The sequence below is a fragment of the Pannonibacter sp. XCT-53 genome (assembly GCF_009915765.1).
Taxonomy (GTDB): domain Bacteria; phylum Pseudomonadota; class Alphaproteobacteria; order Rhizobiales; family Stappiaceae; genus Pannonibacter; species Pannonibacter tanglangensis.
Genome location: NZ_JAABLQ010000001.1, coordinates 113246 through 168197, shown reverse-complemented (window position 1 = coordinate 168197; position 54952 = coordinate 113246). Strand labels below are relative to the sequence as shown.

Annotated in this window: 57 protein-coding genes and 1 riboswitch (2 of these 58 cut by a window edge); of the genes, 17 read left to right on the top strand and 40 right to left on the bottom strand. The window is 66.3% G+C overall.

Annotated features, from left to right (window positions below):
* The 24 genes from GWI72_RS00795 to GWI72_RS00680 all read right to left on the bottom strand — a co-directional run.
* Nucleotides 1–771, bottom strand: partial view of a phage terminase large subunit family protein gene (locus tag GWI72_RS00795; RefSeq protein WP_161707542.1) — the 5' portion only. It extends 654 nt beyond the left edge of the window; the window shows 771 of its 1425 coding nt (coding positions 1–771); it begins with the start codon at nt 769–771; its stop codon lies beyond the left edge, outside the window.
* Nucleotides 771–1340 (bottom strand): DUF3486 family protein, encoded by a 570-nt coding sequence (locus GWI72_RS00790; protein WP_161707540.1) that lies wholly within the window; start codon nt 1338–1340, stop codon nt 771–773. Before GWI72_RS00790 ends, GWI72_RS00795 begins: the two co-directional genes overlap by 1 nt.
* Nucleotide 1341: 1 nt before the next feature.
* The gene (locus GWI72_RS00785) at nt 1342–1659 is read right to left on the bottom strand and encodes a VpaChn25_0724 family phage protein (RefSeq protein WP_161707539.1); all 318 of its coding nucleotides are present in this window, start codon (nt 1657–1659) and stop codon (nt 1342–1344) included.
* A complete protein-coding gene (locus GWI72_RS00780) occupies nt 1656–1985 on the bottom strand; it encodes a DUF2730 family protein (protein WP_161707537.1) in 330 nt (109 codons plus the stop codon). The genes GWI72_RS00785 and GWI72_RS00780 overlap by 4 nt, the downstream gene beginning before the upstream one ends.
* Nucleotides 1982–2200 (bottom strand): TraR/DksA C4-type zinc finger protein, encoded by a 219-nt coding sequence (locus GWI72_RS00775; protein WP_161707535.1) that lies wholly within the window; start codon nt 2198–2200, stop codon nt 1982–1984. The genes GWI72_RS00780 and GWI72_RS00775 overlap by 4 nt, the downstream gene beginning before the upstream one ends.
* A 197-nt stretch (nt 2201–2397) precedes the next feature.
* The gene (locus tag GWI72_RS00770; RefSeq protein ID WP_161707533.1) at nt 2398–2763 is read right to left on the bottom strand and encodes a hypothetical protein; all 366 of its coding nucleotides are present in this window, start codon (nt 2761–2763) and stop codon (nt 2398–2400) included.
* Nucleotides 2760–3026 carry an NAD(P)+ transhydrogenase beta chain gene (locus tag GWI72_RS00765; protein WP_161707532.1) on the bottom strand — a complete coding sequence of 89 codons (267 nt, stop codon included), beginning with the start codon at nt 3024–3026 and terminating at the stop codon, nt 2760–2762. Before GWI72_RS00765 ends, GWI72_RS00770 begins: the two co-directional genes overlap by 4 nt.
* A 5-nt stretch (nt 3027–3031) precedes the next feature.
* Entirely contained in the window at nt 3032–3754 is a 723-nt protein-coding gene (locus tag GWI72_RS00760) for an N-acetylmuramoyl-L-alanine amidase (protein ID WP_161707530.1), read from the bottom strand.
* Nucleotides 3755–3875: 121 nt separating this feature from the next.
* The gene (locus GWI72_RS00755) at nt 3876–4298 is read right to left on the bottom strand and encodes a hypothetical protein (protein WP_161707528.1); all 423 of its coding nucleotides are present in this window, start codon (nt 4296–4298) and stop codon (nt 3876–3878) included.
* A complete protein-coding gene (locus GWI72_RS00750) occupies nt 4295–4558 on the bottom strand; it encodes a hypothetical protein (RefSeq protein ID WP_161707526.1) in 264 nt (87 codons plus the stop codon). Before GWI72_RS00750 ends, GWI72_RS00755 begins: the two co-directional genes overlap by 4 nt.
* Complete coding sequence (locus GWI72_RS00745) at nt 4555–5178, bottom strand: regulatory protein GemA (RefSeq protein WP_161707524.1); 624 nt, start codon at nt 5176–5178, stop codon at nt 4555–4557. Before GWI72_RS00745 ends, GWI72_RS00750 begins: the two co-directional genes overlap by 4 nt.
* Complete coding sequence (locus GWI72_RS00740) at nt 5175–5444, bottom strand: hypothetical protein (protein WP_161707522.1); 270 nt, start codon at nt 5442–5444, stop codon at nt 5175–5177. The genes GWI72_RS00745 and GWI72_RS00740 overlap by 4 nt, the downstream gene beginning before the upstream one ends.
* On the bottom strand, nt 5392–5646 hold the full coding sequence (locus tag GWI72_RS00735) for a hypothetical protein (RefSeq protein ID WP_161707521.1): 255 nt from the start codon (nt 5644–5646) through the stop codon (nt 5392–5394). The genes GWI72_RS00740 and GWI72_RS00735 overlap by 53 nt, the downstream gene beginning before the upstream one ends.
* Before the next feature lie 3 nt (nt 5647–5649).
* Nucleotides 5650–6324, bottom strand: a complete 675-nt coding sequence (locus GWI72_RS00730; RefSeq protein WP_161707519.1) for a DUF7168 domain-containing protein — start codon at nt 6322–6324, stop codon at nt 5650–5652.
* Nucleotides 6325–6332: 8 nt separating this feature from the next.
* Entirely contained in the window at nt 6333–6956 is a 624-nt protein-coding gene (locus GWI72_RS00725) for a DUF3164 family protein (RefSeq protein ID WP_179955996.1), read from the bottom strand.
* The gene (locus GWI72_RS00720) at nt 6946–7350 is read right to left on the bottom strand and encodes a hypothetical protein (protein WP_161707517.1); all 405 of its coding nucleotides are present in this window, start codon (nt 7348–7350) and stop codon (nt 6946–6948) included. Before GWI72_RS00720 ends, GWI72_RS00725 begins: the two co-directional genes overlap by 11 nt.
* Complete coding sequence (locus GWI72_RS00715; RefSeq protein ID WP_161707515.1) at nt 7347–7619, bottom strand: hypothetical protein; 273 nt, start codon at nt 7617–7619, stop codon at nt 7347–7349. The genes GWI72_RS00720 and GWI72_RS00715 overlap by 4 nt, the downstream gene beginning before the upstream one ends.
* On the bottom strand, nt 7613–7894 hold the full coding sequence (locus GWI72_RS00710; RefSeq protein ID WP_161707513.1) for a hypothetical protein: 282 nt from the start codon (nt 7892–7894) through the stop codon (nt 7613–7615). The genes GWI72_RS00715 and GWI72_RS00710 overlap by 7 nt, the downstream gene beginning before the upstream one ends.
* Nucleotides 7891–8922 carry an AAA family ATPase gene (locus GWI72_RS00705; RefSeq protein WP_161707511.1) on the bottom strand — a complete coding sequence of 344 codons (1032 nt, stop codon included), beginning with the start codon at nt 8920–8922 and terminating at the stop codon, nt 7891–7893. Before GWI72_RS00705 ends, GWI72_RS00710 begins: the two co-directional genes overlap by 4 nt.
* A 33-nt stretch (nt 8923–8955) precedes the next feature.
* A complete protein-coding gene (locus GWI72_RS00700) occupies nt 8956–10938 on the bottom strand; it encodes a transposase domain-containing protein (protein ID WP_161707509.1) in 1983 nt (660 codons plus the stop codon).
* Complete coding sequence (locus GWI72_RS00695) at nt 10935–11369, bottom strand: hypothetical protein (RefSeq protein ID WP_348272628.1); 435 nt, start codon at nt 11367–11369, stop codon at nt 10935–10937. The genes GWI72_RS00700 and GWI72_RS00695 overlap by 4 nt, the downstream gene beginning before the upstream one ends.
* 24 nt (nt 11370–11393) lie before the next feature.
* Nucleotides 11394–12203, bottom strand: a complete 810-nt coding sequence (locus tag GWI72_RS00690) for a ParB/RepB/Spo0J family partition protein (RefSeq protein ID WP_161707505.1) — start codon at nt 12201–12203, stop codon at nt 11394–11396.
* Nucleotides 12203–12589, bottom strand: coding sequence for a hypothetical protein (locus tag GWI72_RS00685; RefSeq protein WP_244314183.1), 387 nt, complete (start codon nt 12587–12589; stop codon nt 12203–12205). The genes GWI72_RS00690 and GWI72_RS00685 overlap by 1 nt, the downstream gene beginning before the upstream one ends.
* Before the next feature lie 119 nt (nt 12590–12708).
* Nucleotides 12709–12996, bottom strand: a complete 288-nt coding sequence (locus tag GWI72_RS00680) for a helix-turn-helix domain-containing protein (RefSeq protein ID WP_161707503.1) — start codon at nt 12994–12996, stop codon at nt 12709–12711.
* Nucleotides 12997–13155: 159 nt separating this feature from the next.
* On the opposite strand from GWI72_RS00680, the gene GWI72_RS00675 reads away from it, so the two are divergent.
* Nucleotides 13156–13605: a helix-turn-helix domain-containing protein gene (locus GWI72_RS00675; RefSeq protein WP_161707501.1), complete on the top strand. Its 450-nt coding sequence runs from the start codon at nt 13156–13158 to the stop codon at nt 13603–13605.
* On the opposite strand, the gene GWI72_RS00670 is transcribed toward GWI72_RS00675, so the two are convergent.
* The 14 genes from GWI72_RS00670 to GWI72_RS00605 form a co-directional block, all read right to left on the bottom strand.
* Nucleotides 13553–14125, bottom strand: coding sequence for a GNAT family N-acetyltransferase (locus tag GWI72_RS00670; protein ID WP_161707499.1), 573 nt, complete (start codon nt 14123–14125; stop codon nt 13553–13555). The two genes, GWI72_RS00675 and GWI72_RS00670, sit on opposite strands and share 53 nt — an antisense overlap.
* Nucleotides 14126–14450: 325 nt before the next feature.
* A complete protein-coding gene (locus GWI72_RS00665; RefSeq protein WP_161707497.1) occupies nt 14451–15200 on the bottom strand; it encodes a PDC sensor domain-containing protein in 750 nt (249 codons plus the stop codon).
* A 938-nt stretch (nt 15201–16138) separates the two neighbouring features.
* Nucleotides 16139–17749, bottom strand: a complete 1611-nt coding sequence (locus GWI72_RS00660) for a GMC family oxidoreductase (RefSeq protein WP_161707495.1) — start codon at nt 17747–17749, stop codon at nt 16139–16141.
* Between the two features lie 139 nt (nt 17750–17888).
* The gene (locus GWI72_RS00655) at nt 17889–19397 is read right to left on the bottom strand and encodes an FGGY-family carbohydrate kinase (protein WP_161707493.1); all 1509 of its coding nucleotides are present in this window, start codon (nt 19395–19397) and stop codon (nt 17889–17891) included.
* Nucleotides 19378–20220, bottom strand: a complete 843-nt coding sequence (locus tag GWI72_RS00650) for a class I fructose-bisphosphate aldolase (protein WP_161674932.1) — start codon at nt 20218–20220, stop codon at nt 19378–19380. The genes GWI72_RS00655 and GWI72_RS00650 overlap by 20 nt, the downstream gene beginning before the upstream one ends.
* Nucleotides 20211–21950: a glycerol-3-phosphate dehydrogenase/oxidase gene (locus tag GWI72_RS00645; RefSeq protein WP_161707491.1), complete on the bottom strand. Its 1740-nt coding sequence runs from the start codon at nt 21948–21950 to the stop codon at nt 20211–20213. The genes GWI72_RS00650 and GWI72_RS00645 overlap by 10 nt, the downstream gene beginning before the upstream one ends.
* 63 nt (nt 21951–22013) lie before the next feature.
* Nucleotides 22014–23009, bottom strand: coding sequence for an aldo/keto reductase (locus GWI72_RS00640; protein ID WP_161674928.1), 996 nt, complete (start codon nt 23007–23009; stop codon nt 22014–22016).
* Nucleotides 22999–23979: a sugar-binding transcriptional regulator gene (locus GWI72_RS00635; protein WP_161674926.1), complete on the bottom strand. Its 981-nt coding sequence runs from the start codon at nt 23977–23979 to the stop codon at nt 22999–23001. Before GWI72_RS00635 ends, GWI72_RS00640 begins: the two co-directional genes overlap by 11 nt.
* Before the next feature lie 21 nt (nt 23980–24000).
* Nucleotides 24001–24987 (bottom strand): ABC transporter permease, encoded by a 987-nt coding sequence (locus tag GWI72_RS00630; RefSeq protein WP_161676080.1) that lies wholly within the window; start codon nt 24985–24987, stop codon nt 24001–24003.
* Between the two features lie 23 nt (nt 24988–25010).
* Nucleotides 25011–26534, bottom strand: coding sequence for a sugar ABC transporter ATP-binding protein (locus tag GWI72_RS00625; protein WP_161707489.1), 1524 nt, complete (start codon nt 26532–26534; stop codon nt 25011–25013).
* A gap of 127 nt (nt 26535–26661) precedes the next feature.
* Nucleotides 26662–27681, bottom strand: coding sequence for a substrate-binding domain-containing protein (locus GWI72_RS00620; protein ID WP_161707487.1), 1020 nt, complete (start codon nt 27679–27681; stop codon nt 26662–26664).
* A gap of 295 nt (nt 27682–27976) precedes the next feature.
* Nucleotides 27977–29434, bottom strand: a complete 1458-nt coding sequence (locus GWI72_RS00615) for a glutamine synthetase family protein (RefSeq protein ID WP_161707485.1) — start codon at nt 29432–29434, stop codon at nt 27977–27979.
* The gene (locus GWI72_RS00610) at nt 29431–30804 is read right to left on the bottom strand and encodes an aspartate aminotransferase family protein (RefSeq protein ID WP_161674918.1); all 1374 of its coding nucleotides are present in this window, start codon (nt 30802–30804) and stop codon (nt 29431–29433) included. The genes GWI72_RS00615 and GWI72_RS00610 overlap by 4 nt, the downstream gene beginning before the upstream one ends.
* 214 nt (nt 30805–31018) lie before the next feature.
* Nucleotides 31019–32281, bottom strand: coding sequence for a cysteine desulfurase-like protein (locus tag GWI72_RS00605; RefSeq protein WP_161707483.1), 1263 nt, complete (start codon nt 32279–32281; stop codon nt 31019–31021).
* Nucleotides 32282–32503: 222 nt separating this feature from the next.
* On the opposite strand from GWI72_RS00605, the gene GWI72_RS00600 reads away from it, so the two are divergent.
* The 7 genes from GWI72_RS00600 to prmB all read left to right on the top strand — a co-directional run bounded on the left by GWI72_RS00600 (nt 32504) and on the right by prmB (nt 39937).
* Nucleotides 32504–33193: a FadR/GntR family transcriptional regulator gene (locus GWI72_RS00600; protein WP_161707481.1), complete on the top strand. Its 690-nt coding sequence runs from the start codon at nt 32504–32506 to the stop codon at nt 33191–33193.
* 145 nt (nt 33194–33338) lie between these two features.
* Entirely contained in the window at nt 33339–34499 is a 1161-nt protein-coding gene (locus GWI72_RS00595; RefSeq protein ID WP_161707479.1) for an ABC transporter ATP-binding protein, read from the top strand.
* On the top strand, nt 34492–35433 hold the full coding sequence (locus GWI72_RS00590) for a carbohydrate ABC transporter permease (protein ID WP_161707477.1): 942 nt from the start codon (nt 34492–34494) through the stop codon (nt 35431–35433). Before GWI72_RS00595 ends, GWI72_RS00590 begins: the two co-directional genes overlap by 8 nt.
* On the top strand, nt 35426–36271 hold the full coding sequence (locus GWI72_RS00585) for a carbohydrate ABC transporter permease (RefSeq protein WP_106754341.1): 846 nt from the start codon (nt 35426–35428) through the stop codon (nt 36269–36271). The genes GWI72_RS00590 and GWI72_RS00585 overlap by 8 nt, the downstream gene beginning before the upstream one ends.
* 40 nt (nt 36272–36311) lie before the next feature.
* Complete coding sequence (locus GWI72_RS00580; protein WP_161676079.1) at nt 36312–37592, top strand: ABC transporter substrate-binding protein; 1281 nt, start codon at nt 36312–36314, stop codon at nt 37590–37592.
* Between the two features lie 134 nt (nt 37593–37726).
* Nucleotides 37727–38572 (top strand): metallophosphoesterase family protein, encoded by an 846-nt coding sequence (locus GWI72_RS00575; protein WP_161707475.1) that lies wholly within the window; start codon nt 37727–37729, stop codon nt 38570–38572.
* Between the two features lie 405 nt (nt 38573–38977).
* Nucleotides 38978–39937: a 50S ribosomal protein L3 N(5)-glutamine methyltransferase gene (gene prmB / locus GWI72_RS00570; protein WP_161707473.1), complete on the top strand. Its 960-nt coding sequence runs from the start codon at nt 38978–38980 to the stop codon at nt 39935–39937.
* Between the two features lie 36 nt (nt 39938–39973).
* On the opposite strand, the gene GWI72_RS00565 is transcribed toward prmB, so the two are convergent.
* A complete protein-coding gene (locus tag GWI72_RS00565; RefSeq protein ID WP_161707471.1) occupies nt 39974–42325 on the bottom strand; it encodes a heavy metal translocating P-type ATPase in 2352 nt (783 codons plus the stop codon).
* 396 nt (nt 42326–42721) lie between these two features.
* Between GWI72_RS00565 and GWI72_RS00560 the strand changes: the two genes are divergently transcribed.
* Genes GWI72_RS00560 through GWI72_RS00540 form a run of 5 tightly spaced genes read left to right on the top strand, consistent with a single transcriptional unit; the run spans nt 42722 to nt 48550 of the window.
* Nucleotides 42722–43741, top strand: a complete 1020-nt coding sequence (locus GWI72_RS00560; protein ID WP_161674903.1) for a BMP family protein — start codon at nt 42722–42724, stop codon at nt 43739–43741.
* The gene (locus GWI72_RS00555) at nt 43738–45279 is read left to right on the top strand and encodes an ATP-binding cassette domain-containing protein (protein WP_161707469.1); all 1542 of its coding nucleotides are present in this window, start codon (nt 43738–43740) and stop codon (nt 45277–45279) included. Before GWI72_RS00560 ends, GWI72_RS00555 begins: the two co-directional genes overlap by 4 nt.
* Nucleotides 45269–46318 (top strand): ABC transporter permease, encoded by a 1050-nt coding sequence (locus tag GWI72_RS00550; protein ID WP_161707467.1) that lies wholly within the window; start codon nt 45269–45271, stop codon nt 46316–46318. Before GWI72_RS00555 ends, GWI72_RS00550 begins: the two co-directional genes overlap by 11 nt.
* Nucleotides 46315–47262, top strand: a complete 948-nt coding sequence (locus GWI72_RS00545; protein ID WP_161707465.1) for an ABC transporter permease — start codon at nt 46315–46317, stop codon at nt 47260–47262. The genes GWI72_RS00550 and GWI72_RS00545 overlap by 4 nt, the downstream gene beginning before the upstream one ends.
* A gap of 1 nt (nt 47263) precedes the next feature.
* Complete coding sequence (locus GWI72_RS00540; protein ID WP_161707463.1) at nt 47264–48550, top strand: amidohydrolase family protein; 1287 nt, start codon at nt 47264–47266, stop codon at nt 48548–48550.
* Here the strand turns inward: GWI72_RS00540 and murJ are convergent.
* Nucleotides 48547–50085, bottom strand: coding sequence for a murein biosynthesis integral membrane protein MurJ (gene murJ / locus GWI72_RS00535; RefSeq protein ID WP_161707460.1), 1539 nt, complete (start codon nt 50083–50085; stop codon nt 48547–48549). The genes GWI72_RS00540 and murJ overlap by 4 nt on opposite strands.
* A 174-nt stretch (nt 50086–50259) precedes the next feature.
* Nucleotides 50260–50475, top strand: a riboswitch (cobalamin riboswitch).
* Between the two features lie 156 nt (nt 50476–50631).
* Between murJ and GWI72_RS00530 the strand changes: the two genes are divergently transcribed.
* The 4 genes in view from GWI72_RS00530 to GWI72_RS00515 are tightly spaced (at most 11 nt apart) and all read left to right on the top strand, a layout consistent with a single transcriptional unit that may run on beyond the window.
* On the top strand, nt 50632–52590 hold the full coding sequence (locus GWI72_RS00530) for a TonB-dependent receptor plug domain-containing protein (protein WP_161707459.1): 1959 nt from the start codon (nt 50632–50634) through the stop codon (nt 52588–52590).
* 11 nt (nt 52591–52601) lie between these two features.
* A complete protein-coding gene (locus GWI72_RS00525) occupies nt 52602–53234 on the top strand; it encodes a DUF7676 family protein (protein ID WP_244314181.1) in 633 nt (210 codons plus the stop codon).
* A complete protein-coding gene (locus GWI72_RS00520) occupies nt 53231–54139 on the top strand; it encodes an ABC transporter substrate-binding protein (RefSeq protein WP_161707457.1) in 909 nt (302 codons plus the stop codon). The genes GWI72_RS00525 and GWI72_RS00520 overlap by 4 nt, the downstream gene beginning before the upstream one ends.
* Nucleotides 54136–54952 carry the 5' portion of a FecCD family ABC transporter permease gene (locus tag GWI72_RS00515; RefSeq protein WP_161707455.1) on the top strand. It continues 191 nt past the right edge of the window, so only the first 817 of its 1008 coding nucleotides appear in the window; it begins with the start codon at nt 54136–54138; its stop codon lies beyond the right edge, outside the window. The genes GWI72_RS00520 and GWI72_RS00515 overlap by 4 nt, the downstream gene beginning before the upstream one ends.

The window sequence follows — 54952 nt, the reverse complement described above, 5'->3', positions numbered from 1 at the left end:
CAGAAACGCGGCATCGTCGTCGGCCGGCTGGCACATGTACTCCTGAAGAAAGCTCTCCTCGTCGGCGGTGCCGGATTTGACCCAGTTGAAATAGTCCGCCTCGTCCATCTCCTGCCGTTCATCATCGGCAGGCAGGGACTGCTGCAGCTTCCAAAGGAAACCGTCGGCGAGCGCATCTTCCAGCGTTACGCGGTGCAGGCTGATCTTCTTGGGATTGCCCTTTTCCCGCGCTTCGCGGATCAGCTGATTGAAGAAATTATGGCTGCCGCGATGCGTGGAGATCACCTCCATCGCGCCGCCCCAGGTAATGCCGGGATAGGCAATCGACCACAGCTTGCGCGGATCCGGATGCAGCGCGAACTCGTCGAGCACGCGGCCGCCGCGCTTGCCTGCCTGGGCGTCCGGATTGGAACTCATCGAATGGATGCGCTTGCCGTTGGCAAATCGCAGCACATAGGCACTGTGCTTGCCTTCAGGATCGAGCGCGACCTCGCCCAGGTCCCGCGCGGCAAGGTCCAGGTTTCCGGACCAGAGCTTGCAATCCTCCAGAAACAGCCGCGCCTGAATGTCGTCCCGCGACGAAACCCATTGGTCATTCCGGGCCGTCGCCAGCGCCGTACGCGAGACCGTCGCATAGGCAGTCGACCAGGACAGGCCGATCTGACGGCCCTTTTCCATCAGCTTCAGGCGCGACTTATCCAGCACCCAGCGACTTTGATAGGGCAGGAAAATCGCGGCCGTGTTCTCAGGGATGATCCGCGCACGGCCCATCACACCACACCCAGACGGCGGTTGATCTCGTCCATCGTATCCTGAGAGATCCCGGCCTTTTCGGCGACTGCGGCCACCGCAGCCTTGGCCTGCGCCCTGAACTCCGCCTCGATTTTTTTGCGCCGATCACTCGAAACGGTCTGGGCCTGTGTTGCCGATCTGAGTGCCTGCGCCAACGCCATGGCTCCCTTCGGGTCAATGCCATGCGGGTTGGTCATCATCTCGAAGACGAGGCTCTTGATCGCCTCGGCTGCGATCAGCGTCAGGTTGTCGGACGCGGCCGGGTCGAATTTGCCGGCGATCGCTGTCGCGATCTCGCGCGTCTCGTCCAGGCGGCGGGTCAGATTGGCAAGCTTGATTGAGTAGCGGTTGAAAGCGGAAAACGATGGGATCTTGATGTCCAGTTCGCCACGATACTCGCGATCCAGATCCTGCAGTTTCTGCACGAACTCTGCGTAGATCTCGGTTTGCGTCCGGTCCCGATCCTGCAAGGCGTCGGCAGCCCAAGCGACAATCGGGCCGCACTCCTCGGGCAGCAGCTCGATATGGTTCAGCCGGCCGCGTCCCATGTCAGGCTCCGATCGCGCGGGACGGGCGCTTGACGCCCTCGATCGCGATATGCCGCTGCAGATGCCGGTGGCCGTGCTCGGTCAGCGTGGCGATCTGCACGGTGCCGGCAGCCGTTAGGGTGACGGCGTCCATCATCTGCAGATACTCCAGTTGCTGGTGGATCCACGGCCGGGGCTGGTGGATCGCGAAACGCGCCAGGACCGGTTCGATCAGAGAAGATGCAAGGCTTTCGTTGGCCTGCTCAGCCAGCGCGCGGAGGATGATCAGCCGCGCCTCCTCCTTGACGAGGCGCGCGAAGTCGGTGGCGAGTTCGGTCATTTCTTCGCTTGCTCCAGCATAAGTTCGTGCATGCGTTCGCTGATAGCCACGATTGGGCGGAGGCGCTCGTCCATTGCGGCAAACATGCCCTTCATCTCTGTGAGCTGCAGCTCCATCCGATGTTGGGCGTCACGATCCGGCAAATGCTTGAGCTCGCCCTCGATCCACTGGATCCGCCGTTCATGGCTGTCCTGCGTTGACGCCATCTTCTCGACGCGTCCGGAAAGCGCCTTTTCACCCGAACTGAAATAGCCCTTGGCATGACCGAGCAACGCAATGACAGCCAGCACCAGACCTAGATACTGAGAGATCTCCGATGGGGTCATCGTGCGTAGACCTCCCGCTCGACCTGCTCCTGACAGGCGACGCAGCGCGTTGCCGCCGGATAGGCGGCGCGGCGGGCGGCTGGGATGGTGCAACCGCAGTCGGCGCAGTCATCCGAACCGCTGCAGCGCATGTTGGCCACGGCGGCCGAAATGGTCGCGTCGCGCTCCTGATCGGCGCGCAGCTGCGCCAGCTCCAGCGCATATTCATTCAGCATTCCGTGGTCCTCCAGATGCCGCGACGGCGGCCGCGCGACGGGTCTCACATGTACGCAGTGCCGTGCGATCGCGGCCCCACAGATCGGCTGTCTCGCGCTCGCCCAGGCGCCGGTCCGGCAGCGGCACCGGCGCGGCGCAGGGCACGATTGCGACAGTCGGCAGCTCGCGCTCGACGAGGACGGTGCGCAGGATCGGGCTATCGGCCGTTGAGCAGCCGGACACGATCACGGCCGAGGCCACACTCAGGGCGGTCAGGCAGCTGCGCATTGGCTCTCTCCAGTTCGGCCGCGCGCGCATCGGCGGCGGCAATCTGATCGCGGGCGGTCGCCTCGGCCGCCATGGTGCGGCGGAGCGCGTCGGCGATGGCCTGGGCCGTGCGGGCCTCGGCGGCCTGGATCTCGGCGCGCCAATGGGCATCGCGCTCGGCGATGGCGGAGGCCCTGACGATTTCGATCAGGGCGTTGACCTGGCGCAGGCTCTGCCAGCCGACCAGGGCGATGGCGACGACGAGCGTCCCCGCGAGGATGAAGCCGACCATGCGGCCACTCACGAGCGACATCATGCGCCGGCCCCCGGGTCTGCGCGCGGATCATAGGCGCGGTTCGCCTGGGCGGCCGCGCGGTAGTCGAGTGACCCGAAGGCACGATGAAGGCCGAGGATCGCGACGATCAGCGCAACCATCGACGGGAGGGCGACCGCGCCGAATGCGACGGCGGTCTCGACGCCAGCAACAGCACCAACGGTCAATGCCAGGATCACGACCCAGGCGAGGACCATTGACGCCCAGAGCGCCTGTTTCGAGGTGCGGTACGCAGGACGGTCCATGGGGCTCACCGCTGATAGTTTTCGAGGGCAGAGAACGGCGGACGCCCGTTGAGCGCCAGGCGCATCTCGTTGCGCGTCTGCGGACCGACGACGCCGTCGGCCACGATCTGGCGCTCGCGCTGGAATGCCAGCGTCTCGGCCTCGATCGCGTGCCCGAACACGTCGTCGGCATCCGGATCACTCAGGAGCGGGCTCGGCGCATTCTGGCCGGTGCGCCAGGCAATCAGCTGACTGCGCCAGGTGTCGACATCAGGGCCGGTTTCGCCGCGCCGGAGGAACTGGTCGAGGATGGGGGTAAACTCGCGCGTGCGGCCCTCGAACAGATGATCGTACTCGGCCGACGCGTTGAAGCTGGGGCACGCCTTGGCAGCGTACTCGTTGTGACCGGAAATCTTGCGAATGTTGAAACGGTCGCGCAGCTCCATCAGCTCGGCCGCGAGGGCGCGCCGCTGTGCCGGGGTCCGCGTGTCCTTCGGTGTCCGGCCATCGGCGGCGAGGCCACCCACATAAACGACGCCAATCGTGCCGTCGTTGTGGCCAGCACAATGCGCGCCGACGGCCGACAGCGGACGCCCGGCAAGGCGCGCGCCGGTGATGTCTATCACCCGGTGATAGCCGATGCCGGACCAGCCCCGCGCGCGGTGCCAGGCGTCGATTTCCGCGACGCTGACCGGCCGGCCTTCAGGCGTCGCGGTGCAGTGGACGATGATTTCATTGATGGGGCGCACGGGCGGAGCTCCTGTCGGGCCGGTGGATCGGCGGACGTGGAGCAACTCTGCGGTGCGGGGGGGATTTGAGCGGGCTGACAGCTGTCAGCAGGCCATCAGGCGGAGTGCTGCGGGCGGCCGATCAGAACAGCGAGCCCTGCGCGTCATCATCGCGCTGCCCTGCTTTCATGCGCCAAATCGTGCGTTCATGCAAGCCGCTTCGACGCGCGGCCTCGCGCGCGCTGGCTCCGGCCTGCAGCTCGCGCGCAGCTTGGCGGCGGGCATTGGCGAGGAGGGACGCCGGACCACGCGGGATGATCTCATTGGAGACACCACGCAGCCGGCCGTCCGGGTCGAGAGTGGCGAGGCCACGGCAGATCTGGTCCGCCGTGGCAAATCCGACCAGCTCCGTCAGCCAGTGCCCGTCGACGGCCTGCGGCGGGATCGAGACGCGAGTGCCGCCGTGGCTCGACGCGATACGATAGGCCACATCGACGCCCGCGATCTCGGCGATGTCGCCGAGGAGACCGGGCAGCGATGTCGTGTAGGACCGATCGTCGTTCATGACGGCCGCCTCCGGTCTCGCACCTGCACCGTGACGGTTGCCACGACGACGACACCCGGCGCGCCGATCTGCTCGGCCCGGCGCGTCAGGTGATAGCGCACCTGACCGAGCCGCACGGCGCTGGCACCGTACGCGGCACCGGCCGCCACATCGCCGCCGATCATTGCCCGGATCGCGGCGACATCGATCCCGTGCACCCGCTCCAGCCAGCGCAATACGGCATGGTCGGAGACATCGACAACCGTCGGCAGCGGCCTCATGATGCACCTCGGATCAGGGTGCCGAGGTCGTTCATGACCGCGATCAAATCGTTCCGTGAAAGCAGCGTGAAATCGTCTGTGAAGCCCATTTCACGAATGCGATCAGACAGCTGGCCGGAGACCAGGCCGCGTGCCTGGGCGATGCCCCACTGCGCGAGAACGATGTGCAGGCGCGGATCGGACGGCACCGGAGCGCTCTTGCTGTCCCTGAACATCCAGTCGTTACCGGTTTCGCGGCGGATCCACCCCTTGAGCGCCTCGATCGCCCGGGCCGCGTCGCCGGCATCCGACAGAAACCGGGTGTGATCGACGCCGGTCTGGCGCTTCACGAAAGCCAGCATCGCCGCGTCGCGCTTGTCCCGGACGATGCCGAGGTTCCACGCCGCGATCCAAAGGCTCTGCAGTTTCGGCGCGTATTTTCCGGTCGCCCTGTCTTTGCGCTGCGCCGGCCGAGGCCCGAAGCCCTGGCCGCGCAGCACCGTCAGCACCTTCTGCCGCTCGGCCTCGCTCATGTCCCGTGTGGAGGTCTTGCCGGTGATCGATGCCAGCTTGGCGCGATACGTGTCGTCGTCCAGCCCGAGCTGTGCCTTGGCGACGTGGATGGCGGCGATCGAGCTCATGCGTCGAGCCTCCGCAGCTCGGCCGCGTACTCGCGGCGCAGGATTTCGCAGCTTTTGCCGATCACGAGCTCGCGCTGTTCGTCAGTCAGTTTCCGGGTCGCCTTGGCCAGCTTTTTGGCCATCAGCACGGTCAGAATACCCATCTCGTCGACCGGGCTTTCCACGGACGCCGCCGCCGCCTGGACGGCGAGCATGACCCGGTCCGTCGCCAGGTCACTCGTCGATCCACCAGTATCGAGGTCCGGCGTGAATGCTGTCATGTCCATCGGGTTTACTCTCCGTTTCGCGCCGGGCCTCTAGCTCCAGGCGCATCAGATCCGTGGTGGCGCGGGCGAGCTGCTGTTGCAGGTCCGGCAGCCGGTGCAGTCGCCAGCGGCGGCGGTTTGCCTCGGCGAGCAGATCCCGCCGCCGCTGGCGCAGATGCTCCGCCTCGGCATCCATCTGTCGATGATCGTCGAGGCGGGTCATGGGTCAGCTCCGACCGATGAGTTTCGTGTCGAGTGCTGTCGAGACGCCGTGATTGAGAGGCACGTCGTTTCCGGCGCTCCATCCCGCAACGGTCGCGGCGGTCGACCGCAAGTTCTTGATCGTCGGGAGATTGACCTGCCGCCCTGGCCCGAACATGGCTGCCCGTGCTGCGTGGGCCTGGCTGATCGCGGCTGTGTTGTTGTCAGCTGCGAACAGTTCACGCAGGCGGATCCCCAGACGGACGATCATTGCCTGCCGAAATTCGAGGAGGGCCTGTTTCCGGGTTGAGGTCTTGCGCAGTCGCCGGTAGGCGTCACCCGCCTTGAACTCTCGCTCGGCTGTCTCGATGGCGCGGCGGCAGACATCGCAAAGATACGCGGCGATCTCCGGTCCCGGCCCGGCTCCGATGAACGCAAATCCGCGCTCACCGTCGAAAACCGTTACGCAGTTTGTGCAGCTCGCGATACAGGTCCAGAGCCGAGTGAGGACAGAGCGGGCTCCAGCGCTGGCGCTGAACCACGCCTCTCCGATCTCAAGCTGATCCTCGTCTAACCCGGCCTCGCGCATCAGCTCTGCCGCCTTGGCGGCGGCCGCCATCGCCTCCGCCTCAGTGCAACCACGGTCGGTGGTCATTTGGAGGAGGGCGCGGATCCGAGCCTTGAGCTTTTCACGATCCATGGCTCACCTCACACGCTGGCGATGTCGAGCGAGATCGGGATCCGGTCATCCTCGTTCCTGCCGCGCTTGTAGGCCCGGACATAGGTCTTGGTGCCGGTGACACGCACGGCATCCGAGATCGCGTCCATAGCCCGCGTCCAGTCGGCATCGTCGATGTTGAGGCGGCGGAGGCCGAGCACGCGGTGCGTCGAGATCTTGCCCTGCTTGTCGACCTGGAATGCCTGGTCGATCAGGACGCGCAGGTTTGCGTTGGCCCCCTCGCTCCAACGATGGATGCACCCGTCAATCAGCGATTTGGCGGCCTCCAACTCGGCACCAAACGTGATGTTTTCGGCGACCGCGACAAGGATCTGTGCCGAACCGTCGAACCGCGACAGCGTGATGTTGCCCTTCTGGCCACCGCGCTTGGCACCATACCGTTCCGCCACCAGATCGCGGAACGCCTGGACGTCTCCGAGCGCGCGGGCCTTAAACGCCGCCAGCCGTGCCGACAGTTCCTCGGCCTCGGCGACGAGCTCACGAACGAGCGCATCCTCCTCCTGGTGTTCGGGTTTGATGGCGCTGACCGGGATCAACGCGCCTTTGGCGTCCATCCAGTAGCCCTCGGGCAGTGCAATTTCATCAGTGGTCATTGGAGTAGCCTTTCACAGTTGGCAGGGAGACCCGGGACTTGCGTGCCGCCTTGGTGGCGCGCCGGTCCGGCTGCGGATCTCCCATGAGGGATGCTGTGGGATTGCGCTCGGCCAGTTCCGCGATCTGGTCCACATGCGGGCTGACGCGGTACTGGCGTGGCGGAACGGCGGCCGCGCGCCGTTCCGGGTATCGGGTGCGATCCACGGAGTTGACCGTCAGCAACGGCTCGATCCACTCCTCGGCCCGGATCAGGCACCGGGCGGTGCGCAGCGTCGTAGCTACATCGGCTGGCGAGCGTGCCAGCGTCGATGCGATTGCCTCGTAATTCTCGCCGAGGGCACGCATGCCGATCAGCATGGCGAGCTCCTGCATGGTCCAGTGACGCACTCTCATGCCGCACCCCCCGGCGCATCGCCGCCGCTCGTGAGCGCCGCCCGATCGCGCGGTGCGAACAGCACCACGTTCGATCCGGCGAGCTGGTCGGCCGTGACCTGCGCGAGCCGGGCGGCCTGTTCGGCCTCGATCTGCTCGGCAGCGCTGATGCATTTCTCAAGCGCCCGATCGAGGAGGTCGGCAACGCTCGCATGCATGGACAATGAGCCGTCGGAAGCACGGCCGAACGCCACACTGTTGCGCATGATTTTCAGGTGATCGCTCAGCATGCGTCATCCTCCGTTGTGCGCCGGAACACCGGCCGGATCACGTTGTCGGCCGAGGTTGAGACGGCCGTGAGAGCTCCGGCGACCGCCTCGGCGGCGAGCTGCCGCGTCTGCTGACCCCGCTCCAGGAGGCGATGCGCCTGGAGTTCGCATTCGAGCGCCGCTGCCAGATCGGCGAGCGCGGCAACCTCGGCAGCGATGCGGTCCAGAATTGCGGGATCAGCATGCGGCAGGGTAATGGCGATCGACCGCAGCTCGCGGGAGAGGACCAGGCTCATGCCATGTCCTCCACGTCGCGGTTGCTCCATGCGTCGCGGATGTGCGTCGCGGTGACCTGCTCCGCGCCCTCGCTCATCGAGAGCATGCTGGCGAGTTTCATGGTCTTGTCGATCTGGCCGAGGGCACCGCCCTTCATCCCGACACCGGTCAGAAACCGCACCGCGTCCGGATCGGTCACACCCCAGGCTGCGATGTATGCGGTGAGGTCCTCGGCGTACGGTTTGTTGCGTTTGAGGCGCTTGCCGATGCGGCGCTTGAGCTGGGCATAGCTCGGCCCGTCCGCCCGACGGGTAAACCGGGCATAGATCTCCTCGTTGCCGACGAGCGCGATCCCGCACCGGTTGATGTCGACAAAATGCCGGAGCTGATTGATGGCGTCATCGACCAGGTTCTGGGCCTCGTCGACGATCAGGAGCGTATGTCCGCCCTGGGCCTCCAGCCGCTGGCCGATGGCCTCGACGTAGCGCGCCGGATTGTGCTGCGTCACACCAAGCGCGCCGACGAGTGCGACGAGCATCCCGTGCACCGTCTTGGTGTGCGGGCTGATCGTGACCATGTGTACGTGCGGCGTCACGGCCTGGTAATAGCGGCAGGCAGCGGTCTTGCCGAGCCCGGAGGCGGCGGTGATCACAACCAGATCGGGGCAGATCTGCGCCCACTGGAGCGTGTTGATGATCTCGCTGGCCGTGCGCAGGCGCAAGAAACCGGGTCCGGTCGGGATAGCGGACACGAGCTCCTGCTGGTTCTCGACCGCCTCCAGCCAGCGGCGGATCTGCTCGTTCTGCCGGTCGAGGCGGCCCATGTAGGAGCCGCTGTACCACTGCGAAAATGCGGAGGAGGTGAACTCAGCACGACGTCCCACCTCCGTTTTGTTCCAACCGCGTGCCTGGGCGACCTCGCGGACGCGTTCGACCAGGCCCTCCCAAGTCTCGATATCATCTGCCGTCCGACCGGCGATCATTGCCGGCCGCTTTGTCGGGCGGTCCCAATTGCTATTGCTGCCGCTTGTGCTGACTGCTTCATTCATCTATAATTTTCCTCGGATGACTTTCGGGCGGGATCAGTTCCCGCCCTTTCTTTTTTCCGAGCCGTACGCACCACTCTGCGGCCCACTATTCCCGTTCGGGAATTCCAGGACGTTCGCGCCGACAAGGCTCATTGCCCGCGCGAACTTGTCTTCAAATTCTTCTGCTTGCTGCGGCTCCACCTTCCGGGCCGCGTTGCCTGTAAACACGCGCCGGACAGCCGGGCGGACCGGCGTTGGCTCAGTCGTGGCTGCGGGCTTGCCCTTCGCGTAGACCTGAGCCAGCTGCTCGGCCGTGAGCGCCGCGTGGGTGTCGCGCTCAAGGCGCAAGGCTTTCTGGTATGCCGACCGTTTGCGCTCGTGCACCCGCGCGGCCTCGGCATCGTGAAACCCGGTGTCCTCGACGCACGCGGCCTCGCAGATCAGCGAATTGTCGAGGTCGTAGACCCGAAGCGGCTTGGTCAAATGGTCGGGATCAAACCTCACGATCACCCTGCGGCCGGCAAACGCGGTGAGCTCCCGCGACCAGTAACGGTTGCCGTAAATGTGGATCTCGCCGTTGCCCTTGCGCGCGCGCAGGCCCTCGGAGGCGAGCAACCACAGCGACCGTTGTGCTGCTGTCGGCTGGCGCACGATCGTCCCGGGAGCCTCCATCGACGCCTGAAACGTCGCGTCGAAAGACCGGCCGGCACAAGTGCCGCCTTTGCGTCCCGGCCGCGCATTGTGCTCGGCAATCATCGCGTCCACATGCGACCGGAACACATCGAGCGGCACAGCGTGGCTGGCATAGTTTTCGGGTTTGGCATCCGGCCGGTTGCCGGTGTACGCCCCGGCACAAACCGGGTGCCGTGCGACGTCGTCGGTCAGGTCCCTAAACGCGCGCTCGATCGGTTTTGACTGGCCGGAATACGGCTTGGTGAACTGGAGCTCGACACCGAGCGCGGTCAGGAGGCCCTGCGGATCCTCGTCACGAATTTTGAACCGGTAGCGGTTCGGTGCCCCGCCCGTGATCCACTTGCTTGCAAATGCCCGGCCGTTGTCGAGCGTGATGCGTTCGGGGATCCCGTACCGCTCGACCATGTCGCCGATCACCAGCCTGGTCGTCTCTTTGTTTTCGCTGTCGGACAAGCGCCACGCGACAAACTTGCCGGAGTAGAGATCCTGCAGGGCGATCAGATAGAGGCGTGTGATCGTCCCGTCCGGCATGCGGACGAACACATCGAATTTGTGACCGTCCATGTTGACCGCCTCCATCGCATGGAGATGGTCGCGGGTCCGCCGCTGCGCGGGATACAACGCCTTTGCCCGATCCCGGCCGGACCGCGCGAGGATCTGCGCGGCCTCGGAAACCTCGGCATCCAATCGCCGCCGCAGCGCCCGCTCCGACGGCAGCGGCGTCCAGCCGTGCTCGGCCGCTGCCGCAGCAACGCGGCGATAGCACGACGAAAACGAGGGCTTTTCGGGGCGCAGGTAATCGCTCTTGATGCAGTCCCAGATCTGCGGGTGGCAGTCGGCCCACTCGCGCTCCGAACGATAGGAGGGTGCGAGCGCCGCGAGCCAATCCTCGCGCGGGTGCTGCGTCGCGAGCTCCTGCCAGTAGTAGACAGTGCGCACCGAGACCTGCTCGCGACGGGCAATCAACGCCGCCGCCGCCTGGGTTGTCGAGCCGGCAACGACCATCGCCATGCAGTCACTCACCGCGCGGAGCCGGTCTGCCGCGATCGCCTTGTGCTTGGCTGGCAGCGCATCATAGCGCTGCCAGAGAGCATCACGCGCCGGATCGCGCGCATCGTTGGCCGGGGCGTCAAACAGCATCATCAGCCGGGTCTGCGCGAGCTGCGGCAGCAGGCTGATATGATACTCCCAGCCGCCGCCCTGGCGGGCAGCTCGCCGGGCGCGCTGCGGGTCGGCGCGCCAGTTTTCCCGCTGGATCAGGTCGGCGAGGGCCGATTTGCCACGCGGGAGCCCAGGCAGGGCGGCAGTCATCAGCTCGGCGGGGCTAAACCACTCGCGGCTCATTTGCGCCTCCGGACGTTAACCGGCTTTGACCGCAGCTCGCGGAGGCGCATCACCGCCTTGCTCTGCTCGCTCTGCCAAAATGCAATTTCCGCGAGGAGGGTCTCGTCGCCGTCCATGGCAGTCAGGCCATCGTCCGAGACCAGCTCGTCCCAAAGCCAGACAGCGCCGGTCGCCTTGACGAAGGCCTTGAACCGCAACAGGCTGATATCGTGCGTGGTTTTGCTCTCGGCCGTGTAGCTGTCGAGCCCGGCCTTGGTGATCGGCGCAGCGAGATAGCGGCTCATTCGGGCAGCAATCTCGGCACGATCGATCTGGCACTCGCGGATCGCCCGCGCCATCGCCCGCTTGAGCCGGGCGCGGAACCGGTCGACGTCAATCGCGTCGATGTAGACGCGGACCGGGAACGCTGTCGCGTCGCCGAACAGGTCCATCTGTTGAGGATTGCGGGACATGATCTACTCCGCCGCTACAGCGACAGCATCGGCGAGGCCGATGTGCGCCAGGAACCGACGCTGCGCCTCTGCCGTCGCGCGCGACCACGCATCGACCAGACGCTCGAACTGCTGGTCGTCCGCCGTGCGAACCGGCGCATCCGGCTGATCCGACAGCAAGGTCAGGACTTTCCGGATGTCGCCTGTCTCGCGCCAACCGACCGCCGCGCGGCGCTGCATGGCGGGCTCCATTTTCGACAGCTTGAGCAGGACCGACTGGTTATCGGCGAGCGGCGAATGGCGCAGGACCATGCGAAGTTCGGGAGAGAGACGGCGCGCCAGCTCCTGCAGGCGTTTTGCCGTGCGCTCGGACACGCCGAGCCGGTCGGCGACATGTGCGGCAAACCCGCCGTCGATCAAAGCGCCAACTTGGCCCTTTGATTTCCGGTCGCCGCCGCGACCAACCTTGCCGTGTTGCTCCTCGTAGAGCTCGCGGTAGCGGTCGACAAAAACAGCGCGATCGATAACCGAGAGGTCGTTTCGGAACAGGTTTTCGGCGATCTCCAGCATCTGCGCCTCGCGGGCATCGGCCTTGACGACAAACGCCTCGATCTCAGCCAGACCTGCGATCAGGCACGCCCGCAGCCGGTGACCGCCAGACACCAGCGTGAATTTGCCGGCCTTTTGAGCGGGCGTCGAACGCACCTGGATCGGCGATTGAAGGCCGATTTCACGGACCGAAACCGCGATCGCCTGGGCGTGATCCTCGTCGACATCGCGCAGGCGATCTCCGACGTAGATGTCACTGATTGTGATCGTCTTGAGCTCGGCCATTATGCAGCCCTCTCGATGCGATCAGTCAGGACTAGCGCCCGGGCTCGATCAGCCGCGCCGTGATAGCCAGCCGCGAAAGCAGGCTCTGCGAGCCGCTCGTCAACCACGCGCAGGCCGCGGTTGACAGCCTCGCGGGTGCGGGCGAATTCGTCGCACAGCCGGCGTTTCGGGACGTAAAACTGACGAACCATCATGTGATAGGCGATCTGACGAGCGAGCGCGGCGTCGAACCACTCATGCGGCGGAGCGATGATGTCGCGGATAGACAGGAGCGGGAACAGCTCACTGGTCGCGGCAAAACAGGCGGCCGTGATACCGCGCAGATCCTGCTCGGCCTGCCACGAATGGCTGAGCAGCCTGTCGATTTCGGCGATCGGATTGGTCATTGTGAGACTCACACTTTTGCGATTTAGTCATCACGTCGGGGCTGGGACGACGGCCGGATGATCCCGTCATCTGCCGCTCATCGCGGACGCTAAAGGCCAGAGCGCCCCGGACCCGACACTCAGGCTGCGTCTCGCGCCTGGCCCTCGCGGCGAGCCAGTCTCGCCTCGTTGACAGCCGACAGGATGCGAGACGAGCGCACCGGGTAACGATCCGGCCAAAGCTCCGACACCTCGACATTGAGGTACTCGGCAATGGCCTGTTCGGCCCGACGGACTGTGCGGTTCCAGACGTGACCGAAGGATCCGGGCGCGGCCTCATTGAGACGCTCGAGAGCTGCGATCGTCATGCCCTGACGATGCAACTCCGCCTTGATCGAATGGCGGTCCCACTTGCGGGGCTGCTTCATGTTGACCTCACTGGAAAGCGCCCCGCTGCAACGGGGCGTTTTCTGAACTATGGTGTAGATTATCGACCCACATTTGCGGTTCGATAATTTGGATAATGTCCCGCAAATTGGACAGTGGCAAGTCCAATTTTTGGATCAGTCCTATTTTTTGGAATGATAATGGAAACCGTAGGCGACCGGCTGCGACAGGCGGCAGACAAGATCGGTGGGTTGGACGCGCTGGCGGAAGCGGCTGGCATCAAACGCACCACGATCTACAATTACGCCTCAGGTCAAACAGAGATGCGAGTGTCAACGTTGGTTGATGTCGCACGCGTTACTGGCGTGTCTTTGCACTGGCTAGCTACTGGCGAAGACGACAAAACCGCCAAGGCCCAAGTTGTCGGTAGCAAAATACCGCTGGAACAGATCCGGAAAATTGTCTGGAACATAGCATTTACATTTGCGGATGAGCTGCCCCGCAACGCTAAGCCCGCAGATGTTGCAAACCAGACGCTGGAAATGCTGGATTACCTCATCTCCCGCGATGTTGCGGGAGATGAGGCGAGCAAAGCCGTCATCCAGTTCGGCGCAGCGCGGCTGAAGCGATCATCGTCTCAAGGCGATTGATGAGGGTGCTGTAGTCCGGGACTTTGTATCCAATTTCTGGGACGGCGTGCCCTGCAATAACCCGATCCCGGAACACGATTGGCTGACAGCCCAGCGCAGGGTAGATCCTGCGGTACGGGTTCTCGCGAAATGCCCACACGCAGGCCGGCCAGCAGCCGTCGGCGCGCAGGTGTTCGGCCAGCGCCCGCATAGCGACCGGCCCCGCATCACCACCGCGACAGCCTGGCAGGATGTAGCAGGCGTGAAATTCACCAGGCACATCGATTGCCGTGTCGGCATTCGGTTTTGAGACCGCAAACCCGATCGTCCGGCCGGATTGCTCCAGGACAATCAGCGCAGCGCCGCGCTGCCGTGCGCTCAAAAACGCAAGCCACTGACTACGCCGATAGTCAAGCGAACGATTTTCATGAATTGAATTTGGTAAAAATGAATAAACCTCACGCCAGCATGACGTGTGTATTTCAGCTACAGCATCAACATCGACAATCGATGCATGGCGAGCCGCCGTAACTATAGACATTTTATCTAACCCTCCTTATCTTTTCCGAGCCACGGAAGGAGGGTTAAACATGATTGACGACGCGATTAGATCCGAAATCTCCCGCAAGCTAAGAAAAGGCCGCGACAAATATCGTTTCTTGACCTTGGTTGGCGCTTACCTATCTGGCGTTGCGACTGCCGCGATCATAATCGTCATCGCATTGCCCAGGCTGTCTGACGACGACATGGGCAAGTTGGCTGCATTGGCGGCGCTCTCAACAGATCAACCGGCTGCCGTCCTGTGGATCAGGGCAGAGGGTAACATGGGGTGGGGGTGGCAACGGCTGACCGCAGCCAAGCGCTTGCTAGTTGACGTCGATGTCGACAGATGCAGCGTCCGGCAGGCCCTTGACGGCCACGGAAATCAGACCGTGCCGCTCGTTACGGACCCAGGAGACCGATATTACAGATGATCCATACCGCATGATCCGTGTGCCTGTCGCGGCCGTCGCCTGGCTCGCGACGGCACGCAGCTCCGGCGATATGACGGCCTCAGGCGGAAATGCGGCAATTACATCTCCATCCAGATTGAGCGCGATCGACCAGCAATCAGCGCAATCCCGCTGAGTGTCGACAAGCGCATACGGGGAGGTGACGGCGACAAACGTCAAGTCGCCGATCCGTTTGACGATCGGCACAAATGCGGCGCTTGATGTGCGTCCGACAACCGCCTGATCGACGATCAAACCGCCCTGCTGCCGCGCCCGCTGGTAGTACCTCCGATCCGAGAGATCGATGGGATCGGCCGGATAACGATAGCTGTCATATTGCAATTTCCCGTCAGCATTGATCACGAGGATCGCACGGGCACCAGGTATGCCGGCCGCCAGCCGTCGCAGCTCCTCGTGCACCAGGCGGTCATTTTTCAGAGCCGACACCAGCACCGCTGCCGTGTCGAGCGCCTGGTCAGCGGTCAACAGAACGCGGTCAGCGGTGAGCCCGGTCAATCTCGCGGCGCTCATTGTGGCACGGTTGATTTCAACCGAGGCATCTGTATCGGCAGCATAGGCTGTCGAGAGCATGAGCGACGAGATCAGTACTGCCAACAATTTCATGATTGCACCCACTAGCACCGGTAAAAAAGTGGTAACGAGTGGCGAGATCGCGCGAAACCAACCGATGCGAGCGCATAGGTTGCAGCGAGTAGATTTTCTTGAACGCACAATGCGGGTTTTCCGCATTAAATTCAGAGCGTTGTTGGCTTAATCACGCCGTCATCGCTGCCGTCGACGGTCTGGGTGATTGTCGTCCGAGAACACGAACTTTGACCGGAAACTCAAAAATGCCGCAAAACCGGAAATTTCCTATTTTTTTCAATGCCTTGATTTAACTTTCCGTCGACCGGAAACATCAAATTGCCGCCACGCCCTTATAACGTCGGTTCTAGGGCCGCGTGGGTGTTCGTTTAACGGCGAGTTTCCGCCATTTGAAGGCGATTTAAACTTCTCTTGTCAGCGAGCCTACATCGGCATGGCCACCGTGCCAGTCCGCACGGATCGGTGCCGCAAATGCAAAACCGACCGTCAATAATGCCGCGTGCAAGCGAGAGCGCCGTTGCCGCCATTTCGATTTAGTTTCAAAGGGCTACCGTCATTTCCCGGTTGTTCCCAGCTGATCCCGGTAAACTGCAGGACCTCCCGTCAGACAACAGTGACGGTGCTCTGCCGTGTTTCGGAGCGTCATCCGCAGCGACAGGCTTATGGGTCGCCCGGCGTCACCGTGTGGATGGCCCGACAGGTGCGGGACGGACTGGACCAGTGCACGGGTTCGTTGCGATGACCGGACGAACGGGAAGTGCCTCGCCAGCCGTGACGGTTGCCGTGGGTTTCTGCTTCCAGTTCGCAGCGGCAGGGCGAGACCAAGCCTTGATGCTCCCTCGCCCTTCCGGGCGCCCGGAGAGGTCTTTTCAGTCAGGGCAACCGTCAGGGGCGGCAACCATTGGGGGCGGCAACCGTCAGGGCCGACCGAAAGACGTCGCCGGAGACCGCCCAGCTCACCGCCCCCGGATCATGTCCGCGGCTTTTTCGGCGATCATGACGACCGGGGAGGCGGTGTTGCCAGAGACGATCTTCGGCATGATCGAGGCGTCGACGATGCGCAGGCCGGAGAGGCCGTTGAAGCGCAGTTTCGGGTCGACGACGGCGGCCGGATCCGTGCCCATGCGGCAGGTGCCGACGGGATGGAAGATGGTGGTGGCGATGTTGCCGGCGGCGGAGAGGATCTCGTCGTCGCTGTCGATGCCCGGCCCCGGCAGCAGTTCTTCGGGGCGGTAAGGGGCAAGCGCCTTGGCCGACATGATCTGCCGGGCCTGGCGGATCGAGCGCACGGCCACGTCCCGGTCATTGGCGGTGGAGAGATAGTTGAGCCGGATGTCGGGCTGGCGGGCCGGGTCGGCGGTTGCGATATGGCAGGTGCCGACGCTGTCGGGCCTGAGGTTGCAGACCGACACCGTGATGGCCGGGAAGGGATGCAGCGGATCGCCGAGCTTGTCGGTGGACAGCGGCTGCACGTGATACTCGAGATCCGGCGTTTCCAGCGACGGATCGGAGCGGGTGAACATGCCGAACTGGCTCGGCGCCATGCTCATCGGTCCGCTGCGCGCGGCAAGATACTGCAGCCCGATCCAGGCCTTGCCGACGAGGCTGTTGGCGAGCGTGTTGAGCGTGCGCGCGCCATGGACCTTGAACACGGTGCGGATCTGCAGATGATCCTGCAGGTTCTTGCCGACGCCGGGGGCGGCATGGGTGACGGGGATGCCGAGCGGGCGAAGCACGTCCGGATCGCCGATGCCGGAGAGTTCCAGCACCTTGGGCGTGTTGATGGCGCCAGCCGCGAGGATGACCTCGCGCCCGGCCTGCACGACATGCGCCCTGCCCTTGTGGCGGAAGCGAAGGCCGGTGACGCGGGTGCCGTCCAGCAGCAGGCGCTCGACCTCGGCGTGGGTGATGAGGGTGAGAGTGCTGCGCTTCAGCGCCGGGCGCAGGAAGCCCTTGGCCGTGTTCCAGCGCACGCCCTTGGTTTGGTTGACCTCGAAGAAGCCGGTGCCCTCGTTGGAACCGTCGTTGAAATCCTCGCGCGGATGGATGCCGAATTCGGCAGCGCCCTGCTGGACCGCCTTGAGGATGTCCCAGGTGAGCCGCTGGCGCGAGACCTTCCATTCGCCGCCGGACCCGTGCAGGTCGGTCCGGCCGGCGTGATGGTCCTCGGACTTGAGGAAATAGGGCAGCACGTCCTCCCAGGCCCAGCCGGGATTTCCGAGCTGCCGCCAGTGGTCATAGTCGGCCGCCTGGCCGCGCATGTAGATCATGCCGTTTACGGAGGTGCAGCCGCCCAGAACCTTGCCGCGCGGATAGGCGAGGCTGCGGCCGTTGAGGCCGGGCTCGGACGCCGTGCGCATCATCCAGTCGGTGCGCGGGTTGCCGATGCAATAGAGGTATCCGACCGGGATGTGGATCCAGTGGTAATTGTCCGAGCCGCCGGCCTCGAGCAGGAGGACACGGCTCTTGCCGTCCTCGGTGAGACGGTTGGCGAGAACGCAGCCCGCCGTGCCTGCACCGACGATGATGTAGTCAAAGGAGCCGCCAAGGGCCTCGGCCTGGGTCATGATCGTCCATCCGGTCTGTTGCCGCCAAGGGAGCAAACGGCGGCCCTGCCCGGCCCGCAGGCGTGCGGGCAGGGGCCGGTCCGGCGCGAGGCTCCGGGGCGTTGATCCCCGGGGAAAGCCCCGGGGATGTCTGTCTGGGTCAGGGTGCCGTCCAGAACGGTTTCAGGGCTGCGACCAGCGCCTGGAACCGCTGATAGCGGCGGTCGTAATGGGCCGACATGGCCGGATCGGGCGTGAAGCTGGCCTTCGGCCGGGTCATGGCCGCAACGCCGTCCTCGTAGGTGGCAAAGACCCCGGCCCCGACGCCGGCGCCGATGGCCGCGCCAAGGGCCCCGGTCTCGCGGGCCTCGGCCACGGTCAGCGGCACGCCGAGCCCGTCGGCAAACATCTGCGGCCAGACGGGACTGCGCGAGCCACCGCCCGAGAGGACGGCGGATCCGAAGCGGACGCCGGCCTCGCGCAGCACCTCGATGTGGCGACGATGCTCGAACATCACGCCCTCGAACAGGGCGCGGAGCACATGCCCCTCGCCATGCCAGCCGGCAAGGCCGAAGAAGCCGGCGCGGTAGCTTGCCCCCTGGCCGGAGCCATAAAGGAACGGCAGGAACAGCGGATCGTCTTCCGCCGGCGTGACGGCGGCGATCAGGTCGTTGCAGTGGCCAAAGGGATCGTCATGGTGGTGGCCGCGTTCGACGAAGCTGCGCACGTACCATTCGAGATTGGCGGCCGAAGTGGCGCTGGACTCGATGTTGATGAAGCGGCCCGGACCAAAAGCGGTGACCATGAAGACACTGTCATCAACCACGGGCGCAGCCGAGAAGACCTGGTTGATCGACCAGGTGCCGGCGATGATCGATGCCTCGCCGGCATTGACGACGCCGGAGCCGAGCGCGCTGGAGACCACGTCGAAGTAGCCACCCACCACGGGCGTGCCTTCGGCAAGGCCCGTGACCGCGGCAGCTTCCGCCGTCACGCGGCCGGCAACCGCAGCCGGATCGACCAGGCGCGGCAGCAGGCCCTCCGCGTCGTCCAGCCCGTAGAGCGCCAGGAGATCGCGATCGTAGGCCGCCTCCGGCAGGCGCAGGAGGCCGCAGCCCGACATGTCGGAAATGTCGCTGGTGCGCTCCCCCGTGAGGCGGAAGTTGATGAAGTCCTTGCACAGCATCAGCGTCGCTGCGCGGGCGTAGAGCTCCGGCCGGTGCTGCCTGATCCAGGCCAGCAGGACCGGGGTCTGCGACGGCCAGGGCTTCTGCAGGCAGAGCCGGTGCAGCGCATCGCCGTTGGCAGCAGACAGGCTCGCCGACAGGCTAGCCGCCCGGGTGTCAAGCGACTGGATGCCGACAACAGGCGCGCCGGCCGCGTCGACCAGATAGAGCCCGTTGCCGTGACCGGCGCAGCCGATGGCGGCGATGCGGCGGGGATCGATCCCCGCCGTCTCGATGGTCTTGCGGATCGCGACCTGGGCCGTGGCCCAGAGTTCGTTCAGATCGCGCTCGGCATGGCCGGGCGCCGGGATCGACGAGGTGCCGTCGATCGCGTGCATGGCGATCTGGCGTCCTTCCAGATCGAACAGCACGGCCTTGATGACCGTGTTGCCGGCATCAAGGCCCAGAAGATAGGTCGCCGCCTCAGCCACGGTTGTAGACATCCCAGGCTTCCTCGCCGTCCGCGCCCTGATGGATGATCGCCATCAGCGCCGCAACGACGGCTTTCGGGTTGGCATGCTGGTAGATGTTGCGGCCATAGACCATGCCCTGCGCGCCCTGGCGCATCAGTGCGGCCGACTTCGCCAGCACCACCTTCAGGTCTTCCTTGCCACCGCCACGCACCAGCACCGGCACGCGGGCCGCCTCGATGACACGGTGGAAATCGTCCGGATTGTCGGTCGGGTCCGCCTTGATGATGTCCGCTCCCATTTCGCTGGCCAGACGGACGAGCGGCACGATCTTCTCCACGTCGCCATCCACCTGATAGCCGCCGCGCACGTCATTGGGCAGCATCACCAGCGGCTCGATCATGAGCGGCATGCCGTACTTCTGGCAATCGGCCCGGACGCGGGAAATGTTCTCGACGCACTGGCGGAACAGCTCCGGCTCGTCCGGCAGCATGAACAGGTTCACCACGACGCAGGCCGCGTCCATCTCGAGCGCGCCGATGATCGGCTCGTGCCGGTTCTGCAGCATGGACCACATGACGCGGTGGCGCTGCGCATTGTAGGGATTGCCCATGTCGATGCGCATGACGAGGGCCGGCTTGTCGCGGTCCGGACGGCGTTGCAGGAGGTCGGCCTGACCGTAGGCGCACTGGATGGCATCCGGGCCCGCCTTGATCAGGGTGTCCATGACGCCGGCCATGTCTTCAAGGCCGACGAGGAAGGACGGCTCGTTGCAGACGCCGTGATCAATGGCAACATCCAGACAGCCACCGTTGCGGAACAGCCGGTTCATCCGGGCCTTGTTGCTCACACGCATTCCTTGGTCCTCCTCAGGGATCTCTGGTCAAGTGTTTCGGCGCTGACGCCGTGATAGGTGGCGAGTTCCTGCCGCAGGGCCTCGCATTCCCGTGTTGTCCGGGCGGCCGGCCAGCCGCGCTCGCGCGCCATGATCGCGCCGATGGCCTCGATCAGCGCGCCGGAGATCGTGCCCGTGATGGCGAGCGCAGTGCGGCGCAGGACGAGATCCGACAGATGCAACACATGTTCGCCCTGCAGCAGCCAGACGATCTCGGCAGCGGTCAGGGCCACCCCATCGGCCAGCGGCGTGTCATCGGACCGCCCGGCGGCAAAGCGCAGGAAGTCCTTCGCCCGGGTGCCATAGGTCCCGGCGAGATGGGCGGCACGGGCAGCCTCGAGGTTGCACTCGGCCTGCAGCGAGCCGGCGAGCCGGCCCTCCTGCAGCGGACACCCTGCCCCCCCGCCGATGGCAAGGTCCCGGGTGTCGCGGCGCCGGCGATGGCCGAGCTCCGCCAGCACCTGGTCTGCCGTCTGTTCGGCGAAGGCGCGGAAGGTCGTCCACTTGCCGCCGACCATGCAGAACTGGGGTGGCACGCCCGCAGCCCCGGCGATGCGATGCGTGAAATGCCCGCGCGAGATGCGCCCGGTGAAGTCCTGGTCGCTGACCGGCAGCGGACGGATGCCGCTGTAGGAAAAGAGGATGTCCTCCGGCGACAGGGGGATGCCGGGAAAGATGCGGGCGAGCGAGCCCAGGATGTAGTCGCGCTCCTCCGGCTCGCAGCGCGTGCGCTCGGGCTTGTCGACGCGCAGGTCGGTCGAGCCCGCCAGCACGTTGCCGAGATAGGGAAAGACGATGCAGACGCGGCCGTCGCTGTTCTCGAAGTAGATCATGTGGCCGCCGAGCGCCTCGCGCAGCGCCGCATTGCCGAGGATCAGATGCGAGCCCTTGGTGCCGCCGACCAGCGGCTTGCGCCGGGGATCGGGAGCCGCGAGCTGGCTGACCGCCCGGTCGAGCCAGGCGCCGGTGGCATTGACGACTGCGCTCGCCTTGACGCCGAGCACCTCGCCGGTCTCGTGGTCGGTGACGAGAAAACCGTCTCCGGACGCGGACAGCTCGGCATAGTTCAGCGCGATCGAGCCCGCCGAGACAGCGGCCGTGTCGAGGACGAGCTCAAGGCCGAGGCGCTCCGGATGCGAGATCCAGGCGTCGTAGTAGGTGGCGGAGCATTTCAGCGAGGGCAGCAGCGCAGGCCACCGGGCGAAGGTCGCGCGGGCCGAGCGGAAGGTGTGGGTCGGCAAGAGCCGCCGCTCTCGCGTGACCAGATCATAGAGCGTCAGGCCGATCCTGATCGGCAGGGCGCCACGGGCGGACGGCTTGCCCTTGCCGCCGAGAAAGGTCTTCGCCGCATTGAACAGGCCGGAGAAGCGGCTGGAGATCGGAATGGTCGTGGGCAGTGGCCGCACCAGATGCGGCGCATTGCGCAGCAGGGCATCCCGCTCCGCAAGCGACTCCCTGACGAGATCGAACTCGCCGTTCTCCAGGTAACGCAGGCCGCCGTGGATCATCCGTGACGGAGCCGCGCTGCAGCCGGAGCAGAAGTCGTTGCGCTCGACCAGCAGAACCCGGAGGCCCTGGAGCGCCAGTTCCCGGTAGACACCGAGGCCGTTGATGCCGCCGCCGACGACGAGCACGTCGAAGGCTCCATCCGCACGGATCCGGCTCAGGAGTACCTGCCGTTGCACAGACATGACTTCACCCTTCGCCGGACCAGCCGGTCCGGCGTTCCCTGTGATTGACGCGTTGCAGTGCTTTCAGGCGTCGAGGCCGACCAGATGTCGTTCGACGGCCTTGCCGATGGTCACGATCTCCTGCGCGGAGAGACGGATGCGGCCGGCGGCGGCATTCTCTCGCGCCTGGGCGGCGTTGCGCGCGCCGCAGAGCGAGAAGGTGATGCCGGGCTGGCTGAGCGTCCAGGCAATGACGACCTGGGCCCTGGTTGCCGCGTGCGCTTCGGCAATCGGTCCGATCTCGCGCATCAGCTCGGCCACCTTGACGCGGTTGGCCTGCGAGAAGCGCGGATTGTCCTTGCGCAGGTCATCTCCGGTGAAGACGCGGTCCGGACCGACGCTGCCGCTCAGAAGGCCGAGCGCCAGCGACGAGTAGCTCAGCATGGCGACGTTGTGGTCGAGGCACAGCGGCAGCAGCGACGTCTCGATGTCGCGCTTGACCATGCTGTACTCTTCCTGCAGCGCATCGAGCTGCCCGGCCGCGACATAGGCCTCCGCCTCGGCAACCGATGTGTTGCTGGCACCGATTGCCCGGATCTTGCCCTGGCTCTTCAGGTCCTCCAGCGCCGCCATCGTCTCGGCGATGGGCGTGGTCGGGTCCTGCCAGTGGGTGATGTAGAGGTCGATATAGTCGGTGCCGAGCCGCGTCAGGCTCTGCTCGACCTCGTGGACGATGGCGTCGCGGCCGAGGTAGCGATGCACCGGCTTGCCGTCATAGTCGAAGAAGTGGTTGCCCTTCCGGGTGTGCCAGACGAGGCCGCATTTGGTGGCGATCACGGCCTTGTCGCGGCGGCCCTTCAGCGCCTTGCCGACGATCTCCTCGGCGAGGCCCTGACCGTAGGCCGGAGCCGTGTCGATGAGGGTGACGCCCTCGTCGAGCGAGACGGTGATGGCCTCGATGGCCGCGGCCTCGTCGGTGCCGCCCCACATCCAGCCGCCGATGGCCCAGGTGCCGAGACCGATGGCCGAAGCCTCGATGCCGGAGCGGCCGATCGGGCGCGTCAGCATTTCACGCGACATGCTTCATCCTTCCCATTTCCGCGAGCAGGGCCGTCACGGCCTCCTCGTCCATGACCAGTGAATTGAGGAACTTGCCGTTCAGCACCGCCTGCACGGGCCGCACCTTCTGCAGGCCGGCGGCCACGCCGATGACCTTGCGGCAGGAGCTGATCTCCGACGGGGACAGGGCCACCAGCCGGGAGTTCAGCTCATAGTCGGCAATGACGCCCGTCTCGCCAACGAGATGGGCCATGAATTCCGCGGCAACCCCGAGGCCGACCAGCATCTTGCGATCCGATTCCGGCACCGGATTGAGGTCGTAGTAGCTCGACCCGCGCGGCTCGACCGAACCGATGCCGGTCAGCGCCACGCTGGCGCTGCGGGCAAGATCGAAGACCTCCTTGATCGGCGCCATGTTCTTGACCATGTCGCGCTGCGTCCGGCTTTCGGCAAACAGCGGCGCATGCACCAGCATGGCCTTGCCGCCGAGGCGTTCGGCCATCCGCGTCACCAGATGGTTGACGTCGGTGTAGTACTTGCCCTGCACGCCGCCGGTGAGTGGCACGACCGTCACGTTCATCTCGCGCTCGGGGCTGAGGTTGTCGACGACCGCGCTCACGGCCTTGCCGCCGGTGATGGCCAGGACGTCGCCGTCCCGCAGGCTTTCAAGCAGCAGGTTGGCAGCCGCCAGCCCGACCTGCTTCAGCGTGGTCTCGGCATTGCCCGACACCGTGGGCGCCACCACGGCGGTCTCGAGCGCGGTGCCGCCGACCAGCTGGGCCTCCAGCTCCGTGAGCCGCGCAAAGGGGCTCTCGATGCTGATCTTGACCATGCCGAGCTTGTGGCCCTGGGTGATCAGCCGGTTCACCTTGGAGGTGGACATGTTGAGTTTCTGCGCGATCTCGAACTGTTTCAGGCCTTCGAGGAAATGCAGCACGAGCACGGTGTGGATCTGCCGGGCCAGTTCAAAGTCGAGGTTGCGCTCAGCCATCGTCTCAGCTCCGAATGTCGGTTACTTGCGGTTCTTGCCCAGATAGTGGTCGATCGTGACCGCCGTGAGGAGAATGGTGCCGCGGATGATGTCCTGCCAGTAGACCGAGACATCGAGCAGCGCCAGCGAGCTGGAGACGACCGACAGCAGCATCGCCCCCAGGATGGCACCGAAGATGGTGCCCGAGCCGCCCTTGAGGCTCGCTCCGCCGATGACGGCCGCGGCAATGACATTCAGCTCCATGCCGATGCCGAAGGTGGGCTGCGCCGAGCCGAAGCGGGCCATGTAGATGACACCGGCAACACCGCACAGCGCCGAGCACAGGGTGGTTGTCAGGAACACCACGCGCTTGGTGCGGATGCCGGAATAGGCGGCGGCCTTCTCGTTGGAGCCGGTGTAGAACACCTTGCGGAACATCACCGTGCGCCGGAGCATGAAGTCGGACACGAGCACGACCGCAACGAAGATGATGATGACCAGCGGGACCGGGCCGATGCTGCCCTGCCCGATGAACTTGAACTCGGGCGGCAGGGAATAGAGACCAAGCGGACGGCCGCCGGTGAAGAGAAGGCAGATGCCGCGGGCGATCACCATCACCGCCAGCGAGACGATGAAGTGGTGCAGACCGACCCGGGTCGTGAAGAAGCCCATGAAGGCGCCGCAGGCCGTTGCCAGGCCAATGGCCATGGCGGAGGCCACCCAGGGATCGACCCCTTGCAGGAACAGCCAGCCGGCAACGACCATCGCCAGCGCCGTGACCGAGCCGACCGAGAGGTCGATGCCGCCGGAAATCAGCAGGATCGTCATGCCGACGACGACGATGCCCTCCACCGCAAAGGCCATCACCATGGCGCGGAGGTTGACCCAGGTGAGAAAGTAGGGCGAGGCGAAGGACATCACGACGAACATCGCCAGGATGATCAGGATGAGCCCCGTCTCGCGCATGCGCAGGAGCTTCATCAGCGGGTGAACCGCCGGCGCGGCGGTGGCCGGAGTGGCCATTTCCATGGTCTTCTGCACCTTGCCCTCCCTCAGGCGGTCACTGTTTCCCGTTCATGCACCGATGCCAGGTGCATGATGTTTTCTTCCGTCATGTCGGCGCCGGTCACTTCGCCGCTGATGCGTCCCTCGCGGATGACGAGGACCCGGTCGCTGACGCCGATCAGCTCGGGCAGCTCCGAGGAGATGACGACGATGCCGACGCCTGCCCGGGCGAGATCGCGCAGGATCCGGTGGATCTCCGCCTTGGCGCCCACATCGACGCCCCGGGTCGGCTCGTCGAGGAAGATCACCCGCGGGTTGACCGACAGCATCTTGGCGATCGCCACCTTCTGCTGGTTGCCGCCGGACAGCGACGAGACCGGATGCGCAAGGCTGCCGCACTTGAGATTGAGGCGGCGCCCGAGCGTCCCGGCCTGGTCGTCCTCGCGGCGGCGGTCGATGATCCCGAAGCCGTTGGCCACCTGGTCGACGGCCAGCGCCGAGACGTTGCTGGCGATGGACATGTCGAGGAAGACGCCGTCGCCCTTGCGGTCCTCCGACAGGTAGACCATGCCGGCGGCGATGCTGTCCTGATAATGGCGCAGACCAAGTTGCTGGCCGCACAGGGTCACGGTCCCGCTGGCCGCGCCGTCGAGGCGGCAGATGCCCTTGACGATCTCGCTGCGGCCGGAGCCGATGAGCCCGGCAAAACCGAGGATCTCGCCGCGGCGCAGCTCGAAGGAAATGTCGTGGAAGCGCTTGCCGTCCCCGAGATTGCTGACCTGGAGCACCCGCTCGTCGGAGCGCTCGGCCTCGGTCTGCTTGTCCGGATAGAGCTGGTCGAGAACGCGTCCGACCATGGCGTTGACCACATCGCGCGGGCCGACCTCGGCCACGTTGTAGGTGCAGATCGACTGGCCGTCGCGCAGCACGGAGACCCGGTCGCAATGGTCGAAGATCTCCACCATGCGGTGCGAGATGTAGATGATGGCAATGCCGCGGTCGGCCAGCCGGTGCATGATCGTGAAGAGGGCCTGCGCCTCCTTTTCCGTCAGCGCGGCCGTCGGCTCGTCGAGGATGAGCACGCGGCAGTCGAGCGTCAGCGCCTTGGCGATCTCGACAAGCTGCTGGTTGGAAATGGACAGGTCGCCGACGAGCGTGGCCGGGTCGATGTCGCGGGTCAGGTCGGAGAGGATCTCGCGCGCCCGCCGCTGCAGGTCGCGGTAGTCCATCAGGAAGCGGCGGCTGGTGTTGGTGACCGCCATGAAGATGTTCTCGGCCACCGACACGTCGGGACACAGGGCGATTTCCTGGTGCACGAAGCCGATGCCCAGCTCCTGGGCCTCGGTCGGCGAGGCGATGCGCACCGGCTTGCCATCGAGCAGGATCTCGCCGCTGTCCGGCTGCAGGATGCCGTCGATGATGTTCATCAGGGTGGACTTGCCCGCGCCGTTCTCGCCGGCCAGCGCATGGATCTCGCCGCGCCGCAGCTCGAAGTCGACCCCGCGCAGCGCCCGGATGGCGCCGAAGGATTTGGTGACGCGGGATATCCGCAGGATCACGTCGTTGGTCATGGGTTCCCCCCGTGGGCCGGTCTGGCGCCGGCTTCTGTGCGTGTGGTCCACCGGCGGGAGGCAGTGGGATCACTCCCGCCGGTGTCCGCAGGCCCTGGGTCAGGCCTCAGCCGATCCGGGGACCCGATCAGTACGGGTCGCGGTTTGCCATGTAGGCCTCAAGGTCAAAGCTGTCGGCATTGGCCTTGGTGATGACGGCGAAGCCGTTGTCGACGAAGGGGATCTGGACCGGGTTGTAGCCGGAGACCTTGTAGTCGTTGAACGGATCGAAGACCTGGTTGTGGGCGGCGAGGAACACGGCGAGGAAGCCCATGAAGCCCTGCATGCCCTGGTTCGGGTTGAGCGCCATGTGGATGTTGCCGGCCTTGATGTGGTCCAGCGTCGTCGGCGTGATGTCGGCATGCATGACCAGCACGTTGGCCTTGGCCTCGAGGATCGCGGCCACGGCACCTTCGGCGGAGCCGGCTTCCGGGATCCACATGGCCTTCAGGTTCGGGTTGGCCTGCAGGATCGCGGCGGTGGCGCGGTAGGCGGCGGTGCTGTCCTGGTTGGTGGCCTGGCGGCCGACGAGCTTCATGTCCGGGTACTTCTCGGCCATGTAGTCGATGAAGGCCGTGACGCGCAGGTCATGGTTGGACTGGCCCGGGTTCTCGAGCACGGCAAATTCGCCGCTGCTGCCGACCTGCTTGACGATCTCCTCGGCGGCAAACTTCGCTTCGGCGACGTTGTCGGAGGTGATGTAGCCCGTGCGCTTGGACTTGGGCGAGTCTGCGGCGAAGGTCACGACCTGCGTGCCGGCGGCGATGGCGGCGTTGATCGGCTCGATGAAGGGATCAGCCTGCATCGGATGCAGCAGGATGCCGGCCGGCTTCTGCACCAGATCCTGCTCGAACGAGGCGATCTGCTTGGTGATGTCATACTCCGGCGTGCCGGAGAACGCGGTCTTGCAGCCGAAGGCCGCTGCCGCCTGCTTGAAGCCCTGGTAGACCGGCACCCAGTAGGGATGCGAGGACACCATGACGTTCATCATGTAGGTCTCGCCCTCCTTGCAGCGCAGCGTCTCCGCAGCGGTCGCCGGGGCCTGTGTGGCCAGCATGGTGGACACAGCCAGCGACGCAACCGCCGCAGCAATCGTAACCCTCTTCATATGCTCCTCCCAAAGGCAAGCGGTCTCCACACCGCCTGGATCCTGATGCGAACCCTCCCCCTTGCGGGATAAATTTCCAACCCCGCAAGAAAATTCGCAAGCCCAACCTAGGTCGGAGAAAATGGCCCGGCAACAACATTCTGAAAAAATATCAGTACGTGAAATTTATTGCATGACCGGACAAAAACAGCCCGGACTCCCGCACGCCCGGGGTGCAGGAAGGGTCGGACATTCAACGGAAAGGCGCAGACCGTGCGCCTGCGCCGCCGTTATCCGGCTTAGTGAGTCCCGCCGGTCAGACGCGCTCCAGATAGAGCTCGTAGTCGATGTCGGGGATCGTGCGGGCAACGCGCGCGTACTCGGCCGACTTGATGGCGGTGAAGGTGCGATGCAGATCCTCGCCCAGCGCCTCGCGCAGGAAGGTGGACGCCTTCGCCACCTCGATCGCCGCGCGCCAGTCGCGCGGCATGGCGGCGGAGGAACTGTGCACCGTCGAGGAGACGGTGTCATAGCCGTTGCCGGTGGTCTCCGGCCCCGGATCGATCTGGTTGCGCAGGCCATGGCGGATGCCGGCCAGCACGGCGGTGGCAACGAGATAGGGATTGGCATCGACGCCGGAGGGCCGATGCTCGATGCGCCGGGCGGACGCCGCGCCTGCCGGCACGCGCAGGGCAACCGAGCGGTTGTTGACGCCCCAGCTGGTGGAAACCGGCGCGTAGGACTGGCTGGAGAAGCGGCGCCAGCTGTTGGCATGGGGCGCAAACACCAGCATCGCATCGGCCATGGTGGCGCGCAGGCCGCCGATGGCATGCAGCAGCCGCTCGCTCCATGCGCCCTCGCTGGCCTCGGCGAAGACATTGCGGCCCTGCCCGTCCGCCAGCGAGACATGGAAATGCATGCCCGATCCGGCCTTGTCGCCGAAGGGCTTGGCCATGAAACAGGCAATGATGCCGTGCCGCCGCGCTGCCAGGCGGACAATGCGCTTCAGCCGGATCAGGTCATCGGCCGCCTTCAGCACGTCGGTGCGGTAATGCAGGGTCAGCTCGTACTGCCCCGGCGCATATTCGGAAATGACCGTCTCCGCCTTGATGCCGGCCTTGGCCGCTGCGGCATAGATCTCGGCAAACAGCGGCTCCATGCCGATCAGGGCGTCGACGGAATAGACCTCCGTGGCACTGGCCGGCCGGCCATCCAGCACGGCCGCCGCCGGCTGGACCTTGCCGTCGGGCCCGCGCTCGCGCGCAAGCAGGAAGAATTCCAGCTCGAAGGCCCCGGCCGGATGCAGCCCTTCAGCCGCCAGCGCCTCGACCTGGGCCGCCAGCGCGTGGCGGGGGTCGGAGGTCATCGGCTTGCCGTCGAGCGTGTAGAGCGACAGCAGCACCTCGCCGCGCGGCGGATTGGTGCCGGCAAGGGCAACGAGACTGCCGGGAACGGGCCAGGCGCGCATGTCGCCGTCGCCCTGGTCCCAGACGAGGCCGGTCTCGTCCACATCCTCGCCGCAGATGTCGAGCCCGAGAATGGAGACCGGCAGGTGGCGGCCCGACTTGTAGATCGGCAGCAGCTCGTGCCGGCGGATGATCTTGCCCCGGCCGACGCCGTTGCAATCGGTCAGCACCAGATCGAAGGCCTCGATCTCCGGATGGGCAAAGAGGAAGGACTCGACCTCGGCCAGCGTCGCGCCGGACGGGGATGCGCCCTGAGGGGATTGGCCCTGAGACGATTGGCCCTGAGGGAAATCCGTGGGGGCAGTCATGCCATCATCTCCGCCGTGATCGCATCGAACGCGGCGACAAGCCGGTCGATCTGCGCATCGGTGGTTGCCGGGCTGACCAGCATCATGTTGTGGAACGGCGCGATCAGGCATCCGCGGTTGACAAGGGCCGAATGCAGCGCCTGTTCCAGCGCCGGCTTGTGCGCGGTGTAACTCTCGCTGCCATTGCGCAGCGGCGTTTCCTGGCAGATGAACTCCACCCGCGCGCCAACCCGCACCACATGCCAGGGCGCCCCGTGACGCTGGATCGCATCGGCCAGACCGCTCGCCAGCCGCGCGGCCCCAGCCTCCATGTGGGCATAGTTCGCGGCCGTCATCACCTCGGACAGGGTTGCCCGCATGGCCGCGAACTGCAGCGGATTGGCCGAGAGCGTCGTGCCGATCCCCGAGAAGCCGGCCGGCCGCGCCGCGTCATAGGCGCGGTAGCGCGCGGCGACCGCCTCGCTCATGCCCCAGACGGCGGCCGGCAGGCCACCGGCCACCGGCTTGCCCAGCACGAACATGTCGGGCTCCAGCCCGTGCGTGCGCGTGTAGCCGCCAAGGCCGGAGGAGACGGTGTGCGTCTCGTCGATGATGAGCAGCGCGCCATGCTTGCGGGTGAGCGCCCTGAGCCCCTCGTGGAAACCCGGATCGGGCAGCACCATGCAGGAATTGGTCATCACCGGCTCGGTGATGACGGCCGCCACATCCCCATGCGCCAGGGCCGCTTCCACCCCGGCGAGATCGTTGAACTCGGCAACGCGGGACGTCACGCCGAGATCCACCACCTGGCCGACCAGCCCGGGTCGGGCGACAGTCTTGCCGTCCACCTCGCGCACCATCGCGTCATCGACCGCACCATGGTAGCAGGCGGCGAAGAAGAGGATCTTCGGCTTGCCCGTGACGGCACGGGCCGCGCGCAGGGCAAAGCGGTTGGCATCCGAGGCGGTGGTGGCGATCTGCCAGACGAAGGGACCGAACATCTCGCGCAGGAGCCGGCCGACCTCCAGCGCATCCGGCGTCGGCAGCATGTAGGTGAGACCCCGCGCCGCCTGCGCCGCGATGGCCTCGGCCACCGGCGCGGGCGAATGGCCGAACATCGAGCCGGTGTCGCCAAGGCAGAAGTCGTCGAGCGTGTTGCCGTCGATGTCGGTGATCAGCGCGCCCCGCGCCTCGGAAACCAGCATCGGGAACGGCTGCGGCCAGTCGCGCATCCACAGCATCGGCACGCCGCCAAGGAAGGCCTCGGCCCCCGAGGCAAGCGCTGCCATGGTCTTCGGCCGCCGGGCCGCAAACACCTCCGCCTCGCGCTGGCGGATTGCCTCGATACGCCCGGCGGGCACGCCGCCGATCTTCTCCGGACTGTTGGCCATGATCCCCTTCTGTCCCTCACGCGCAGCGGCAGCCTCCAGCCACCTGCCCGTACGCCAAATCAGGTCGGGCCGGATGTTAGCCAAGCCCCATGCGGTGTGGAAGGGGCTGCCGGAGGGCGAAGCTTGCTCCCCCCAGTCCCCCCTCAATCGGGGAGAGGGGGCGGGGCCCGGCCGAGGCGACGGAATCCGGGCCGTCGGGGATATGACGCGACCGTCAGGCCGCCGTGGAGGCGGTGGCGGCGCCGAGGATGCGCTCGAAGGCGGCGGTCAGGTGATCGACCTCCTCGAGCCTGTTGTAATGGACCATGGAGACACGGACCATGCCGCCCTCCCCGGTCTCGCCAAGATATTCGGCAAGGCGGCGGGAGTGGAAGTCGCCGTGGCGGATGGCGATCTTCTCGTGGTCCATGGCGCGGCAGACCTCGCCGGAATCGCGGCCGTCGAAGCGGAAGGCAATGGTCGGGATGCGGGTGCCGTCGGCATTGGAGCGCTTGCCGATGATGCGGCAGTCGTTGCGCGCCCCGAGCCAGGCAAGCAGCCGGTCGGTGAGCGCATTCTCCTGGGCCGTGATGGCGGCAAAGGCGGCCGTGATCAGGCTGCGCGTGTCGCCGCTTGCCCCGGCGCGGCGGCCGACCTCGCTGAGGTAATCGACAATGCCGCAGACCGAATAGGCGAGTTCGTAGCAGGCGTTGCCCGGCTCCAGCTTCGCCGGCACTTTGTCCCTGGCGTAGAAGTAGTGATAGAGCGTGTCGAGCCCTTCCAGCAGTTCATAGCGGCCATACATCATGGCGTAATGCGGGCCGTAGGTCTTGTAGAGGCTGAAGACATAGTAGTCGGCATCGCAAGCCTGCACGTCGACCAGCCGGTGCGGCGCATAGGCAACCGCATCGACGCAGAGCAGCGCGCCGCGCGCGTGGACGAAATCGGCGATCTCGCGTACCGGATTGATGTGGCCGAGGATGTTGGACACGTGGGTGACGCAGACCATCTTCGTGCGCGCGCTCATCAGGGGCGCGAGATCGGCAAGGTCCAGCGTGAACGTGTCCTTGTTGAGCGGCCAGAACCGCACGACGACCCCGGCAGCCTGCAGCCGGTCCCAGGGACCGATGTTGGATTCGTGGTCGCTGACGGTGACGATGATCTCGTCGCCGGGCTGGAGCTGGCCCTGCATCGCCTTTGCAAGATTCTGCAGCAATTGCGTGGTGGAGGCACCAAAGACGATCTCTTCCGGCCGGCGGGCGTTGACCAGATGCATCGCTGCGGTGCGGGCTTCCAGCATGGCGGCAGCCGCGGCGAGCGAAACCTCGTAGGTGCCGCCGATCTGGACGTTCTTCTCGGTCAGGAAGGTGTTGATCCGCGCCAGCGCCGGGGCGCAGATCTGCGAGCCGCCGGCATTGTCGAAGAAGGTCCAGCCACGCGACAGGCCGGGGAACTGGCTGCGGACATGATCCACGTCCAGGGCAAGCGAAGAGGGCATTCCGGTTCCTCCAGGGGGGCAGTCTCGGGTGTTCGGACGCTGGACCGTGCTCTGCCTGCCTCTGGTCCGAACGAGGACGAAACCCGGTCAAGAACTGGTCAGACCAGTTAGTCCAGAGAAACACGGACGCTTTGCCTTCGCAAGACAGATCGTGCAAATAACGGAAAGGCATCGGCGGCCGGCGTGTCCTGCGCGGGGTCGATGCAGGGAGGACAGGCCGGAATGCTCACCAAGACCCTGCTGCCGCAGTCGGTGGCACGCGAGATCCAGACGATGATCCAGACCGGCGTGCTGAAGCCGGGCGAGAAGATCCCGTCGCAACGCGCATTCTCCCAGAAGTTCCGGGTCAGCCGTGCCTCCCTGCGCGAAGCCCTCCTGACGCTGGAAACCCTCGGGCTGATCAAGACGGAACCCGGCCGCGGCACCTTCGTCACGGGCGCCGGAGCCGGCGCCGGCGGCGCGATGGCCCCCTGGCGCTACGCCGACAGCTATTCGGTGTTCGACGTGTTCCAGACGCGGCTGATGCTGGAAGGCCAGATCGCGGCGCTGGCTGCAGGGCGTGTGGCCCAGACGCAGCTGGAGCAGATGGAAGAGGCGACGCGCCAGATGGAGGACTGCTGGGCGCGCCAGGATCTTCTGGCCAACGTGGAGGCGGATCTCGCCTTCCACGGCATCATCGTCTCGGCCTGCAGCAACACGATGCTGCGGGCGCTTTACCAGAATGTGCGCCAGCAGATCACCGAAACCCAGCGCCAGCCGATCCCGATCACCGACCCGGAGCGCATGCGCGAATCCATTGCCGAGCACAGGCGCATCATCGCGGCCCTTCGGGCTGGCGATGCAACCGCAGCTCGCCGGGAAATGGAAACCCATATCCGCAACACCGCCCGCTGCGCCGGCCTGGAGCCCTGACCGAACCGGCCTGAATCCTCGAACCGGCGAGCAACCGCAGGTTTGCAGGGCCGCCGGCCTTCATCGTTTCGCAACAATCGCGATGCACGCCCGTCATTGAAGCTCCGTATGAAGGCCCCGCGTCTGAACGCGGGGAAGCGGGGCCATGGCCGGGATCGTTGTCGAGAATGTTACGAAGTCCTTCGGGGACACGAAGGTCCTGCGCGGGGTGTCGCTGAGCGTCGCGGAGGGAGAATTCGTGTCGCTGGTCGGCCCGTCGGGCTGCGGCAAGACCACCTTGATGCGGATCATTGCCGGGCTGGAGACGGTCACATCCGGCGAGGTGTCGATCAGCGCGCGGCAGGTGACCCGTCTGCGCGCCGCCGACCGCGACGTGGCGATGGTGTTCCAGAATTACGCGCTCTATCCGCACCTGACCGTGCGCCAGAACATGGCCGTGCCACTGGTGATGCGCCGTCTGACGACAGCTGAGCGCCTGCCCTTTGCCGGCTACATCCTGCCCTCGGCCAAGACCAAGCGGGCAGACATCCAGACGGACGTCACCCGCGCGGCGGAGCTGCTGGCCATCGACGGGCTGATGGACCGCAAGCCGGCGCAGCTCTCCGGCGGCCAGCGCCAGCGCGTCGCCCTCGGCCGCGCCATCGTGCGCAAGCCCAGCGCCTTCCTGATGGACGAGCCGCTGTCGAACCTGGACGCGGCGCTGCGCGTGACCACAAGGACCGAGATCGTCGCGCTGCATCGCCGTGTCGGCGCTTCGACGGTCTATGTCACCCATGACCAGTCCGAAGCCATGACCATGTCGGACCGCATTGCGGTGATGATGCAAGGCGAGCTGCTGCAGGTGGCGACCCCGGAAGAGATTTACGCAAATCCGGTTGATCTGCGCGTTGCGCGTTTCATCGGTTCGCCGGCGATCAACCAGATTTCAGCTGACGTGACCGCATCCGGCGTCGTTGAGGTACAGGGCCAGCCGGTCGGGCTGGTGTCGCCGGCGCGCGGGCCCGTTGTCCTCACCATCCGCCCGGAAGACCTGACACTGGGGTCCGAGGGACTTGCCGGAACCGTCGAACACGTTGAATTCCTGGGCGAAAGCGTCCTGCTGCATGCAAGGCTTGGCGGCGGCGAGCTGGTGATCGCCCGCGTCGCCCCGTCGGACCGGGCGCATCTCGGCCTCGGCCAGCCGGTTAGGCTGGCACTGCGCCCGGACCGGGCGATGCTGTTTGCGACCAGCAACGAGCGCCTCGCCTGCGCGCCCTCGGACGACGTGGCCACCACGCCGGTGAACCGGGAGGCGGTGAATGGCTGACCTTGCGCTGACCTCCGGTCCGGCCGTGCCGCGCGAGGGTGTCGCCGCGCGGCAGACGCGCGGCTTCGGCACCATCCTCGTCGCCTGGATGCTGATGCTGCCGGCCATCGTCACCTATGTGCTGATGATCCTCTTGCCGCTCGTTGCCGTTCTGGCGCTGGCCTTCACCGACTATGAATTCGGTGCCCCTGGCTTCCGCTTCATCGGCCTCGACAACTTTGCCGAGATGCTGGGCGACCGGACCTTCGGCGCCTCGATCCGCAACACGCTCGTCTATTCGCTGTTCGTGGTGCCGCTGTCGATCGGCATCGCGCTGCTGCTGGCCGTGCTGATCGAGGCCGGCGCGCGCGGGCGGGCTTTCTTCCGGGCCGTGTTCTTCCTGCCGGTCGTGTCGCTGACGGTGGCCATGGCCACGGCCTGGCAGTATCTGCTGCATCCCTCAATCGGACCGCTGAACGCGGTGCTGCGCGATCTCGGCCTCGGCACGCCCAACTGGCTGGGTGCCTCCGAATGGGTGCTCGTGTCGCTGGGCTTCATCGGCGTCTGGGAAAACGTCGGCTTCAACCTGGTGCTGTTCCTCGCCGGACTGACCGCGATCCCGCGCGATCTTTATGCCGCCGCCGAAATCGACGGTGTGCGCAGCGGCTGGTCGAAATTCTGGCTGGTGACCTGGCCGATGCTGGGGCCGACGCTTCTCTTCGTGCTCATCATCACCATGACCCGGGCGATCCGCGTGTTCGACACGGTGCAGACCCTGACGCAGGGCGGACCGAACAACGCGTCCGAGGTGCTGCTGCGCACGATCTATCAGGAAGCCTTCCACTATTTCCGCTTCGGCTACTCGGCCGCCGTGACGCTGGTGTTCCTCGCCATCGTGCTGGCGCTGATGCTGGTCCAGACGCGGCTCATCGACCGGCGGGTGCATTATGGCTGAACCGAACGCAACGCGGTCCCTGACCGCCGACCTGCCGCGCCTGGCACTGCTGGGGCTGGCAGCCTTCATCGCGCTGGCGCCCTATCTCTGGATGATCTCGGTGTCGATGAAGCCGCAGAGCGAGGTCTTTGCCGCGTCGCTGGATCTCATCCCGAACGAGCTGGCCCTGATCGAGAATTACGGCAAGGTGCTGGAGCGGGTGCCGGTCGGCACCTACATCCTCAACGGCCTGATCGTCTGCTTCGGCATCCTGGTGTTCCAGATCCTGTTTGCCGTGCCGGCCGCCTATGCGCTGGCCAAGCTGAACTTCCCCGGCCGCGACATCGTCTTCGGCTTCGTCATGCTGGGCCTGCTGGTGCCCTACCAGACGACGGCGCTGCCGCTCTACATCGGCTTTGCCACCACGGGCCTGCTCGACACCTACACCGCGCTGATCGCCCCGTTCGTCTGTTCGGTGTTTGCGATCTTCCTGTTCCGCCAGTTCTTCCGCGCGCTGCCCGATGACCTGATCAACGCGGCGCGGATCGACGGCATGGGCGAGTTCTCCATCGTCTGGCGCGTGATCCTGCCCAACGCCTGGCCGGCTGCCACAGCCTTCGCGATCTTCTCCGTGGTGGCGCACTGGAACGACCTGTTCTGGCCGCTGGTGGTGGTGCAGAAGGGCGACCTCTACACCCCGGCCATGGGCATTCTCGCCTTCCGCAGTGTCGAGGCCGGCGAGGACTACGGCGCGCTGATGGCCGCCGCCCTGCTCGTCACCGCCCCGCTCGTCATCGCCTTCCTGTTTGCCCAGCGACGCTTCATCGAGGGCATCACCATGACCGGTCTCAAAGGCTAGGCCGGTCCTTTTCCCAAGGACGTGAACCATGAGCATCGAGATGAACATCACGCGCCGTCACACGCTCGCCCTCCTGGGCGGTGCGTCCGCAGGCCTCTTCATGCCGGCCATCGCCCGCGCCAATGTCACGGAAATCTCCGCGCATTATTCGATGCCGGCGATCTTCCAGCCGGCCCAGGAAGCCGTGCTCGCCGCCTTCTCGGCCAAGCATCCGGAGGTGAAGGTCACCTACGTCAACCCGACGCCGACCTATGAGGACGGCGCCCAGCTGCTGCTGCGCAACGCCACCACCGGCAACATGCCGGACGTGTCCTTCCAGGGCCTGAACCGCCTGCGCATGTTCGCCGAGCGCGGCATTGCCGTCGACCTCGCCCCGCTGCTGGCCCAGATGGGTGACCCGGCCGAATTCGGCTATTCCAAGCCGATCCTCGGCCTCGGCTTCCACGGCGGCATGCAGGCCGGCCTGCCCTTCGCCACCTCGAACCCGATCAGCTATTACAACGTCGACCTGTTCAAAAAGGCCGGCCTCAACCCGGACGCCTTCCCGACGACCTGGGACGGCGTGATCGAGCACGCGCAGAAGATCCGCGCCCTCGGCAATGGCGTCGACGGCATGTTCTTCCGCTGGCCGGGCGATGACTGGATGTTCTCCGCCCTGCTCTACGGCCATGGCGGCCGCATGCTGAACGAGGCCGAGACCGAAGTCGCCTTCAACGGTCCGGAAGGCCTCGCCGCCCTGACGCTGCTGGACCGCTTCGTCAAGGAAGGCGGCATGCCGAACTACGCCGGCACCGCTGACCTGCAGGCCTTTGCCGCCGGCCAGCTCGGCATGATGTTCCGCACCACCGCCCAGGTCCGCTCGATCGCCAACTCGGTCGGCACCAACTTCGAGATGCGCACCACCACCCTGCCGGTCATCGACCCGGTCAAGGGTCGCCTGCCGACCGGCGGCGCCGGTGCCATGATCACCACCAAGGATGCCGCCAAGCAGGAAGCCGCGTTCAAGTTCATCAAGTTCGCCACCTCGGCCGAGGGCACGACCCTGATGGTCAAGAACACCGGCTACGTGCCGTGCAACCAGATCGCCATCGACGACAGCAAGTATCTGGGTGAGTTCTATGCCCAGAACCCGCTGTTCCAGGCCGCGACCAAGCAGGTTCACCTGATGCAGCCGTGGTACGCCTTCCCGGGCCAGAACTCGGTGCGCGTGACCCAGGTGATGGTCGACAACCTCGCCCGCATCGTCGAGCAGAAGGCAACGCCGGAAGTCGTGCTCGCCGACATGGCGACGGAAGTCGCCAAGCTGATCCCGCGCAAGTAATCAGGTCAGCAGGCTGCGCGGCGGTCCCGTCGCGCAGCCTTCGCGCCTCATCGGCAGGCGCGCGTTCAACTGCCCCCCTTGTCCCCTGTCCCCTTCACCTCCAACTGCAGAAAAAAGACCCACAAGAGGATCCCATGACCATTCGCATCGCCCAGATTTCCGACACGCATCTGTCGCCGGAAAAGCCGTTCTTCCGGGAGAATTTCGACAAGATCGCGGAAAGCCTGCGCGACAGCCGGCCTGACCTCGTCCTCAACACCGGCGATCTGGCGCTGGATGGCGCCGATCACGAGGCAGATCTCGTCGAGGCTCGCGCCGCCCATGACAGCCTCGGGCTGGAGTGGCATGCCCTGCCCGGCAATCATGACGTGGGCGATCACCTCGATGTGGCCCGCCGCCAGCCGGTCAACGCCGCACGCCTCGAGCGCTACCGCTCGGTGTTCGGTCCCGACTGCTGGAGCCTCGATGTTCCGGGCTGGCGCCTCCTTGGCCTCAATGCCCTGACGCTCGGGCTGGATCTGGCCGGTGCGGCCGACCAGGAAATGCTGGTGCGCGATGCGGTGGCGGATCTCGGCGGCCGGTCGCTGGCGATCTTCCTGCACAAGCCGCTGATGGACGAGACCTACGAGGAAGACCTCGCCAGCAACCGTTTCACCACGAAGGGACCGCGCCAGAAGCTGCTGGCTGCACTCGGCAGCGTGACCCCGGCCCTGATTGCCTGCGGCCACGTGCACCAGTACCGCGACACGCTGGTCGCCGGCACGCGGCATATCTGGGCTCCGGCCACCTCCTTCATGATTTCCGATCCCTGGCAGCCCGGCTATGGCGTCAAGGCGGTCGGCTATGTCGAACATGCCTTCGAGGCCGACGGCAGCTTCTCGCACCGCCTCGTCGGCGTGCGCGGTCTGGTGCACCACGACCTCGCCAGCTACCCGGAAGCCTATGGCGACGTCCGCGCCTGGGGTCCGGGCAACGCCTGAGGGCGTGGGACGCGCAGACTGCTGTGTGCGGATGAGGCCCGCCGATCGGGGGGCCGGGGAAGCGCGATCCTGCATTGTCCGTCATCCCGGGTGCAGCGCAGCGAAGACCCGGGACCGGTGAGCCACGGCCCGGCCGCGTCGAGAACGCAGACATTTTTGAGACCTCGACTCTCCGGTCCCGGCTCGGCGCTTCGCTGGGCCGGGATGACGCCGGGAAGGGCTGGAGCTTTGGAACAGTCGAGCGGCTTCATCCGGGGAGAAGGCGCTGCGGCGAGCCGCCGGGCTGTGGCATTGATGCGTCAGATCTGCCCTCGCCCTTGCATTCTCCCGCGACTTGCACAACAACTCGCGCCGGGTCCGGGTGGCTGTCTCAAGGCGCATCCGGGCACTGAAAGGATGACCGAGATGCCGACCGCCGCCCCCACACCGATCCCTGGCCTTGCCATCGACCTGCGCCGCGACGTGGCGGAGATGGAGACCCTCAAGGACGTGCTGCGGCTGGCCGTCAGCGCCTTCGAGAGCGCCGACCTCTACTTCGGCCATGGCTCGTCGACCGCCCTGGACGAGGCGGTGTTCATCATCCTGGAGACGCTGCGCCTGCCCATCGACGACTTCAACACCTGGGCCGACGCCCGGCTCAGCGCGCATGAGAAGGCGTTGCTCGGCGAGCGGCTGGCGCTGCGCATCGAGAAGCGGTTGCCGGCAGCCTACATCACCGGCCGCAGCTACCTGCTCGGCGTGCCGTTCAGGTCGGATGCGCGGGCGCTGGTGCCGCGCTCCTACATCGCCGAACTGCTGCGTTCGCCCTTCTTTGACGGCTCCGACCCGGCGGTCAGCCTGATCGGCGATCCCGAAGAGGTCACGTCCGTTCTGGACCTGTGCACCGGCGGCGGCTCGCTGGCGATCTTCGCCGCCTATGCCTTCCCCAATGCCAGGGTGGATGCGGTCGACCTGTCGCCGGAAGCCTTGAGCCTTGCGGCGGAGAATGTCGCCGAGCACGGGCTGGAAGACCGCATCGAGCTGTTGCAGGGCAACCTGTTCGAGCCGGTGAAGGGCCGCACCTACGACCTGATCATCACCAACCCGCCCTATGTCCATCCGGACGTGATGGACGTGCTGCCGGACGAGTTCCGGCACGAGCCGGAACTGGCGCTGCATGGCGGCCATGACGGGCTGGATCTGGTGCGCGAGATCCTGGCCCGCTACCGCGACCACATGAACGAAGGCGGCGGCATCCTCTGCGAGATCGGCGAGGACCACGAGATCCTCGATGCGGATTTCCCGGAGCTGCCGTTCCTGTGGCTGGCGACGGAAGAATCGGATTCCGAGGTGTTCTGGCTGCCGGCCAGGCCGCAGTGGGGTTGAGGGGTGGGCTGAGGCCGGCACGACGGCCTCACGCGATCACCCCTCCTTGCCCGGGTCATAGGCCAGCAGGCGCAGCGCATTGAGCGTGACGAGGACGGTGGCGCCGGTGTCGGCGAGAATCGCCAGCCACAGCCCCGTCACCCCGAGCACGCTCGTCACCAGGAACACCGCCTTCAGTCCAAGCGCGATGGCGATGTTCTGGTGGATGTTGCCCATGGCCTTGCGCGCAAGGCGCAGGAGGCCGGCCACGTCGCCGACCCGGTCCCGCAGGATGGCGGCGTCGGCGGTTTCCAGTGCCACATCGGTGCCCGAGCCCATGGCAACGCCGACCGACGCCTGCGCCAGCGCGGGCGCATCGTTGATACCATCACCGACCATCATCACGCCGCCGTCAGAGGCCAGCTCCCGGATCGCGCGCACCTTGTCTTCCGGCATCAGCTCGGCCCGGACCGCGAGCCCGAGACCACCTGCGATGGCAGCAGCCGTGCGGGCGTTGTCGCCGGTGAGCATGACGGCCGCGACACCGAGCCCGTCCAGCTGGCGGATGCCGCTGCGCGCATCCTCGCGCGGTTCGTCGCGCAGCGCGACGAGGCCAAGAAGCTGACCATCCCGCAGGACACAGACGACCGTCTTGCCGTCGCCTTCGAGCCGGGTTGCCACTGCCTCGGCCGGACCGGACAGGACCTTCAGCTCCGCCGCATGACGGGGCGAAACCACCTGGACGTGCCGGCCTTCAACGGTCGCCTCGACACCCTTGCCGGCCATGGCGCGGCCACCTTCGGCGGCCGGAATGGCGAGGGATAGGGCTTGGGCCCGGGCGACGATGGCCTTTGCCAGCGGATGGGACGACCCGGCCTCCACGGCTGCGGCCGCCTGCAGCAACGCGGCATCATCGGCCCCGGCCACGGGCACAAGATCGACCACCTGCGGCCGGCCTTCCGTGAGGGTGCCTGTCTTGTCGAAGGTGACGGTGCGCACGCGGGCGAGCGCCTCGATCACCGCTCCCCCCTTCATCAGCAACCCGCGCCTTGCGCCGGCCGACAGGGCCGAGGCGATGGAGGCAGGCACGGAAATAACCAGCGCACAGGGGCAGCCGATGAGGAGCAGCGACAGGGCGCGATAGATCCAGGTGTCCCAGTCCGCGCCAGTGCCCAGCGGCGGCACAATGGCGACCAGCGCGGCAAGGCCGACGATGAAGGGCATGTAGTAGCGGCTGAAGCGGTCGATGAAGCGTTCGGTCGGCGCGCGGGCGCTTTCCGCCTCCTCGACCAGCTTGATGATGCGGGCGATGGTGTTGTCGGCGGCCGCGCGGGTGACCTCGACCTTGAGCAGGGCCTCGGTGTTGATCGAGCCGGCAAAGACCTCGTCGCCCGCGCCCTTCGTGCGCGGCACGCTCTCGCCGGTCACCGGACTTTCATCGACACCGGAGAGGCCGGAGCGGATGACGCCATCGGCGGGAACGCGGTCGCCGGGGCGGACCAGCACGATCTGGCCGGGCGCAAGGCTGTCGGCTGCCACCTCGCGGGTGCCCGTGGGCGTTTCCAGCAGGGCGGTTTTCGGGACGAGACGCGCCAGCGCCCGGATGCCCTCGCGGGCCCGGTCGGCAGCAACGCCTTCCAGCACCTCGCCGACAGCAAAGAGGAAGACCACGAGCGCCGCCTCTTCCGCCGCGCCGATCAGCAGCGCACCGGCTGCGGCGATGGTCATCAGCATCTCGATGGTGAAGGGCATGCCGGCCGAAAGCGCGGCAAAGGCTCTCCGGGCAACCGGCAGAACGCCGATGATGCAGGCGGCAACGAAGCCCCAGGCAGCCAGACCGGGCGACAGCACCAGATGCGCGCCCCAGGCCAGGCCGAGCAATGCGCCGGTCAGGACCACGAGCTTGCCCTTTGCTGTGCGGTGCCAGCGGCGGCGTGCGTCTGTGACGACAGGCGCGGTCCCCGTCATGGCCGCGTCCGGTCCGGGCCCCTGGTCATGCGTGTGGCGGGAACCGTGGTCGTGCGCATGGTGATGCCCATGGTCGTGCCCGTGATCGTGCCCGTGATCGTGCCCGTGATCGTGCCCGTGATCGTGCGGATGGTCGTCCTGCCGGTGCGCGCCATGGCCGCAGCCGCAGGGCTCCGCCAGGGCCGCAGGTGCCGGCGTCGAGGCGGCCGCGGGGCGCGCCGTGATGCCGTAGCCCAGGGCCGTCACCGCAGCCTCGACCCGCTCGCGCGGGGTCACGGTGGCGTCCAGGGTCAGCCGCAGCCGTTCGGTGATCAGCGTGACGTCCACCCCGCTCACCCCGGGCAGCCGCTCGACCGCCCCCTTCACCTTGCCGGCGCAGGACCCGCAGTCCATGCCGGTGACGGTCCATTCGCACAGGACCGGGTCAGTTGCCTTCGTCATGTCAGTCTCCTCGCCCAGCGGCGATCATGCGTCCTGACGATGGCGTAACATCTCTAGTCACTAGAGCTTCAAGAGGGAAAATGGGGCCTGCGTGATTTTGCGCAGCCGCTGCAAAACCTGTCAAAAACCGAATTGGGGTATGGGCTTAGCCGGGCTTTCATGAGACAGAGGCGCGGCGGTGGTTCCGCCGCAAGAACCCGCCCGACGCCCGATGGCCCCTCCCCGCCCCCACGCCCGGTCCGCATCACGGTCGCCTCGCCGCGCTCCGCGACGGATGCGCGAGGAACGACGGATGATGCCAAAAGCGGCATGCCCGGATAATGGCCTTGCCCGCATTTGCGGGAAAGTTCTACCATCTGGTCAAAAAGCTTGGGAGCCAACAGTAAGGGGACAGAGATGACGCAGAAATCCAGTCTTGATGTCAGCCGCCGCAGCCTGCTTCTGGGCGCCGGCGCAACCTTGGCCGGCAGCGCGCTGCTGCCGCGCATGGCCTTCGGCCAGAGCCCGATCAAGGCCGCCGGCATCTACACCGTGCCGGTGGAACAGCAGTGGGTCAGCCGCATCCACATCGCGGCGGAAGCTGCCAAGGCCGCCGGGCAGATCGACTACACCTTCACCGAAAACACCGCCAACACCGACTATCCGCGCGTCATGCGGGAATACGCCGAAAGCGGCGTGAAGCTGATCGTCGGCGAGATTTTCGGCGTCGAGCAGGAAGCCCGCGAAGTGGCGGCCGAATATCCGGAAGTCGCCTTCCTGATGGGCTCGTCCTTCATGCCGGACGCTGCCCTGCCGAACCTCGCGGTCTTCGACAACTACATCCAGGACGCGTCGTATCTCTCCGGCATCATCGCTGGCGCCATGACCAAGTCCGGCAAGATCGGCATGGTCGGCGGCTTCCCGATCCCGGAAGTGAACCGCCTGATGCATGCCTTCATGGCCGGCGTGAAGGAAACCCGCAAGGACGCGACCTTCCAGGTCAGCTTCATCGGCTCCTGGTTCGATCCCCCGAAGGCCAAGGAAACCGCCTTCGCCATGATCGATGGCGGCGCGGACATGCTCTATGCCGAGCGCTTCGGCGTGTCGGATGCGGCCAAGGAACGCGGCGTGCTGGCCATCGGCAACGTCATCGACACGCAGAAGGACTATCCGGACACGGTGGTGGCCTCGGCCCTGTGGCACTTCGAGCCGACGCTGCAGAAGGCGATCGCCAACATCAACGCCGGCAGCTTCAAGGCCGACAATTACGGCGTCTATTCCTTCATGAAGGAAGGCGGCTGCTCGCTGGCGCCGCTCGGCACCTTCGAGGGCAAGGTTCCGGCCGCAGCCATGGACCTCGTCAGGACGCGGGAGGCGGCGATCAAGGCCGGCACCTTCACCGTCGAGATCAACGACACCGAGCCGAAGTCCTCGTGAGCGGCACGACCCAGGAGGCGCGGGACATCGTCCTGCGCCTCGACGGCATCACCAAACGCTTTGGCCCGCTCGTCGCCAATGACGCCATCAGCCTGACGCTTGCCCGCGGCGAGATCATCGCGCTGCTCGGCGAGAACGGCGCGGGCAAGACGACGCTGATGAACATCCTCTTCGGCCATTACACGGCCGATGCGGGACAGGTGGAGGTGTTCGGCAAGCTGCTGCCACCCGGCCAGCCGCGTGCGGCGCTTGCGGCTGGCGTCGGCATGGTGCACCAGCACTTCACCCTCGCCGACCACCTCACCGTGACCGAGAACATCCTGCTCGGCACGCAGCCCTTGTGGCAGCTGGGCCTTGGGCTCGGCGCGGCCCGGGACAAGATTGCGAAGCTTTCCGCCGATTTCGGCCTTGCCGTCCATCCGGATGCCAAGGTGTCCGTGCTGTCGGTCGGCGAGCGGCAGCGGGTGGAGATCCTCAAGGCGCTCTACCGCGACGCGCGCATCCTGATCCTCGACGAGCCGACCGCCGTGCTGACGCCGCAGGAGACGGACGCGCTGTTCGAGACCCTGAAGAAGGCCGTGGCGCGCGGGCTCTCCATCGTCTTCATCAGCCACAAGCTGCATGAGGTGATGGCGGTGGCCGACCGCTGCCTGGTGCTCCGGCATGGCAAGCTGGTCGCCGAACGCGACACGCACCAGACCTCGGGCGCCGAACTGGCGGCCCTGATGGTCGGCGGCACCGTGCCGGAACTGAGCCCCTCGACGGCCAGGCCCGGCGCGCCGCTGCTGCTGCTGAGCCGGGTCACGACCCCGGATGCGGAAGCCGCGCCCGGCCTGAAGGACGTGACGCTGACCCTCCGCGCAGGCGAGATCACGGGACTGGCCGGGGTCTCCGGCAACGGCCAGGCCGCCCTGTCGGACCTCATCGGCGGGCTGATCCGGCCCCAGAGCGGCACGCTGGAGCTGGCGGGCGCGACCGTGGCCGCGTGGTCGGCGCATGACGCCATCCTCGCCGGCATCGCCCGCATTCCGGAGGACCGGCACAAGACCGGCACCATCGCCGATTTCAGCCTGACAGAGAACGCCATCCTCGAGCGCTACCGCGAGGCGCCGTTCAGCCGCAAGGGCTGGATGAACTGGGGCGCGGCCGAGGGCTTTGCCCGCGACATCATCCAGACCTATGACGTGCGCTGCCCCGGCCCGGACGCGCGCATCCGGCTCCTGTCAGGCGGCAACATGCAGAAGCTGATCCTCGGCCGGGTGCTGGAGCCGGGGCCGAAGGTCATTCTCGCCAACCAGCCGGTGCGCGGCCTCGACATCGGCGCGATCACCTTCATCCATTCCCGCCTGATCGCCGCCCGCGACGCCGGTGCGGCCGTCCTGCTCATCTCGGAGGATCTCGACGAGGTGCTGAAACTCTCCGACGTGGTGCATGTCATCTACGAAGGCCGCCTGTCGCCCGGCTTTGCCCGCGGCAGCATGGGGCCGGCCGATCTCGGCCTGTGGATGGCCGGACAAGGATTTGACCATGCGGCTTGAGCCGATTGCCAACCCGGGCCTTGCCCGCCGCATCGGCCTGCCCGTGCTGGCGCTGGCGATGACCGTGGTCTGCGGCTCCCTGCTGGCGCTGACGGCCGGGGCCGATCCCTTCGACACGCTGCGGCTGATCGTGGTCGGTGCGGTCGGCAGCAAGTTTGCCCTGCTTGAAACCCTGAACCGGGCAACGCCGCTGATCTTCACCGGTCTTGCAGTCGCCGTCGCCTTCCGCGCCAGGCTCTGGAACATCGGCGCGGAAGCCCAGCTCTATGCCGGGGCCATCATCACCGTGCTGATCGGCACCGGGGCCACCGGTCTGCCGCCGTTGCCGCTGCTGGTGGTCACCGGACTGGCCGCCATGTTTGCCGGCGCGGCGATCCTGATGCCGCCGGTGCTCCTGAAGACCCGGCTCGGCGTCGACGAGGTGGTGACGACACTGCTCCTCAACTTCATCATGATGCTGTTCGTCTCCTACCTGCTGGAAGGGCCGCTGAAGGATCCGGCCGGGATGGGCTGGCCGAAGTCGCCGGCGCTGGCGAAGGAGGCGAGGCTGCCGCGCATCGTCGACGGGCTCCGGCTGCACTGGGGCTTTGCCCTGGCGATCCTGTCGGCCATTGCCGTCTGGGTGATCCAGACGCGCACGACGCTCGGCTACGAGATCCGCGCCGTTGGCCTCAACGCGAAGGCTGCGAAATTCGCCGGCATTCCGGTGAACGGCGTGCTCGTCAAGACCGCGCTCCTCTCCGGCGGGCTGGCGGCACTGGCCGGCTACAGCGAAGTGGCGGGGCTCAAGGGCCACCTCAGCCTCGATCTGTCGCCGGGCTTCGGCTACACCGGCATCATCGTCGCCATGCTGGCGCTGCTGAACCCGCTCGGCGTCATCCCCTCGGCCATCTTCGTCGCCGGCATCTTCGTCGGGGCCAACAGCATGAGCCGGGCGGCGAACGTGCCGACCTACATCGCCGACATGCTGCTCGCCATCGCCCTCCTGTTCATGGTGCTGGCGATCCTCCTCACACGTTACCGGGTGAAACGCGGATGAGCGAGATCTTCGACATCCTCCTCACGGCCTCGTTCTGGGCCGCCACGATCCGCATCGCCTCGCCGCTGATCTTTGCCACGCTCGGCGAGCTGATCTGCGAGCGCGCCGGCGTGCTCAATCTCGGCATCGAGGGCATCATGGTCATCGGCGCCTTCACCGGCTGGGTGGCGGTCTACATGGGCGCGCCGCTGTGGTGGGGCGTGATGGCGGCGATGCTGGCGGGCATGGCCTTCGGCCTGCTGCATGCGACGCTGACCGTCCCCTTCGGCCTGTCGCAGCATGTGGTGGGGCTTGGCGTGACGCTGCTGGCCACCTCGACCAGCTATTTCACCTACCGCCTGATGCTGCCGCAGGTGACCAGCCCGCCGAAGATCGAGCCGTTCCAGCCGCTGCCGATCCCGGGCCTGTCCGACATTCCGCTCCTGGGCGAGGCTCTGTTCAGCCAGACGGCGCTGACCTATGCCGCCTTCGTCCTGGCGCTGGTGGTGGCGCTGGTGCTCTACCGCACGCCGCTTGGCCTCGCGCTGCGCGCGGTCGGCGAGAACCCGGCCGCCGCCGCCGCGCAGGGCCTGTCCGTGACCGGCCTGCGCATGGGCGCGGTCATCGTCGGCTCCGGCCTCATGGCGGTGGGCGGATCGTTCCTGACCCTCTCCGCCTTCTCGTCCTTCTTCTTCGAGATGGTCAACGGGCGTGGCTGGATCTGCATCGCGCTCGTGGTCTTCGGCGCCTGGCGTCCGGGCAAGGCGGTGCTGGGGGCGATCCTGTTTGCCGCCTTCGACGCGCTGCAGGTGCGCCTGCAGCAGACCGGCATCGGCGCCATCGTGCCGTATCAGGTGTTCCTGATGCTGCCTTTCATCCTCTCCATCCTTGCCCTCGTCATCATGTCGCGCCGCGCCGAAGTGCCGGCCGCGCTGATGCAGCCCTTCAACAAGGGAGAACGCTGACATGTTCGATCTCGTCATCTCCGGCGGCACGCTGCCCGACGGCACCGTCGCCGACATCGGCATCCGCGGCGACCGCATCGCCGAGGTCGGCCGGATCGAGGCAGCCGCGCAGGCCAGCGCCGGACGGGTCATCGACGCCAGCGGCGACCTCGTGTCGCCCCCCTTTGTCGACCCGCATTTCCACATGGACGCGACGCTGTCCTACGGCCTGCCGCGCGTGAATGCCTCCGGCACGCTGCTGGAGGGCATTTCGCTCTGGGGGGAATTGCGCGAGATCGCCAGCGTCGAGGACATGGTGGCCCGGGCGCTGACCTATTGCGACTGGGCCGTGTCGATGGGCCTGCTCGCCATCCGCACCCATGTCGACACCACGCCGGACCATCTGCGCGGCGTCGAGGCGATGCTGGAGGTGAAGCGCAAGGTCGCGCCCTATCTCGACCTGCAGCTGGTCGCTTTCCCGCAGGACGGGCTCTACCGCACCAAGACGGGACGGGAGAATGTCCTTCGCGCGCTCGACATGGGCGTCGATGTGGTCGGCGGCATCCCGCATTTCGAGCGCACGATGGAGGATGGCGCGGCCTCGGTGAAGGATCTCGCCCGCATCGCCGCCGAGCGCGGGCTGATGCTGGACCTCCACTGCGACGAGACCGACGATCCGATGAGCCGCCATGTCGAGACGCTGGCCGCCGAGGTGACCCGGCACGGGCTTGGCGGACGCGCCGCCGGCAGCCACCTCACGTCCATGCATTCCATGGACAATTACTACGTCTCCAAGCTGCTGCCGCTGATCGCCGAAAGCGGCATGACGGCGATCCCGAACCCGTTGATCAACATCACCCTGCAGGGCCGGCACGACACCTTCCCGAAGCGGCGCGGCCTGACGCGGGTGAAGGAGATGCAGGCGCTTGGCATCACGGTCGGCTGGGGCCAGGACTGCGTGCTGGACCCCTGGTACTCGCTCGGCACCGCCGACATGCTGGATGTGGCCTTCATGGGCCTGCATGTGGCGCAGATGACGCACCCTGAGGAAATGGCCCGCTGTTTCCGCATGGTGACGGAAGACAACGCCAGGATCATGAACCTTGAGGGCTACGGCCTGAAGCCCGGCTGCATGGCCTCGCTGGTGGTGCTGGACGCCGGCACGCCGACCGAAGCGCTGCGCCTCAGGCCCGACCGGCTCGCCGTGGTCTCCAAGGGCAAGGTGGTGGCCGAACGCAGCCGCAACGACGCCCGCCTCAGCCTTGCTGGCCGCCCGGCAAGCGTCCGCCGGCGGCACCCGGCCGCCTAACGCCGCGACCGGGCCAGGCGGCGGACGACGAGGAGCCCGCCGCCGAGCACGACCGCATAGGCCCCGAAGGACAGGGCAGCGGCCAGCGCCAGCCAGACGAGCCCGGCAGCAAGCGCCGGCAGGAGCAGCAGCACGTCCTCGACGGGCGCGAGCAGATCCGGCATGCCCCAGAGCACGAGGGCCATGGTGACGGCGGCCGCCGGAACCAGCACCTTGTCGGCCAGCGCGAAGGGGCTGACATAGCCCCGCGTCCGGCACAGCACATAGAGCGTGACCGCGTAGATCCAGACACCGGCGGAGGTGCCCATGGCAAGGCCGGCCGCGCCATGCTCGGCGCTGAGCAGCGCCTTCAGCGCCACGTTGACGACGGTGGCCCCGGCCAGCGCCTTCAAGGGGGTGGTCATGTCGCCGCGCCCGTTGAAGGCCGCGACCAGCGTGCGGATGGCAAGGGCCGCCGGCAGGGCGACCGCATAGGCGGCCAGCACGGCGGCCGAACCGGCCGTCGCTGCCGCGTCGAAGGCGCCGCGCTGGAACAGCACCCGGATCGCGTCTTCGCCAAGGAAGGCCATGGCAAGACCGATGGGCAGGCCGACCATCAGGCAGATGCGAAGCGCGCGATCCATCACGCCGCGTGCCTTGTCCTCGGCACCGACGCCGGCGTCGCGGCCGATTTCCGGCAGGACAGCTGTGCCGAGCGCGATGCCGATCACGCCCAGCGGCAGCTGGTAGAGCCGGTCGGCATAGGCCAGATGCGCCAGTGCACCGGTCGGCAGGAAGCTGGCGAGGATCGTGTCGGCAAAGACGGCGACCTGCACCACGCCGGCCGTCAGCAAAGCGGGTCCGAGCCGTTTAAAGAACAGCGCCACCTCGCCGTCGCGGCGCGGCAGCGGCAGGGAAAAGCCGAGGCCGGCGCGGGCGACGGCCGCGGTGAGCAGGATCACCTGCAGGACCCCGCCGGCCAGCGTGCCCCAGGCGGCCGCATGGGCCGCATCGGGGAACCACTGCACCGAGAAGAAGGCCGCGATCATGGCGAGGTTCAGCAGGATCGGGGCGGCGGCAGCGGCGGCAAACTTGCGCTCGGCATTGAGCACGCCGGACATCAGCGTGACGACGGACATGCACAGGAGATAGGGGAAGGTGATGCGGGTGAGGTCGATGGCAAGCGCCCGCACGCCCTCCTCGCCCGTGCCGAGGCCGGGCGCCAGCAGGAACACCAGCCAGCCGGTGGCAAGGAGCGCCAGCGCCAGCAGGACAAGGTTCACCAGCATCAGCCAGGACAGCATCTGCGAGCGGAAGGCCCGCGCGCGCGCCTCCCCGTCCCGCTCCAGCGTCGCGGCATAGGTGGGCACGAAGGCGGCGTTGAAGGCGCCTTCCGCGACGATGGCGCGGAAATGGTTGGGCAGGCGGAAGGCGATCAGGAAGGCATCGGCGAGCGGCCCGGCACCAAGCACGCTGGCCATGACCAGATCGCGCAGGAAGCCGAACAAGCGGCTGACCAGCGTCCAGCCCCCGATGACACTCAGCCGCCGCAACATGACCCAGTCCCCAATCAACGCATTTGCAATGGCCGTGAGGCTTAGGCCCGGGCCGGGAAAATGACCAGCGGTTTCTTGTGCCGCCCGCCGGAAGACGCGGCGCGTCAGCTGATCCGTCCTGCTTTGGGTGGAAGAGCGGATGTGCAACCTTGACAGGCAGCGCGAGCGACCGGCATGTTGCGACGCGAACGTGGTTCCGTCGAAGGACGGATGAAAAGGGAACACGGTGAGGCGTACCCATCAGGGACCGAGACCGTGGCTGCCCCCGCAACTGTGAACGGAGAGTGTGCGTCTACTCATGCCACTGGGAGGCCCAAGGCCAGATCCCGGGAAGGCGGACGCACACGGCGACCCGTGAGCCAGGAGACCTGCCGCGCTCAGTCACCCGGCCTTCGATACGGGGTGTGTCGAGGCGCGGTTTCCCGTTGAGGTGACACCCAAACCTTGCCGTCCTTTGGGCGGACGCTTACCCGCGTCCGTTTGCCAGGCGGTGCGTCTTCCTATGCTGGCGCGGGCACTGCCCGCCGCCAAACGCGGGTGTTTGTCATGAAGAACCGGTTCACCACCGGCATTGCCTTGCCGTGCCTTCTGGCCGGCGGGCTCATCCCTGCCCTGTCCCTCACCGCCGTCACGTCTGCGGCCGCAGAGCCGGAACAGCTTGAAGCCATCGTCATCAGCGCCGGCCGGACGCCTCTGGAAGCGGAGAAGGTCGGACGCGCCACGACCGTGATCACGGGCGCGAGCCTCGAAAAATCGCAGGTCCGCTATGTTGCCGATGCGCTGCGGCAGGTGCCGGGCGTTGCCGTCTCGCGGACGGGGTCTTTCGGCGGCCTCACGCAGATCCGTTTGCGTGGTTCGGAATCCAACCATGTGCTGGTCCTGATCGACGGCGTCGAGGTGGCCTCGTCGTCGTCGGGGGAATATGACTTCGGTGGCCTTCAGGTCTCTGACATCGACCGGATCGAAGTGCTGCGTGGACCGCAGGGCGCCCTTTATGGCTCGAACGCCACATCCGGCGTGATTCACATCGTGACCAAGGGCGGCATCCGGAACGGTCAACGGATCACGGCCCGCAGCGAGGTCGGGACCGACAAGACGGTCTTGACCGACCTGCTGGTCCAGGGCGGCAATGACCGCATCGACGGGGCCTTCTCGGCGACGCTGCGGCGAACCGACGGCTTCAACATCTCCGACTATGGCAAGGAGAAGGACGGCGACCGCAACGTCACCTTGAACGGCAAGGTGCGGGCCGACCTGACCGAAACGCTGGTGCTTGACGCCAACCTGCGCTTCGTCACCCGCAAGTCAGACACCGACGACCAGGACTTTGCCTTTCCCGACCGTCCGACGCAGGGCCAGGTGATCGATACCTTTAGCCACAACAAGACACGCGAGGTCTATGGTGGCGCGGGGCTGACATGGTCCCTGTTCGAGGATCTGTTCGTGCAGCGGGCGCGGGTCGAGTACACCGATCTTCATCGCCGCGGCTTCAACTCGAACAACCGCAACGGCAACGACGACAACCGCCTGCACCTCAGCTACCAGGGCACGCTTGCCTTCCAGACCGAGAGCTTCCTGCAGGCTGCCCACAGCCTCACCGGCGCCGTCGAGTGGGAGCGCGAGACCTACCGGAATGCCTATCCGGGCAGCCCCGATCAGGGCCGGCGGCAACAGCGCGACCTGTCGGGCTATGTCGGCGAGTACCGGCTGGAGCTTCTGGAGCGGATCTTCCTGTCCGGTGCGTTGCGCTATGACCGCAACGAACAATTCAAGGACACTCTCACCTACAACGCCTCGGCCGCCTACCTCCATCAGGAGACCGGCACACGGGTGCATGCCTCGATCGGCACGGGTGTGACCAACCCGACATTCTTCGAGCAGTTCGGCTTCCAGCCCTCGCGCTTTGTCGGCAATCCGAACCTGACACCGGAAGAGAACTTCGGCTGGGACATTGGCGTGGAGCAGAAGCTTCTCGACGGGCGGCTGACCGTCGACGTGACTTACTTCCGCGAACGTCTTGAGGATGAGATCCAGACGCGCTTCCTGCCAGGCTTCGCCTCGAGCCCGTTCAACCTGCAGGGCACCAGCAAGCGCCAGGGCGTCGAAGTGTCAGCCACCGCTCAGATCCTCGACGGCCTGACCGCCCGCGCGTCCTACACCTATCTCGATGCCCGTGAGCCGAACGGCCAGAAGGAAGTCCGCAGGCCGATGCACAGCGGGGCAGCGGGACTGCAGTACACATTCCTCGACGGCCGCGCCTCTGCCTTCGTCGACGCTGTCTACAACGGACAACAGATGGACAGCGAGTGGGTGAACGCCACACCCCGCAGCCGCGTGAAACTTGACGACTATCTGCTCGTCAATCTCGGCGCCGACTACAAGCTCAATGACAACTTCACGCTCTACGGCCGGGTCGAGAATGCCTTCGACCAGACCTACGAGGAGGTCTACGGCTACAACACCCAGGGCGCGACCGCTTTCGTCGGCATCAAGGGCACCTTCTGAGGAGATCGCGCATGACCATGACTGCAGACTCAAGCCCGCAGGCAGCCGTCCTTTTGCTCCCTGTTGCCGGCCCTGCACCGACAGACGTTCGCAGGGACGCGGAAGGCAAGATCAGCCGCGAGATCTGGGACATTCCGGCAACGCAGGAGGTTCTCGAACCCCTGCTGCGCGAGATTTTCGAGGAACACTGGCAGGGCATCCGGTTTGGCCCGATCATCGAAGGGGCGGCCTATGAATGGAAGTGCCCCGGCGCTCCGGTGAAGATCAGCCTGTTCGACGCCTACCTGACGGTGATGTTCGCCAATGGCGGGCATTTTCACCTGTGCATCGGCGAAAACATGGGCTCGCCGAAGTTTCCGACGCCAGAGGAGAAGCGGCGGCACCGCAAGCCTTCACGAGCGTCGTTCTTCCGCAGCTTCGGACGCGATGGCAAGCCGGTGAGCTGGGGCTTCGAGATGGTCAATGGCGCAGGTGAACCGATGATCTCGGTGTTCCTGCCCAATCCCTTCATCGAGGACAACGACAGCCTGTCGGAAACCCCGGACTTCTCGCGTCTCGCAACCTGGCGTGCGCTGTCGGCCCGCTGGCTGGGCCGTCCGGAAGAGGCCCTCGACGCAGAAGGCAAGGGGTTCCGCCAGTCATGAACCGTCCGGGCCGCCTGACGGTTGCGGTCCTGGCGCTGCTGATGCCCTTCGCTTCAGCTGCGGCCATGGCCGAAGCCCCTCCTGGCCCGATCCCGCAGGGTCAGGAGGGGCAGCGGGTTGTCTCGATGAACCTGTGTACCGACCAGCTGGCATTGCTGATCGCGCGGCCCGGGCAGCTCGTGTCCGTGTCGCGTCTGGCGGCGCGCGCAGACATGGCAGTGGTCAGCGACCTTGTCACGCCCGAAATGGCAATCAACCACGGGCTGGCGGAGGAGATCATCCGACTTGAGCCGGATCTGGTTCTGGCCGGCATCTACACGACCCGGGCAACCGTGCAGCTCCTGAAGCGGCTGGGGACCCGGGTCGAGGAATTCACGCCCGAGGCAAGTTTCGACGATCTCAAGGCCAACATCCGCCGCATGGCGGACCTGCTTGGCAACAGGGAAAGGGGCGAAGCGCTGGTCGCAGCCTTCGAGGCGGAACTGGCAAAAACGCCGGCGCAGTGGACTTCGGGTGAGGCTCCCGTTGTCGGGTCCTACGCCACCAACACCTACACCGCCGGCGCCGGAACCCTGGAAAACCAGATCGTGCGCGCAGCGGGCCTGCGCCATCTTGGGGAAGACATGGGCATCAGCGGATCACGGCGCGTGCCGCTGGAGCGGCTGCTTCTGGCGGATCCGGACTACGTGATGATCTCGCCGCGCTTCGTGAACAACCCCTCCCGGGCGGCCGAGATCCTGCGCCATCCCGCCCTCGACCTGCGCTTCCCCGACGAACGGCGGATCGCGGCGGACGTGCGCTACTCGATCTGCGGTGCCCCCTTCACCGCCGAGGCGGTCACCCGGCTGCGGCAGGCTGTCGAGCGGACCGAAATGAAGCCGGAGGAAAGCAGCGCCAGACCATGACCAATCATTTTTCACGCCATCCGGTGCAACTGGCCTGGCTGCTGGCGCTTTTGTGTTTCGGCCTGTTCGGCCTTTCGCTGGCTCTCGGAGAAGTCTGGCTCAATCCGCTCGGGCTGCTGATGCCTGCCGGTTCGGATACGCAAACGGTCGACGCCGTCATCCTGCGCGAGATCCGCCTGCCGCGCGCCGTTCTGGCGGCGGCCATCGGCGCGGTCCTGGGGCTTGCCGGAGCGGTGCTGCAGGGTCTGTTACGCAACCCGCTGGCCGAACCGGGGCTCATCGGCGTGTCGGCGACTGCCTCGCTCGGCGCGGTCATCGCCATCTACAGCGGTGCCTCGGCGCTGTTCGGCCTCGCCCTTCCGCTCAGCGCCCTCACCGGGGCACTGGCCGCCGTCGTGCTGCTGCAAGTCCTGGCGGGCCGGTCCGGCGACCGGCTGGTGCTGATCCTCGCCGGTGTCGCCATTTCGTCACTCGCCGGTGCCCTCACATCGCTGGTGCTCAACCTGTCCGACAACCCCTTTGCCGCGATGGAGATCGTGTTCTGGCTGATGGGGTCGCTGACGGACCGCAGTCTGGTGCATGTCGGACTGGCCCTGCCCTTCATTGTCGTTGGCGTGGCGCTGCTTCTGTCCTGCCAGCGCGGGCTGGAGGCGCTGTCCCTTGGCGACGACGTGGCGGCAAGCCTTGGCATCAGTCTCGGCGGCCTGCGACGCCGGGCGATCCTGGGGACAGCCATCGGCGTCGGTGCCGCGACAGCGGTGAGCGGTGCGATCGGCTTCGTCGGCCTGATCGTGCCGCACCTGCTGCGTCCGC

Excerpts from the sequence above, each read along its gene's own strand:
- GWI72_RS00715 (WP_161707515.1), bottom strand. The coding sequence starts at position 7,619 with ATGCTGAGCGATCACCTGAAAATCATGCGCAACAGTGTGGCGTTCGGC.
- GWI72_RS00550 (WP_161707467.1), top strand. The coding sequence starts at position 45,269 with ATGCGGCTTGAGCCGATTGCCAACCCGGGCCTTGCCCGCCGCATCGGC.
- GWI72_RS00735 (WP_161707521.1), bottom strand. The coding sequence starts at position 5,646 with ATGACCCGCCTCGACGATCATCGACAGATGGATGCCGAGGCGGAGCAT.
- GWI72_RS00595 (WP_161707479.1), top strand. The coding sequence starts at position 33,339 with ATGGCCGGGATCGTTGTCGAGAATGTTACGAAGTCCTTCGGGGACACG.
- GWI72_RS00770 (WP_161707533.1), bottom strand. The coding sequence starts at position 2,763 with ATGATGTCGCTCGTGAGTGGCCGCATGGTCGGCTTCATCCTCGCGGGG.
- GWI72_RS00755 (WP_161707528.1), bottom strand. The coding sequence starts at position 4,298 with ATGAACGACGATCGGTCCTACACGACATCGCTGCCCGGTCTCCTCGGC.
- GWI72_RS00655 (WP_161707493.1), bottom strand. The coding sequence starts at position 19,397 with ATGTCTACAACCGTGGCTGAGGCGGCGACCTATCTTCTGGGCCTTGAT.
- GWI72_RS00675 (WP_161707501.1), top strand. The coding sequence starts at position 13,156 with ATGGAAACCGTAGGCGACCGGCTGCGACAGGCGGCAGACAAGATCGGT.
- GWI72_RS00600 (WP_161707481.1), top strand. The coding sequence starts at position 32,504 with ATGCTCACCAAGACCCTGCTGCCGCAGTCGGTGGCACGCGAGATCCAG.
- GWI72_RS00585 (WP_106754341.1), top strand. The coding sequence starts at position 35,426 with ATGGCTGAACCGAACGCAACGCGGTCCCTGACCGCCGACCTGCCGCGC.
- GWI72_RS00740 (WP_161707522.1), bottom strand. The coding sequence starts at position 5,444 with ATGGACATGACAGCATTCACGCCGGACCTCGATACTGGTGGATCGACG.
- GWI72_RS00780 (WP_161707537.1), bottom strand. The coding sequence starts at position 1,985 with ATGACCCCATCGGAGATCTCTCAGTATCTAGGTCTGGTGCTGGCTGTC.
- GWI72_RS00525 (WP_244314181.1), top strand. The coding sequence starts at position 52,602 with ATGACCATGACTGCAGACTCAAGCCCGCAGGCAGCCGTCCTTTTGCTC.
- GWI72_RS00790 (WP_161707540.1), bottom strand. The coding sequence starts at position 1,340 with ATGGGACGCGGCCGGCTGAACCATATCGAGCTGCTGCCCGAGGAGTGC.
- GWI72_RS00605 (WP_161707483.1), bottom strand. The coding sequence starts at position 32,281 with ATGCCCTCTTCGCTTGCCCTGGACGTGGATCATGTCCGCAGCCAGTTC.
- GWI72_RS00720 (WP_161707517.1), bottom strand. The coding sequence starts at position 7,350 with ATGAGAGTGCGTCACTGGACCATGCAGGAGCTCGCCATGCTGATCGGC.
- GWI72_RS00695 (WP_348272628.1), bottom strand. The coding sequence starts at position 11,369 with ATGGACCTGTTCGGCGACGCGACAGCGTTCCCGGTCCGCGTCTACATC.
- murJ (WP_161707460.1), bottom strand. The coding sequence starts at position 50,085 with ATGTTGCGGCGGCTGAGTGTCATCGGGGGCTGGACGCTGGTCAGCCGC.
- GWI72_RS00610 (WP_161674918.1), bottom strand. The coding sequence starts at position 30,804 with ATGGCCAACAGTCCGGAGAAGATCGGCGGCGTGCCCGCCGGGCGTATC.
- GWI72_RS00750 (WP_161707526.1), bottom strand. The coding sequence starts at position 4,558 with ATGAGGCCGCTGCCGACGGTTGTCGATGTCTCCGACCATGCCGTATTG.
- GWI72_RS00775 (WP_161707535.1), bottom strand. The coding sequence starts at position 2,200 with ATGCTGAATGAATATGCGCTGGAGCTGGCGCAGCTGCGCGCCGATCAG.
- GWI72_RS00625 (WP_161707489.1), bottom strand. The coding sequence starts at position 26,534 with ATGACCAACGACGTGATCCTGCGGATATCCCGCGTCACCAAATCCTTC.
- GWI72_RS00620 (WP_161707487.1), bottom strand. The coding sequence starts at position 27,681 with ATGAAGAGGGTTACGATTGCTGCGGCGGTTGCGTCGCTGGCTGTGTCC.
- GWI72_RS00690 (WP_161707505.1), bottom strand. The coding sequence starts at position 12,203 with ATGGCCGAGCTCAAGACGATCACAATCAGTGACATCTACGTCGGAGAT.
- GWI72_RS00560 (WP_161674903.1), top strand. The coding sequence starts at position 42,722 with ATGACGCAGAAATCCAGTCTTGATGTCAGCCGCCGCAGCCTGCTTCTG.
- GWI72_RS00710 (WP_161707513.1), bottom strand. The coding sequence starts at position 7,894 with ATGAGCCTGGTCCTCTCCCGCGAGCTGCGGTCGATCGCCATTACCCTG.
- GWI72_RS00660 (WP_161707495.1), bottom strand. The coding sequence starts at position 17,749 with ATGACCCAGGCCGAGGCCCTTGGCGGCTCCTTTGACTACATCATCGTC.
- GWI72_RS00575 (WP_161707475.1), top strand. The coding sequence starts at position 37,727 with ATGACCATTCGCATCGCCCAGATTTCCGACACGCATCTGTCGCCGGAA.
- GWI72_RS00640 (WP_161674928.1), bottom strand. The coding sequence starts at position 23,009 with ATGTCGCGTGAAATGCTGACGCGCCCGATCGGCCGCTCCGGCATCGAG.
- prmB (WP_161707473.1), top strand. The coding sequence starts at position 38,978 with ATGCCGACCGCCGCCCCCACACCGATCCCTGGCCTTGCCATCGACCTG.
- GWI72_RS00765 (WP_161707532.1), bottom strand. The coding sequence starts at position 3,026 with ATGGACCGTCCTGCGTACCGCACCTCGAAACAGGCGCTCTGGGCGTCA.
- GWI72_RS00670 (WP_161707499.1), bottom strand. The coding sequence starts at position 14,125 with ATGTCTATAGTTACGGCGGCTCGCCATGCATCGATTGTCGATGTTGAT.
- GWI72_RS00680 (WP_161707503.1), bottom strand. The coding sequence starts at position 12,996 with ATGAAGCAGCCCCGCAAGTGGGACCGCCATTCGATCAAGGCGGAGTTG.
- GWI72_RS00700 (WP_161707509.1), bottom strand. The coding sequence starts at position 10,938 with ATGAGCCGCGAGTGGTTTAGCCCCGCCGAGCTGATGACTGCCGCCCTG.
- GWI72_RS00635 (WP_161674926.1), bottom strand. The coding sequence starts at position 23,979 with ATGGCTGAGCGCAACCTCGACTTTGAACTGGCCCGGCAGATCCACACC.
- GWI72_RS00615 (WP_161707485.1), bottom strand. The coding sequence starts at position 29,434 with ATGACTGCCCCCACGGATTTCCCTCAGGGCCAATCGTCTCAGGGCCAA.
- GWI72_RS00650 (WP_161674932.1), bottom strand. The coding sequence starts at position 20,220 with ATGCGTGTGAGCAACAAGGCCCGGATGAACCGGCTGTTCCGCAACGGT.
- GWI72_RS00590 (WP_161707477.1), top strand. The coding sequence starts at position 34,492 with ATGGCTGACCTTGCGCTGACCTCCGGTCCGGCCGTGCCGCGCGAGGGT.
- GWI72_RS00645 (WP_161707491.1), bottom strand. The coding sequence starts at position 21,950 with ATGTCTGTGCAACGGCAGGTACTCCTGAGCCGGATCCGTGCGGATGGA.
- GWI72_RS00705 (WP_161707511.1), bottom strand. The coding sequence starts at position 8,922 with ATGAATGAAGCAGTCAGCACAAGCGGCAGCAATAGCAATTGGGACCGC.
- GWI72_RS00730 (WP_161707519.1), bottom strand. The coding sequence starts at position 6,324 with ATGGATCGTGAAAAGCTCAAGGCTCGGATCCGCGCCCTCCTCCAAATG.
- GWI72_RS00565 (WP_161707471.1), bottom strand. The coding sequence starts at position 42,325 with ATGACGAAGGCAACTGACCCGGTCCTGTGCGAATGGACCGTCACCGGC.
- GWI72_RS00685 (WP_244314183.1), bottom strand. The coding sequence starts at position 12,589 with ATGACCAATCCGATCGCCGAAATCGACAGGCTGCTCAGCCATTCGTGG.
- GWI72_RS00785 (WP_161707539.1), bottom strand. The coding sequence starts at position 1,659 with ATGACCGAACTCGCCACCGACTTCGCGCGCCTCGTCAAGGAGGAGGCG.
- GWI72_RS00745 (WP_161707524.1), bottom strand. The coding sequence starts at position 5,178 with ATGAGCTCGATCGCCGCCATCCACGTCGCCAAGGCACAGCTCGGGCTG.
- GWI72_RS00580 (WP_161676079.1), top strand. The coding sequence starts at position 36,312 with ATGAACATCACGCGCCGTCACACGCTCGCCCTCCTGGGCGGTGCGTCC.
- GWI72_RS00540 (WP_161707463.1), top strand. The coding sequence starts at position 47,264 with ATGTTCGATCTCGTCATCTCCGGCGGCACGCTGCCCGACGGCACCGTC.
- GWI72_RS00630 (WP_161676080.1), bottom strand. The coding sequence starts at position 24,987 with ATGGAAATGGCCACTCCGGCCACCGCCGCGCCGGCGGTTCACCCGCTG.
- GWI72_RS00520 (WP_161707457.1), top strand. The coding sequence starts at position 53,231 with ATGAACCGTCCGGGCCGCCTGACGGTTGCGGTCCTGGCGCTGCTGATG.
- GWI72_RS00665 (WP_161707497.1), bottom strand. The coding sequence starts at position 15,200 with ATGAAATTGTTGGCAGTACTGATCTCGTCGCTCATGCTCTCGACAGCC.
- GWI72_RS00545 (WP_161707465.1), top strand. The coding sequence starts at position 46,315 with ATGAGCGAGATCTTCGACATCCTCCTCACGGCCTCGTTCTGGGCCGCC.
- GWI72_RS00530 (WP_161707459.1), top strand. The coding sequence starts at position 50,632 with ATGAAGAACCGGTTCACCACCGGCATTGCCTTGCCGTGCCTTCTGGCC.
- GWI72_RS00725 (WP_179955996.1), bottom strand. The coding sequence starts at position 6,956 with ATGACCACTGATGAAATTGCACTGCCCGAGGGCTACTGGATGGACGCC.